The 57671-nt window shown below is 44.3% G+C and carries 43 protein-coding genes (1 of these 43 running past the window's edge); 21 read left to right on the top strand and 22 right to left on the bottom strand.

All coding sequences use genetic code 11. The features are described from left to right. From argS to mnmA, 6 genes are all read right to left on the bottom strand, one after another. Window positions 1-613: the 5' end (the start) of an arginine--tRNA ligase gene (argS, locus tag U9Q77_09305; protein ID MEA3287554.1), read on the bottom strand. 1019 nt of this gene lie to the left of the window's left edge; 613 of the gene's 1632 nt are visible here — the first part of the coding sequence; the start codon lies at window positions 611-613; its stop codon lies beyond the left edge, outside the window. Window positions 614-647: 34 nt separating this feature from the next. After that, complete coding sequence (gene rsfS / locus U9Q77_09300; protein MEA3287553.1) at window positions 648-1049, bottom strand: ribosome silencing factor; 402 nt, start codon at window positions 1047-1049, stop codon at window positions 648-650. 58 nt (window positions 1050-1107) lie between these two features. Beyond that, complete coding sequence (locus U9Q77_09295; protein MEA3287552.1) at window positions 1108-1674, bottom strand: LytR C-terminal domain-containing protein; 567 nt, start codon at window positions 1672-1674, stop codon at window positions 1108-1110. A 6-nt stretch (window positions 1675-1680) separates the two neighbouring features. Continuing rightward, window positions 1681-2184, bottom strand: a complete 504-nt coding sequence (locus U9Q77_09290) for a hypothetical protein (protein MEA3287551.1) — start codon at window positions 2182-2184, stop codon at window positions 1681-1683. A gap of 3 nt (window positions 2185-2187) precedes the next feature. Further along, a complete protein-coding gene (locus tag U9Q77_09285; protein MEA3287550.1) occupies window positions 2188-2934 on the bottom strand; it encodes a sugar phosphate nucleotidyltransferase in 747 nt (248 codons plus the stop codon). A 63-nt stretch (window positions 2935-2997) separates the two neighbouring features. Further along, window positions 2998-4101 carry a tRNA 2-thiouridine(34) synthase MnmA gene (gene mnmA / locus U9Q77_09280; protein MEA3287549.1) on the bottom strand — a complete coding sequence of 368 codons (1104 nt, stop codon included), beginning with the start codon at window positions 4099-4101 and terminating at the stop codon, window positions 2998-3000. A gap of 679 nt (window positions 4102-4780) precedes the next feature. Here mnmA and mgtE point away from each other — a divergent pair. From mgtE to U9Q77_09255, 5 genes are all read left to right on the top strand, one after another. Next, window positions 4781-6154, top strand: a complete 1374-nt coding sequence (mgtE, locus tag U9Q77_09275; GenBank protein ID MEA3287548.1) for a magnesium transporter — start codon at window positions 4781-4783, stop codon at window positions 6152-6154. A gap of 3 nt (window positions 6155-6157) precedes the next feature. After that, on the top strand, window positions 6158-7261 hold the full coding sequence (locus U9Q77_09270) for a glycosyltransferase (GenBank protein MEA3287547.1): 1104 nt from the start codon (window positions 6158-6160) through the stop codon (window positions 7259-7261). A 104-nt stretch (window positions 7262-7365) separates the two neighbouring features. Continuing rightward, a complete protein-coding gene (locus tag U9Q77_09265) occupies window positions 7366-8091 on the top strand; it encodes a DUF3108 domain-containing protein (protein MEA3287546.1) in 726 nt (241 codons plus the stop codon). 297 nt (window positions 8092-8388) lie between these two features. Then, window positions 8389-8943 carry a cyclic nucleotide-binding domain-containing protein gene (locus tag U9Q77_09260; GenBank protein MEA3287545.1) on the top strand — a complete coding sequence of 185 codons (555 nt, stop codon included), beginning with the start codon at window positions 8389-8391 and terminating at the stop codon, window positions 8941-8943. Further along, window positions 8936-10054, top strand: a complete 1119-nt coding sequence (locus tag U9Q77_09255) for an AI-2E family transporter (protein ID MEA3287544.1) — start codon at window positions 8936-8938, stop codon at window positions 10052-10054. The genes U9Q77_09260 and U9Q77_09255 overlap by 8 nt, the downstream gene beginning before the upstream one ends. Before the next feature lie 186 nt (window positions 10055-10240). Here U9Q77_09255 and U9Q77_09250 read toward each other — a convergent pair whose 3' ends face one another. Further along, window positions 10241-12649, bottom strand: coding sequence for a hypothetical protein (locus tag U9Q77_09250; protein MEA3287543.1), 2409 nt, complete (start codon window positions 12647-12649; stop codon window positions 10241-10243). A gap of 235 nt (window positions 12650-12884) precedes the next feature. Then, window positions 12885-13934 carry a tetratricopeptide repeat protein gene (locus U9Q77_09245; GenBank protein MEA3287542.1) on the bottom strand — a complete coding sequence of 350 codons (1050 nt, stop codon included), beginning with the start codon at window positions 13932-13934 and terminating at the stop codon, window positions 12885-12887. A 240-nt stretch (window positions 13935-14174) separates the two neighbouring features. Here U9Q77_09245 and U9Q77_09240 point away from each other — a divergent pair, with 240 nt between their 5' ends. After that, window positions 14175-14972: a metallophosphoesterase family protein gene (locus U9Q77_09240; protein ID MEA3287541.1), complete on the top strand. Its 798-nt coding sequence runs from the start codon at window positions 14175-14177 to the stop codon at window positions 14970-14972. A 224-nt stretch (window positions 14973-15196) separates the two neighbouring features. On the opposite strand, the gene U9Q77_09235 is transcribed toward U9Q77_09240, so the two are convergent. Both U9Q77_09235 and U9Q77_09230 read right to left on the bottom strand, forming a co-directional pair. After that, window positions 15197-16048: a glycosyltransferase family A protein gene (locus tag U9Q77_09235; GenBank protein MEA3287540.1), complete on the bottom strand. Its 852-nt coding sequence runs from the start codon at window positions 16046-16048 to the stop codon at window positions 15197-15199. After that, window positions 16045-16698 (bottom strand): hypothetical protein, encoded by a 654-nt coding sequence (locus tag U9Q77_09230; GenBank protein MEA3287539.1) that lies wholly within the window; start codon window positions 16696-16698, stop codon window positions 16045-16047. The genes U9Q77_09235 and U9Q77_09230 overlap by 4 nt, the downstream gene beginning before the upstream one ends. A gap of 187 nt (window positions 16699-16885) precedes the next feature. Here U9Q77_09230 and ppdK point away from each other — a divergent pair, with 187 nt between their 5' ends. Next, the gene (ppdK, locus tag U9Q77_09225; protein ID MEA3287538.1) at window positions 16886-19597 is read left to right on the top strand and encodes a pyruvate, phosphate dikinase; all 2712 of its coding nucleotides are present in this window, start codon (window positions 16886-16888) and stop codon (window positions 19595-19597) included. Window positions 19598-19661: 64 nt separating this feature from the next. On the opposite strand, the gene U9Q77_09220 is transcribed toward ppdK, so the two are convergent. From U9Q77_09220 to U9Q77_09200, 5 genes are read right to left on the bottom strand one after another with little or no spacing between them, the layout of a single operon-like run. Next, the gene (locus tag U9Q77_09220) at window positions 19662-20627 is read right to left on the bottom strand and encodes a hypothetical protein (GenBank protein MEA3287537.1); all 966 of its coding nucleotides are present in this window, start codon (window positions 20625-20627) and stop codon (window positions 19662-19664) included. After that, window positions 20624-21292, bottom strand: a complete 669-nt coding sequence (locus U9Q77_09215; GenBank protein MEA3287536.1) for an ABC transporter ATP-binding protein — start codon at window positions 21290-21292, stop codon at window positions 20624-20626. The genes U9Q77_09220 and U9Q77_09215 overlap by 4 nt, the downstream gene beginning before the upstream one ends. Then, window positions 21289-22467, bottom strand: coding sequence for an FtsX-like permease family protein (locus U9Q77_09210; protein ID MEA3287535.1), 1179 nt, complete (start codon window positions 22465-22467; stop codon window positions 21289-21291). Before U9Q77_09210 ends, U9Q77_09215 begins: the two co-directional genes overlap by 4 nt. Further along, complete coding sequence (locus U9Q77_09205) at window positions 22457-22774, bottom strand: hypothetical protein (protein MEA3287534.1); 318 nt, start codon at window positions 22772-22774, stop codon at window positions 22457-22459. The genes U9Q77_09210 and U9Q77_09205 overlap by 11 nt, the downstream gene beginning before the upstream one ends. Window positions 22775-22794: 20 nt before the next feature. Continuing rightward, window positions 22795-23934: a nitrous oxide reductase accessory protein NosL gene (locus tag U9Q77_09200; protein MEA3287533.1), complete on the bottom strand. Its 1140-nt coding sequence runs from the start codon at window positions 23932-23934 to the stop codon at window positions 22795-22797. A 480-nt stretch (window positions 23935-24414) separates the two neighbouring features. On the opposite strand from U9Q77_09200, the gene U9Q77_09195 reads away from it, so the two are divergent. Both U9Q77_09195 and U9Q77_09190 read left to right on the top strand, forming a co-directional pair. Next, on the top strand, window positions 24415-25653 hold the full coding sequence (locus tag U9Q77_09195; protein ID MEA3287532.1) for a cyclic nucleotide-binding domain-containing protein: 1239 nt from the start codon (window positions 24415-24417) through the stop codon (window positions 25651-25653). 31 nt (window positions 25654-25684) lie between these two features. Further along, entirely contained in the window at window positions 25685-26872 is a 1188-nt protein-coding gene (locus U9Q77_09190) for an ATP-binding protein (protein MEA3287531.1), read from the top strand. Here the strand turns inward: U9Q77_09190 and U9Q77_09185 are convergent. Further along, complete coding sequence (locus U9Q77_09185) at window positions 26852-27493, bottom strand: corrinoid protein (protein MEA3287530.1); 642 nt, start codon at window positions 27491-27493, stop codon at window positions 26852-26854. The two genes, U9Q77_09190 and U9Q77_09185, sit on opposite strands and share 21 nt — an antisense overlap. Then, window positions 27494-28549 carry a uroporphyrinogen decarboxylase family protein gene (locus tag U9Q77_09180; GenBank protein MEA3287529.1) on the bottom strand — a complete coding sequence of 352 codons (1056 nt, stop codon included), beginning with the start codon at window positions 28547-28549 and terminating at the stop codon, window positions 27494-27496. Window positions 28550-29497: 948 nt separating this feature from the next. On the opposite strand from U9Q77_09180, the gene U9Q77_09175 reads away from it, so the two are divergent. From U9Q77_09175 to U9Q77_09120, 12 genes are all read left to right on the top strand, one after another. Beyond that, window positions 29498-30931, top strand: a complete 1434-nt coding sequence (locus U9Q77_09175; protein MEA3287528.1) for a Do family serine endopeptidase — start codon at window positions 29498-29500, stop codon at window positions 30929-30931. Window positions 30932-31533: 602 nt separating this feature from the next. Further along, a complete protein-coding gene (ileS, locus tag U9Q77_09170) occupies window positions 31534-34665 on the top strand; it encodes an isoleucine--tRNA ligase (GenBank protein MEA3287527.1) in 3132 nt (1043 codons plus the stop codon). A gap of 96 nt (window positions 34666-34761) precedes the next feature. Beyond that, on the top strand, window positions 34762-35280 hold the full coding sequence (lspA, locus tag U9Q77_09165; protein MEA3287526.1) for a signal peptidase II: 519 nt from the start codon (window positions 34762-34764) through the stop codon (window positions 35278-35280). A gap of 133 nt (window positions 35281-35413) precedes the next feature. After that, window positions 35414-36424: an RluA family pseudouridine synthase gene (locus U9Q77_09160; protein ID MEA3287525.1), complete on the top strand. Its 1011-nt coding sequence runs from the start codon at window positions 35414-35416 to the stop codon at window positions 36422-36424. Beyond that, a complete protein-coding gene (locus U9Q77_09155) occupies window positions 36424-37368 on the top strand; it encodes a tyrosine recombinase (GenBank protein ID MEA3287524.1) in 945 nt (314 codons plus the stop codon). Before U9Q77_09160 ends, U9Q77_09155 begins: the two co-directional genes overlap by 1 nt. Window positions 37369-37502: 134 nt before the next feature. After that, a complete protein-coding gene (gene raiA, locus U9Q77_09150) occupies window positions 37503-37835 on the top strand; it encodes a ribosome-associated translation inhibitor RaiA (protein ID MEA3287523.1) in 333 nt (110 codons plus the stop codon). Between the two features lie 113 nt (window positions 37836-37948). Further along, window positions 37949-38908 carry an MlaD family protein gene (locus U9Q77_09145; GenBank protein ID MEA3287522.1) on the top strand — a complete coding sequence of 320 codons (960 nt, stop codon included), beginning with the start codon at window positions 37949-37951 and terminating at the stop codon, window positions 38906-38908. 3 nt (window positions 38909-38911) lie between these two features. Next, window positions 38912-39889, top strand: a complete 978-nt coding sequence (locus U9Q77_09140; protein ID MEA3287521.1) for a sugar phosphate nucleotidyltransferase — start codon at window positions 38912-38914, stop codon at window positions 39887-39889. Window positions 39890-39950: 61 nt separating this feature from the next. Further along, on the top strand, window positions 39951-41105 hold the full coding sequence (metK, locus tag U9Q77_09135; GenBank protein ID MEA3287520.1) for a methionine adenosyltransferase: 1155 nt from the start codon (window positions 39951-39953) through the stop codon (window positions 41103-41105). 204 nt (window positions 41106-41309) lie between these two features. Further along, window positions 41310-42608: an adenosylhomocysteinase gene (ahcY, locus tag U9Q77_09130; protein MEA3287519.1), complete on the top strand. Its 1299-nt coding sequence runs from the start codon at window positions 41310-41312 to the stop codon at window positions 42606-42608. 117 nt (window positions 42609-42725) lie between these two features. Then, a complete protein-coding gene (locus tag U9Q77_09125) occupies window positions 42726-45656 on the top strand; it encodes a hypothetical protein (protein ID MEA3287518.1) in 2931 nt (976 codons plus the stop codon). Continuing rightward, a complete protein-coding gene (locus U9Q77_09120; GenBank protein ID MEA3287517.1) occupies window positions 45653-47026 on the top strand; it encodes a DUF5723 family protein in 1374 nt (457 codons plus the stop codon). Before U9Q77_09125 ends, U9Q77_09120 begins: the two co-directional genes overlap by 4 nt. Window positions 47027-47071: 45 nt before the next feature. On the opposite strand, the gene U9Q77_09115 is transcribed toward U9Q77_09120, so the two are convergent. The 5 genes from U9Q77_09115 to U9Q77_09095 all read right to left on the bottom strand — a co-directional run bounded on the left by U9Q77_09115 (window position 47072) and on the right by U9Q77_09095 (window position 56950). Further along, the gene (locus tag U9Q77_09115; GenBank protein ID MEA3287516.1) at window positions 47072-48163 is read right to left on the bottom strand and encodes an LptF/LptG family permease; all 1092 of its coding nucleotides are present in this window, start codon (window positions 48161-48163) and stop codon (window positions 47072-47074) included. A 14-nt stretch (window positions 48164-48177) separates the two neighbouring features. Next, window positions 48178-49377, bottom strand: coding sequence for a hemolysin family protein (locus U9Q77_09110; protein MEA3287515.1), 1200 nt, complete (start codon window positions 49375-49377; stop codon window positions 48178-48180). Window positions 49378-50111: 734 nt separating this feature from the next. Beyond that, window positions 50112-51905 carry an O-antigen ligase family protein gene (locus tag U9Q77_09105; protein ID MEA3287514.1) on the bottom strand — a complete coding sequence of 598 codons (1794 nt, stop codon included), beginning with the start codon at window positions 51903-51905 and terminating at the stop codon, window positions 50112-50114. Next, entirely contained in the window at window positions 51826-55536 is a 3711-nt protein-coding gene (locus U9Q77_09100; protein MEA3287513.1) for a right-handed parallel beta-helix repeat-containing protein, read from the bottom strand. The genes U9Q77_09105 and U9Q77_09100 overlap by 80 nt, the downstream gene beginning before the upstream one ends. Window positions 55537-55714: 178 nt before the next feature. Next, window positions 55715-56950 (bottom strand): hypothetical protein, encoded by a 1236-nt coding sequence (locus U9Q77_09095; protein MEA3287512.1) that lies wholly within the window; start codon window positions 56948-56950, stop codon window positions 55715-55717. Between the last annotated feature and the right edge of the window lie 721 nt (window positions 56951-57671).

Genomic DNA, 57671 nt, shown 5'->3' with positions numbered 1-57671 from the left:
GAAGTTGCTGCGCCACATCAACCAGATAACGACCTTCGTAGCCCCCGTCCGGGAGTGCAATCAGATTACCTTTGAGGGTTAGGTATTGAGCTTTTAATGATTCACCCAATAGTCGCATCTGGCGGCCGGCATTATTGAAATAATATTCCCTGGTTACATCATAACTAGACCAAGTCAGGATTGAAGCCAGCGTATCTCCCAGAACTGTTTGGCGTCCATGACCAACTGTCAACGGACCGGTAGGATTGGCACTGACAAATTCGACTTGAGCTGTTTTACCGGCACCGACGTCATTCTTGCCATAGTTTTCACGATTGTCCAGGATATACTGCAGTTGAGCGGCCAAATAATTGGCAGATTGGAAGAAATTGATGAATCCCGGCTTTACGATCTCATGTTTTTCGACAATTTCCGGATCCAGGACGATACCTTCCATCAATTCTTCAGCGATCTGAAGGGGAGCGCGTTTCAGGTCACGAGCCAGCGTCATGGCAATATTGCAAGCCCAATCACCATTTTCTACTTTTTTGGGTCGTGACAGTTGAAGTCGTTCGGTTGGCCAGTCTAACTGGTCCAGACGAGCAGTGATCTGCTTTTCTAAATAGGTAAACATTATGATTTGGACTATCTTTGTTTTATCTGCTGTTTTAGAGGTTGTCGAAAAGAGGTGTGTCGGCATCTGGGACCTGGTCATCATCGGAAAGCTCAGTTGTCTCAGCATCGATCCATAATCGTTCCAGGTCATAGTAATCCCGACTGGCTTCGTGAAAAATATGCACAACCACATTTATATAATCCAAAAGGATCCATTCACGAGTATCATAACCTTCACGATTGTAGGGTCGCTCGACTTCAGCAATCTCATCAACGATATGATCGGTGATTGCTTTCACTTGAGCGTCAGAATTTCCGGAACAGATCACAAAGAAATCAGTCATGGAAGTCAATTTATGGACATCCAGTATCTTTACTTTGTTGGCTTTCTTTTGCATGGCAAACTCACCGATTTCGAAAGCGAGCTTTTTTGAAGCTGAATAATTGTCAGGCATAGATCATTTCATTTATTTGGTTTTTGGTGATTGACAATAGAGGCAAAAGGGTCAAAACTTATGATTTTTTTGCCTTATAGGCCGGAACAGTTTTGTAGTCATGCCCGATTATCATGGTGATATCAACTGCCAGGCTGGCATCTTTTTCGATACTAACCTTACCGCGATCGATCCCAAGTTCCTCGGCCAGCTTAAAGGCGGCATCCGTATTTGAAGTTCGGGCGATAATAATGGTATTATCGTAGTGAAAATGAGCAGCGTTTTCCGTGTTTAGTACATCAAAGGTCTTTTCGTGAACGATATCTTTGAATAAAGCAGCAACACCACTCACGCCACATCCATTCAATATCTCAACACTCACATTGGGGTACTTTTTGCTGGCGATCAGAGTTTCAGGAGTGACTTCCTCGGGAATTTCTGCATAATAGCGCATTTCTTCAGCGACCGTTCGATTGTTTGTGTGGCGATTCCAGAAAGACCAGATAAAGGTGAGGACCAACACGGAGAGTGCCAGCATGAGAACATTCACCAGCATATCAGCTGATTGAGCCGGTCGTTTTTTACGATTTTTCTTGGTTGCGCGTCGAGATTGTTTGGAGGTTTTGCTGTTCAGAACTTTTGCCATGTCAGATCAGTATCCCCGTGGTCTGTAAAAATTAGGTGCAAAAAATTGATTTAAATTGTTTGTTGGCAATTTATTAATGCCAATATGGAAATAAAGGTTCTCTTTTGGTTGGTAAGTGATCTCCCCGCCGTATAAAATATTGTCATTGTTAAAACCATTGATAAAGGAGTATTGTTCATCAATAGGAGTAATACTGGAGAAAGGCGAGTGCATGAGACCGACATATCCTCGAACGCTTATCTGAGGATTGATCGCATAATCAAAACTGGATCTCAGCAGACCCATGGCCACGGCATCACCACCCATGGAGCTCATTTGCATTGAATAACTGTTATAAAAATTTACCCGGGACAGATCAATACCAAGAATACTGCTGGAGCTGCCTGTGTTATATGATCTGAGACCGGGAATGCTGGGTACATCCTGTTTATACTGTGCTTGAACCAGCAAAGGAATCAGCAATAGAATGGTAATAATGATTACAATATGTTGGCTTTTTCCAGGCTTCATGTGTTACTCCTGCGAGGTTAAAATCTTCGCTTCCACTGTTTGTAATTCTTCCACAGTGTTGATACCCTGAATTTCAGAAAAAGTTTCGCAGATTTCAACCCCTACCTTTGCCCCTGTGTTTTGCAATAAAGGCAAAACATCGGGTAGGTAATATTCGCCCTGAGCATTACTGTTGCCCACTTTAGCGAGTTCTGCAAAGAGTTTTTTGCTATCAAAAACATAAATGCCTGAGTTGATCTCATTGATGCTTAGCTGAATTTCGTTAGCATCCTTGTGCTCCACCACGTAATCGAAGAGGTCATCTTCGGTTCGCAGAACGCGACCATAACCAGTAGGGTCATCAGCCAGAGCCGTCAGAACTGTGGCAGCAAAATTTTCATTGCGGTGTTTCTTAAGCAGAGTAGCTAAAGTAGTGCCTTGCAGTTGGGGAACATCTCCGGATAATACAATGATATCACCCTCAAAATCCCTTAAGAGTTTGGCTGTTTGCTGGACTGCATGACCGGTTCCCAGTTGTTCCAATTGCTCAGCAAAAAGAATGGGCTCATTCTTAAGGGTGTTTCTTACAATATCTTGTTGATGTCCAACGATACAAATGATCTTCGCTGGAGATAAACTTTTTGCCTGATCCACAACATATTGGATCAAGGGTTTGCCCAGAACAAGGTTACACACTTTCGGGATATCATCCCGTTTCATGCGGGTCCCTTTCCCGGCTGCCATGATCACTACTGCTAATTGTTTGTTCATTATTGGTTCCATTCTTGGGTCAATTTAAGCAGCACATGGGGAAAGAGTACGTAATTCAAGCCTTTAAACTGAACTAATGATGCCACCACCAACCACCATCCCATTTTGGAAGAAGACGGCCGATTGTCCCGGTGTTATAGCATTTTCGGGCTTCTCAAAGACGACCTTGATCTCATTCTCTGAAACCCGGGAGATAACTGCAGGCATGGCACTGTGATTGTAACGAATCTGAACATCGATCGCTTTATCAAGGATGTGGATCTCCGGAATGAGCCAATTGCAGGAATTCACAGTGAAAGTCATGGCTTCAGCAGCCTGTTTATTACCGACGTGAATGATATTATTATCTGCATCGATCTTATTGATGAATACCCGTTCACCAGTAGCCAACCCCAGTCCCTTTCGTTGGCCAACCGTATAATTGAAAATACCCTGATGCTGCCCGATGACCTCACCCCGCGCATCAATAAAATCACCTGCAGGTGCAGCAGCAACCATTTCGGGATACTGTTCATTCAGGAAGCGGCGATAGTCATTATCTGGTACAAAGCAGATCTCCATACTCTCTGGAGTATCAGCGGTGCGCATTTCTGACTGGGTTGCCAGCTCCCGAACTTCTTTTTTGGAAAGATCACCCAGTGGGAAAAGGGTTCGCTTCAGGTCTTCCGGCCGGATACCCCAAAGTACGTAAGATTGATCCTTGTGCAGATCTTTTCCACGCCCGATGACCCATTGTCCTGATGCTGCATGTCGAACTTTCCGGGCATAATGTCCCGTAGCCAGATAATCCACACCCAGGTCATCCAGTTTATTCAGGAGTGCATGCCACTTGATCTCAGTATTGCAGATGATACAGGGGTTGGGCGTGCGGCCGGCTTTGTATTCAGAAACAAAGTTCTTGATGACGATCTGCTTGAACTCCGCTGACATATCCAGTGTATAATGGGGAATCCCCAGATCGGCACACTCGGCTTTGGCATTGTTGATATCATCCAGAGAACAGCAGTTACTATCATGGGTCGTTTGATCCCCTGTGTCGATGTAACCTCCTAGCTTCATGGTTACACCAATGACATCGTAACCCTGCTCAACCAGAAGACGAGCTGCCAGGGAGCTGTCCACACCCCCGCTCATGGCGATAACGACTTTTTTATTGATGGGTGTCATTTTATCAGGTCTTTTCGAATTGAGCGAACGATCTTTTCCAGTTCATCACAGAATAGATTGATCTCGGTTGTTTTAAATTCAAGATATATGCTATTAACTAGTATCATCGCCCGAACATAGTCGAAAGTAGAGGGGATGGGGGATGTTTTTGAATATTGAATATGGGAGGTAGAAGATAAAAAAGGGGAGATGGGTTAGTAGGTTTGGGGTATTATGAGGGTATTAAGGTATAGGGGAATAAGGGGTATAGAGGCTGTGTGAGAATAGGGACAACGCTTACCCCATGCTTTAGCTTGGGGGTATGATAATCTACTGTTTCTTTGGGTTTTAGCCCAGTATTGTTGGACTAAAGCCCTCCTTTTTTAATATTTTTATAACCCCCAGGCTGAAGCTTGGGGTAAGTATCAGTAGTAACAGCACTATACGTAGATAACTAAAGATAATATTAGCAAGCAATTATTCCGGCGCAATGAAGTTTTCACACAACTTCTTCAGGCTGGGGCTTGATTTGAAAGTTTTACCATGCAACAATCGGGGCTGTAACCCTTTCAAATCAATCTGCGTAAATCTGCGCAATCCGCGGATAAAAAAAGTTCATTATGGAGAAGCACAAATCCAACACCCTTCCCCTTTTCCTTCTTCCTTATCTATGATTCCCGCTTAATTTCAGGGCAAGCCCATGCGAGATTTACACCTACATATTGACACCGTAAGACGCCTTTTGCGTCGACATGCCAAGAGCAATCTTGAGAACATGTTGGCTAAGTTGCACGCTGCCGACCTGGCCTTGATCTTTCGTCATCTTTCCACTGAGGAAATCAGCGACGTCTTTTTGACTATTATTAATGTGGATCATGCCGCTGCAGTCGTCTCTGAGATGGATGAGCACCTGATTGAAGAACTGATAACATCCCTTCCTATTGATAAAACCATGCAGTTGATGAAAGCGATGTCTCCTGATGATGAGGCTGACATTCTTCAATTGTTACCTGCTGAATTGGCTGAGGAAATCCTCGATCGCTTGAAAGATAGTGAGTCTGAGGAGCTGGAATCCCTCATGGCTTATCCTGAGAATTCTGCCGGTGGCTTGATGATTCCAGACGTCTTTGCGCTTCATGAAGACACCACTGTAGGTGAAGCCATTGCATCCATCCAGAATCAGGATGAACAGGAGATGGTATTCTATCTCTATGTTGTGGATGATCGTCAGCACCTGGTTGGCGTAATCTCACTGCGTGACCTGATCACATCTAAGCCTGACAAAAAATTAAGTCAGATGATGACCATGAATGTCCATTCCGTTCAACCGTTGACGGATCAGGATGAAGTGGCTCAAATGGTCTCACGGTATAATATTCTGGCAGTACCTGTGGTAAATAGTGGCAACAAGCTGATGGGAATTATCACGGTTGACGATGTGATCGATGTGATTCGTGAAGAAGCAACAGAAGATTTTTTCCAGATGGCTGGTGCCGGTCGCGACCGTGACATCCTCATGAAAAGTGCTTTTTCAAACGCTAAAACTCGGGTTCCCTGGCTATTTGCAAGTTGGATTGGTGGTATGTTGGTGGCCAGTATTATCACGACTTATGAGGAAACCCTGGGTCAGGTTCTAGCCCTTATGGCATTTTTGCCCATCATCATAGGTATGGCTGGAAACGTGGGTACTCAAACAGCTACCATCGTTGTCCGCGGAATTGCCACAGGAAGAGTTGACTCGGCAACAGCTTTGATGGTCGTTTTGAAAGAACTCAAGGTTGGTTTTATGTTGGGTACGCTATATGGTATTCTCCTTGGAGGGTCAGGTTATCTCCTGGGGCTTCTGGGCTACATGGATATTGGCGTCATGACAGCAGTTGAATTGGGTATCACGATCGGCGTGGGAATTATTTTAGCCATGGCAACGGCCGCCTTTGTTGGAGCTCTGGTTCCTGTTTTGTTGAATCGGATAAATCTGGATCCAGCCGTTGCAACGGGTCCATTTGTCACGACTTCCGTTGATATTCTTGGCGTAGTGGTTTATTTCATTGTTGCCGGATTTTTTATTCTTTAAAGCATGAACCTATTTATTGGCGGCTTGCTGGTCGTAGTTACACTGGTTTATGTTGGTTTCACCATCGTTATTATTCGCGGTCTTTTCCTGAAATTATCCAAGCCTGGTCGATCTGATCATCCTGATGTGGCTGTGGTAATCGCCGCTCGGAATGAAGAGCAGAATCTTCCTCAGCTATTAGCAGATCTCGCTGCGCAGAATTACCAGGGACAGTTGGACTTTTATATTGCTGATGACCGCTCTACTGATTCAACCTGGAGTATTTTAGAACAATTTTCCAGGAGGCATACAAATCTGCACGCAGTCCGTATCAACGCCCTGGCCGAGAATATGACGCCAAAAAAGAATGCTTTGACCCAATGTCTGAAACAAACTACTGCAGAGCTTATCCTTACGACAGATGCTGATTGTCGAGTTGGTCCTGGTTGGGTTGCCAGTGCAGTTTCTCAGATGGATGAAACAGTGGGCGTTTTGGTTGGTTATTCTCAGGTTGAGGCGAGGACAATTTTTCAGCGTTATCAAGCCCTGGATTTTATTGGGATCATGGTGGCAAACGCAGGCATGATGACCCAGGGTCAGGTCTGGAGCGGATCCGGTCAAAACTTGGCTTACCGCCGCTCGGCTTTCACTACTATTGGTGGCTTTAATCCTGTTGCACATAAAATTTCAGGGGATGATGTTTATCTGGTGCAGGCAATTCCAGTAGCTACCGGCTTACAAGCCAGATTTAATTTTGAGCCGGATCATTTTGTACAAACAATGCCCATGGATACGCTCAAGGCGTTTTTAAGTCAGCGGATTCGTTGGTCCTCGAATTCCAAGGGACTGGAGAAACGTAAACCCCGATTTTTCGCTTTTCTTCTGAGTGCCTTTTTAAGCAATTTTCTCCTCTTGATTATGGGGATGTTTGGCTGGTTCGATGTTTTCTTCTGGTGTGCTTTGGCACTTAAGTTCTTGGCGGAAGGTGTGGTAATGATGGCAGGTGCCCAGCGTTTTGGCTATGGAGCTCTTTTGCCAATGTACCCACTTTGGTTCGTGGTGCAGCCCTTCTACATTAGCTATGTAGGACTCATGGGACTCCGAGGAAAATTCAGTTGGAAGCCATAATATTTTCTGATGAATAGTCTGAAGTATCATGAGAAATGAATCTGTTAGATATAGTGTAATGAGAATGCGTTTCATGATTTGTCATTTACTTCAATGAAAGTGTCATGAAATATATAATCATATTGACATTCTGCCTAAGCTGGGGTGCAATCGCTGCTCCTGCTGATCAAGTGATCCATTATGAAGCCGCCTACATGGGAATACCACTTCTTGATATGACGCTGACCTGGGTGGAAGACGAAACCAGCGTTCAGATTACTTATGACAATCAGCTCAAGCCATTTATCGCTTTTTTCCATCCCATCCACAACATTTACAGGGTTCATTTCCAAAGGGATAGTTTTGCCCCCCTGGATTGGTCAAAAACAGTTTCTGAGGGAGATATGCAATTTCAACTCAGAGCTGTACGATCTTCCGATGGGCAAAAAGTTATCTATTCAAATGGTCTCAGTCTTGATTTTCCGCCAGGATGTATGACCATATTCTCAGCCACCCATTTTTTAGCCTCCAGGGCTCAGGATCCTGGTTTTTTCCCTGTGAAATTCCCCGTGTTCATTGATGGTGAGTTGTGGGAAGCACATGCTCGGCGATATACTGCTGACAACCCCCATCCTGATCATACCCTGGTTGCAAACCAGATCCTGGTTCAGGCCGACCTGCATTATCTCAGCGGCAAAGCCATCATTGATGATAATGATATCCTTACTTCGGTCATCGCCACAGAAGGAACCCGATTTTTGCTCTGGGTTGCTCCTGACGGTAATTATACTCGAGCTCAATTTGGCAATTTCCCCAGGGCTGTGGTGCTAAAACAAATACAAAATAAGTAAATCCAATTAATCTGACTCTTGTTTTGATCAATATGTTGGATCGCACGAAAACCATTCTCATTGTGCTGGTAATGTGAATGCTGTTGACCAAACCAATGTCCAGAATGGTTATTCCTGTTGATATTATTCTCCAATAATTCAATAGCTTTGTATCTCCCAATATTTATGTTGGAATTCTTAGAGCGCCTGTAAAGATTAGCATGATCTACTCCAAGTAGATTTATAGCATTGCCAGATCAGGAACTGGTTGAAAATTAACAGGCTGATCCAAAGTAAGATTTTATCTGGAAGGCTCACATGAATGATAAACCAAAAGTATCCTATCCCATATTTGAGAGTTACAAGAATAAGCTGAAGCCGAAGCGCAGTCAGGCGCAATTAGCCATTTCACAAGTGGAGATATTCAGTCGAATGTCCTGGCGAGAGATCAAGATCATAGAGCATGCAGTGCATATTCGTACCTATACTCCCAAAGAGCCCATCTTTAAACAAGGCGATCCCGGAAGCGGTATGTATATCATTGTCCATGGTCGAGTGGGTCTCTTTTTTGAGGTTCCCAACCAGGAGCCTACCAAATTACCGGAACTGGGTGAAGGTGATTTTTTTGGTGAGATCGCCCTTCTGGATGATTCGCCCCGCTCCGCTTCAGCTACAGCTCTGGATAATTGTACAATCATTGGTTTTTATCGTCCGGACCTTATGGAGATCCTCAAGACCAAGCCCGCTCTGGGTAACAAGATACTTCTATCACTTTCTGAGGTGTTGGCAACCCGTCTGCGCGGAACGAACAGTGAGTTACTTAAATTGAACCAGCGTTTGGAAGAACTGGATGTGACTGGAGATCATGAGTAATCAGATCCAGATAGCCCCGCAATCGGTACGTTTCTTTCACCAGAATTTGTTAAAAACCCTGGTATATTTCTTTTTATTAATCCTGTTGTTGGCTGGAGCCTATAAAGCACTCCCCCTAGTAATAGATGCCATTTTTCTCCTGGTTATTGCCTCGATCCTGACGGTGATCCTCAATCCCCTTGTGGATCGCATGGAGTCTTCCGGGGTGAAGCGAATATTTGGTTCCTTAATTGTTTTCGGGGGTATCTTTTTTACAGTTGGGATCGGTTTGGTCAAAGGCGTGCCGGCCTTGCTGGCTGAGGTCACCAGGATCAACGAGGTGATCCAGCGACATATGGCTGCGGACTCTCTGGATTCCTTTATGAACGATATAAATGCCAGAATAGCTCGGTATATTCCCAGTTTTGAATTGGATACGGACATCATATCCAATTTATCAACACAGTTCTTCGGACAGTTGGGGTCTCTGTTAGCAGGCGCTCTAAACACCTTGACCACCATTATTTTCATCTTGATCATCACCATGTTCTTTCTGGTTGATGGCTCGCGTATGATGAAACGATTGATCGAGATCGTTCCCAATCGCTATTTTGAGATGTCCCTGAATATTAGTTACAAAACAAAAAAGCAATTGACCAATTTTCTCAGAGGACAATTGTTAGCCGCTCTGGGTGTGGCTATTCAATCAATCATTGGCTTGAGTTTGTTGAATTGGATCTTTGATGCAAATATCTCCGGAGTGTTTCTGATTGGTTCCATTGCCGGCCTGGCCAACATGATTCCCTTTGTGGGTCCCTTTATGGGCATGGCACCGGCTATCATCGTTAGCTTATTCAACAATCTGGGTGATCCGGTGGCTGCGGCTAATTTTTATTATATCATCCATATTGTCGTGATGTTCTTTATTGTTCAGATGATCGACAACAATCTGATCTCACCGATTGTGATCTCGGGATCTATGGAGATGCATCCCTTAACTGTGATATTATTGATTCTCATTGGTTCACAGTTTGGTGTACTCGGGATGTTTTTAGCTGTACCAGCCTGGGGGATATTCAAAGTGGTGATTCAGGAGATCTATCAAGGGCTTAAAGGTCACCGCCTGATCTAAATAATGGGTATTCATTCATTTTTCATCGTATTCATTGTGAATAGCATAACGCCACTTTGAAGTGTAATGCAGGGAATTGTCCATGTCTTTGCAAGGAGTGAAACGACTGCTTGCCACGGCGAAGTCTGGAAGACATAGACGGGTGGCAACCTCAACACTCCCTGCTATTTTGAGGTGCACTTAGCACTATTCCTGATATTCAATTCGTTCTATTTTTCCTTCTTGCAGATACAGCCATAACTCTACACCCTCAGGGCGGGGATAGACCCACAACTCATAGTTTCCCTCTTCAAAACAGCGTTCCGGAGGACCAATATAGCGAGCGATGAGAGATCCTTTCATACCGATCTTGGGATTGAAGTTTTCCGGATTCAAACCAGCAACATCATCTAATAAATTATCCAGCGCCATCCGTTTCAATGGTTCGAGTTGTTGTTTTTCCACAAACTCCATCGCATGTTCAAGATCAATTAAATGTTTATCAACGATGTCTCCCAGAATAGGATTCAGGTTTTTTGCATCCTTCATGGATTCATATACCATTTGTCGGTCAGACTTCAGAATGCCTGCATTGGCATCATCCAGGTGACCATCCCCAATCTTTTGACGCAGGTCTGTAGTAACCATTTTGTAGCGATCTGAATTTTTGTCTGCTTGCTTCAGCCAGTAAAGACTACGTTGATAAACACCGGCTTGATATAAAATAGTGGCTCGGATGATATAGGATCGAGCTAATAGGACTTGCGCGATCTGTACTGTTGTTGGATCACTCTTTAAAGCCAGCAGGATCAACTGTTCAGCTTGGTCATAATCAAGGTGCTTCAGAGCGTTTCCAGCTTTTGTCAAAGCTTTGTCAGCAAGACGGCGCTTCATCTCATATACTGAATTTGCCACTATTTCATTCGGAGGAGTCTCACCCTGGGTGAGCAAAGCCAGTGCATTTTCAAGTTTCCCCTGTGATAATATGGTATCCACATCTCGATAGTATCTCGTGACGAGAGAATCCTCGATCATCTGTTTTTGCAGCAAGATGGCTTTTTTGTTATGATGATCCGGGTATAATTGCAACATCTCATGCTGCATCTCCAGGGCTTTGGAGTAACGTTTTTGCTTAAATAGTGAGTGGGCTTTTAAAGCTGCGTTGGAGCTACCCCCGAAAATGAGTCCAATATCCAATGAGATGATCGGTTGGCTCAGATCAATATAGGTGATAGGTATTCTCTCAGCTGGATCAACCGGGGAAAGGTTTGAGTTATTCATGTCGATTTCAAAGCTTTGATGCAAGTAGGTAAAACTCAGTCCTAGGTTAACCTTTGAACTGCCATCTCCCTTTAATGTATAACCCAGCCCACCACCAAGCTGCCAGGTCAGTCCATTGGCATCAATAAGTTTATCGGAGATCTCGTTCTCATAAAGGGTCATGGTGGCAAATCCGCTCCCGGCTATGAATTTAGCGTGGAGTTTGGGACTAAGTGGATAAATAAGCTCATGGTCTAGATACAGGTCCAAAACCTTAGGGAAAAAACTCATACCGGAAAAGATACGGCTGCCATCAGTAAGCTGTCTGGCCCAACCCTCTGGTACACTTGTGCGCTGCATGTTGCGCCAGTAACGGATACCCAGCCCACTCAGAATATCAATATTGGATTGTCGAATAAAATGGAACGGCCAGTTATACTTAAAGAATTGCAAGTCGAAATTTTGTGATATGGTAGCCAGCGCAGGAATACTTAGTGAGGTGCCGATAGAGTCGAATTGTAAGGTAACCCCGGTTTGGTGATCGATCACACCCATGCCTATACTTATATCGACGAGGCCTAATTTATAAGGTTCGCGATAGGGCGTGTAGCCGGCAAAAAGTGCTTCCCCGAACTCAATGCTCAGCTTCAGGTCAGGAGTATTAAAAGAAATCGATTGGATAGGTGAGATTGCCCCTGAAGAACCGTCAGCCAGTTTCAGTTCATCATTCTGTTGAGTAAGGTCGAAACTACGCATTGAATAACCCAGGTCAATACCCAGGCGAAGTCGCTCTCCGACTTGTCCCGCCAGCGTGGTTTTCCAGCCAAGACCGAAATGCAGCCCCAGACCATTTGACTCAAAGAGGCGCGTACCAGCATCATTCTGATACAGGGCTAGATGGGCAAGACCGGCTCCCAGTGTAGCAGACAAGGCACCACGTCGGTTATAGTTGAAGGCAAAACGGTTATTCAGGTAAAATTCCGTAATCAGAGCGTTCATCTCGAATTCACTGATCACCGAATTGTTCAATTGGAAGGAAGCTGGATAACTTACCGGGAGTTCAATAGACTCCATTTGATTAAAAATGGAATACCCAAGACTGGAATAAGCATCCCACTTGGAAGGGGCAAAGAAATGATCCCACCACCGGTAACGCAGCAGCTCCAGATCAAATGTAAAGGCGAGCCCCTTCAGGGTATCTTGGGCAGTCCAACCACCAGCCAGGCTGCTCACCACTAAATTTTGAGATGGAACCAGGGAATAATAGGATAAACCGGAATTGACTGAGGGAAAGGGTAAGAGAAGGGGGTTTTGAATTGGAACTTCTTGCCCGAAACCGAAACCGGCAAGAGTCAATCCCCAAATACAGACTTTTCTAAAATAGCGGGAGATCATAGCATCGAAAGTAGCGCAGATACAGGGGTCTAAAAAGGCCAAATTAGGGTATTATGACGACTTCGTAGAGATATGCATTACCGGGAGATCTCCATTTTATTGAATAGTTGCGAGGTAAAATAAATGGTTTGCGAGAGGGTGAAACAAAAAGCCCCGCTAAAAAGCAGGGCCTGTTGAAAATTACTTTGAGAACAGCTTATTTGAGACTTTTCTCGACCTTTTCCAACGTTTTGAATTTCTTGGATTTAGTACCGTAATTATGGTAGTAAGCCATTTTTAGTTCATGAACCACATCCAGTGATTCAGGAGCCATCTCATAGGCTAATTCCAGGTATTTCTCAGCTTCGGTATAGTTCTTCATTCGGCCGAAAGCAAGACCGGCGTTAAATAGACCATCAATCTCGGTAGGAGAAATTTCAGTCACTTTGATGAACTCATCGGCGGCATCCTGCCATTTTTCCTGCTGGAAGTAAAGCACCCCTAGATTGTAATGTAGATCAGTACTTTCAGGATCAGCGTTGATCGCATTCAGATATGCTTTAGCAGCCATGTCTTTTTCACCCTTGGCATCGTAAACAAAGGCGATTTGTTTGATGGCATTCAGATTGGCAGGGTCAACTTCCATAGCTCTGTCCAGGTAAACCAGTGCATCATCATATTCTTTATCCCTAAAATAAAGGTTCCCGAGATTTACCAGAGAAGTGATGTCTGTTGGGTTCTTTTCGACAGACAGGACCATATACTCTTTGCTTTTTACAAAATCTTCCTTGAAAAGATAGACCTGTGCAATAGTACTATAAGCTTCTGGTTTCTCAGAGTTTATTATGATACAATTTTCAAAAGCCTTGATCGTACTGGTGAAAACCTTTTCTGAATCTTTGGCTGTTCCATTAATCAAGGCGTTGTAGCCATTAGCTCCGGAATTAAAATTATCCACCCAATATTTTTCTCGGGCTTGTTTGATCTTTTCGGCAAAATTTGGTCCGATTGCCTCTGATTTGCTCAAGTATTCAGCAACTTTATCCCAGGTTTTACTTCGGGAATAGATCTCAACAGCCAATAAATAAGCTGGTTCTGGATTTGTTGGTTCTTTGTCAAAAGCCAACAATAGCATTTCTTCGGCTTTATCATAGTTTTTCTGCTGCAGATAGACTTTTGCAGAGGTCATGTCGGTGGAATCACATCCCAGAATTGAGAGCAGCAAGAGCCCCACAACCCAGACCAACAGGTTTCTTGACAGTTTCATCGAATCTCCTTTTATGGATTTTATGGTATGGTTTAACATCATTCTCATGCGGCCGCAAATATATTCAATCAGCCAGTATAAGGCAACCCTTTCGCTGAGCTCATTACAAGATTATGACATATATCCACGAGCTTTTAAAAGGATTGGATTTGCAGTGTTGAAATGAGATATTCACGCCCTGGTATCATGATACAATGCAACTAACACAATATTATATGAAGCGAATCGGGGGTCTGGTTAATGCCTAAAGTTGATGGACAATCCGTGACATTCGCAATCCTTACCGATATACACGGAAATATTTACGCACTAGATGAGGCTGTAAAACTGATCAAACAGCACAAAAATGTGGATCGCATTATTTGTCTAGGTGATAATTTCTCATTGGGTTCAGCACCAGCAGCAGTCCTAAAGAAGCTGCAACAGCTGAAAAACACGGTATTTATTCGTGGCAATCATGATCGCTATCTTTTCGAGAAGATCTGGAACTATGATCGTCCCACTATTGAGGGGATGGATCCTGACGATCCAGTCTGCATCGATATTATAGCCAATGAAAAGTGGACAGCAGAACAGTTGGGTGATGAAGGCCAGACATTCATTCAGAACATGAAAATGTCCTATTTCGTGAGCATTCATGGCACCTATGTAGAGTTTACACACGCCTGGTTTGGTCGTGATGAATTGCCGCCAACTCTGGAAGAAGCGAAGAAGTGGCGTGATCATGAGCAGAAGAAGCATTCTCAAGTGAGCCGTTTTGTCTTTGTCCATGGGCACACCCACATTCCTCGAAATGAACATTTTGGCAAACTCCGCGTTTTGTGTCCGGGTTCTACTGGCTTACCCTTTGATGAAAACCAGCATGGAGCAGTCGCCTTTTTAAAGATCAGAGGTGATTCCATCGAATGGGAAGTAGAACGATTTGACTATGATTACCAGGCCGCTATGAGCCATATGGAAAAAGTACAGCCGCCCTTCTACCGGAATCTATACTCCACCTTAAAATATGCTGGAATCCGCAACGACATGGTTGAGTGATCTTTATTGCCATTTGAACTTCAAAACACGCGCTTTGCGTTTTCGCGAGAGAATGTAGCGACAACCTACCACGGCAAAGTTTGGAAAATGAAGACGGGCAGCGATCTCCCTTAAATACGGGTGAAAGGCTGGAGTATATATCCATCGTAGTAGGCGCGGAAAGAAGCCAATTGGTAATGCCCATGTTCCAACAGTTTCACTAATTCATCATTATGTAGAAGCGCTTACGAAGGTTGTTGCAAGTATACCTGTAATCGTTCCTGATGTTGCTTTTGCTTTGTCAGATAACGTTCAGCCAGTTCAGGATTATCCCGCTTTCGGGCTCCCTCGGCAATGATACCGCATTTAAATACCAGCTCTTCCAGAAGTGCTTTTTTCCAATCCGGGTTCAATTTGCTATCAAGGTGCTTTTCCATGGCTGTAATGCGAAAACGATCCATCCCCCAGTATTTTCTACTTAATTGATCGTCGTGCCCACCGTAACGGGTCACTAATTTTTTGTCGAGGAATCCGATTTCATAATGAGGTGCGATCCTGAGCCAGAGATCGTAATCTTCACAAGCCATCAAGTGGGAGTCAAAAAGTCCGATCTTCTTAAAAATATTTTTATGAATGATCGTGGCACTGGGACTGACGATACAACGAGGGATACACGCTTCGAATATCCAGCCACCTTTCTTGGCGTGTTTGGCCATAGGATTTACCCGGGTTCCATTGCGAATCCAGATCTCATCACATTGACTGATGGACAAATCCGGGTTCGTATCATGAAATAGTTTTTGAGTCTCCAGCTTATGTTTATCCCAACGATCATCAGAATCCAAAAATGCCAGCCAGTCTCCTTTGGCGGCTTTGATTCCCATATTTCTGGAGTAGGAGACTCCCCGGTTGCTCTCATTGGTGATGATTTTGATCTTGGCTTTATATTCAAGCAGGATTTCAGCAGTAGCATCATCTGAAAAATCATCTACCACAATGATCTCTAGGGCTGGATAAGTCTGGCGGAAGACCGATAGCATGGCTCGTTCAATGGTGCGCTCACGATTATAGGTAGGGATGATAACTGAAATATTCACGACTTGGCCTTCAGGGGTTTAAGCAGGTTGTTCAAAAGATAGTCCTGAAGTATTTTGGAAGCATAGTTATAGTTTCGACGGAAATCCTCTGATGTTGAGTGACCAGCTCGATCTGAGATACAACGTATTGCCAGGAGCGGTAACTGTTGGTTCTGACAGAATTCGGCCACAGAGTAGGATTCCATATCGACGGCTCCGGCACCAGTGGGAATTAGCTGTTCCCGGGAGACTTCGTCAATTACAGCTGATTGACTACTAAAAAAAATGGTTTCCTTTACGCCTTGATGTACCAAATGTTTGAGCGGATCCAGCGTGATCATGTGCTGACCATTAGCTTTGAATTGATGACTACGGATCAGAGTGTGAATTTGCAGTTTGTCATCAAGAGCACCGCTGACCCCAAAATGAATGACCAGATTATAATTTTTAATATTGGAAATCTGTTCGAGGATGAATTTTGAACGATCCAGTCCCACACCTGTTCTTACCAAATCGTAGTTATGGTCAAGCGCAAATATGCCAGGATCATGTTGAGCAGAGATCTTATCAGCTTGTGGAAAATGCTGTTTCAGGATCCCGGCTTCTGATCGCAGGGCATGAATGAGTAGGGTCTTCACCTTAAAATCTAGACGGGAGTCACTAAAATCCACGAAAAAACTCACTTGCCAACGGCAGACTTTTTTGCTATCTGGAACGCTTAAGCAAGAAGGGTTTGAGTTGGCTGAAAATACTGGTAAATCGGGCTATGAAGCGTTTAATTGGAGGCATGGACTTTCGTCACTCAGACCTGAGATACGATTTAATAAAATTTATATATAGATGTGAAAGGATGATTTAATAATGGCAAAACATGTTTACGTATTTGGTGGAGGAAAAGCTGAAGGAGATGCTTCCTATCGGAATCTTCTGGGTGGTAAGGGTGCTAACCTGGCTGAGATGAGTGGCCTGGGGATTCCGGTTCCTGCAGGTTTTACAATTACCACAGAGGTTTGTACCGAGTATAACAAAATTGGTCAGGAACAAACCGTTGCTCTGATCAAAGCAGAAGTTGAAGCTGCTATTACCCAAACCGAAGAAACCATGGGTGCAAAATTTGGTGATCCTGAAAATCCATTATTGATCTCCGTTCGCTCAGGAGCCAGAGTTTCCATGCCTGGGATGATGGATACGGTTCTGAATCTGGGGATGAATGATAGCGCCGTTGAAGCGTTGGCCAAAAAATCCGGTAATGATCGTTTTGCCTGGGATTCATACCGCCGTTTTGTTCAGATGTACGGTGACGTCGTACTCGGCATGAAACCACAATCCAAAGAGGATATCGATCCCTTCGAAGCCATCATGGAAGCATTAAAAGAAGAACGTGGTGTTGAATTGGATACAGATTTCACCGTTGAAGATCTCAGAAATCTGGTATCAAGATTTAAAGCTGCTGTTACAAAACAAACCGGTAAAGAATTTCCCGATAATCCCTGGGAGCAACTCTGGGGATCCGTTATGGCAGTTTTTGATTCATGGGAAACCCCCAGAGCCATCTATTATCGCAAAATGAATAAAATCCCTGGTGACTGGGGCACAGCTGTCAACGTACAGGCCATGGTCTTCGGTAATATGGGCGACAACTCTGGAACAGGTGTAGCTTTTACCCGTGATGCTGGGACAGGTGAAGATGTTTTCAATGGAGAATACCTGATCAACGCTCAGGGTGAAGATGTGGTTGCCGGTGTGCGGACACCTCAGCAGATTACCAAATTAGGCTCGGAGCGCTGGGCGGTACTGGCAGATGTAAGCGAGGCGGAGCGGATAAAGAATTTTCCTTCTCTGGAAGAATTAATGCCGGAGATCTACACTGAACTGGATGATTATCAAACCAAGCTTGAAGATCATTATAAGGATATGCAGGATATTGAGTTCACCATCCAGGATGGTAAGCTTTGGATGCTTCAAACCCGTAGTGGAAAACGGACTGGCGCTGCCATGGTACGGATTGCCATGGAGCAGCTTGCTGCAGGCGAGATCGATGAAAAAGAAGCCTTGATGCATATTGAACCAAACAAATTGGATGAATTGCTACACCCTGTTTTTGACAAAGCAGCCATGGCTTCTGCAAAACGGCTTACCAAAGGTTTGCCAGCTTCTCCAGGAGCAGCAACCGGTCAGTTGGTATTCTTTGCAGACGAAGCAAATAAGTATAAGGATACAATTCTAACCCGAATGGAGACCTCTCCTGAAGATCTGGAAGGCATGAATATCGCCAATGGGATCTTAACCGCTCGCGGTGGCATGACCTCTCATGCTGCAGTTGTTGCGCGTGGAATGGGAAAATGCTGTGTGTCCGGTGCTGGAGAATTGAAAATCAACTACAAAACCCGTACAATGACAATTAATGGCGAAGTCTTTAACGAGGGTGACTGGGTTTCCCTTAACGGTTCCACCGGTGAGATTTTCCTGGATAAGATCAAAACCATTGATCCTGAAGTAAGTGGTGATTTTGGTAAGCTCATGGGCATCACTGATAAATATGCCAGGATGTATGTTCGAACCAATGCTGATACTCCCCGGGAGAGTAAAATCGCGCGTGAATTTGGTGCCAAGGGAATTGGCCTCTGTCGGACAGAGCACATGTTCTTTGAAGGCGATAAGATCATAGCCATGCGCGAAATGATCCTGGCTGAGGATGTTGTTGGTCGAGAGGCTGCCCTTGAGAGATTGTTGCCAATTCAGCAAAAGGATTTCGAAGGTATCTTTGAAGCCATGCAGGATCTTCCCGTTACCGTTCGTCTCCTTGACCCCCCACTCCATGAGTTTGTTCCTCATGATGAAAAGGGTCAACAGGAAATGGCCGATGTCATGGGCATTTCAGTTGCTGATATTAAGGCAAAAGTTGAAGATTTGTCTGAATTCAATCCCATGTTGGGTCACCGTGGTTGTCGCTTGGGAAACACTTATCCTGAGATCACCGTGATGCAGACCCGGGCTATTATGGGTGCTGCTTTAGCTCTTCAAGCTAAAGGCATTGTTGCCAAGCCGGAGATCATGATCCCGTTGACCGGAACCTTGACCGAAATGAAGATGCAGGAAGAGTTTGTTCGGGAAACGATCAAAGCCCTGTTTGCTGAAACGGGTGAGTCTATCGATCACCTGGTTGGAACCATGATCGAAATTCCACGGGCAGCATTGACGGCTGACAAAATCGCAACCAGTGCTGAATTTTTCTCATTCGGTACCAATGATCTGACACAGATGACCTTCGGATATTCTCGTGATGATGCAGGAAAGTTTCTGCCAGTTTACCTGGAAAAAGGCATCTTGAAGAATGATCCTTTCGAAGTGCTTGATCAGGAAGGTGTTGGCCAATTGATTGAGATGGCTTGTAGGCTCGGAAAAGAAACCCGTCCCGATATCAAGCTGGGAATTTGTGGTGAACATGGCGGTGAGCCAAGTTCAGTTGAATTCTGTCACAGGGCTGGTCTGGATTATGTGAGTTGTTCACCTTACCGGGTACCCATCGCCAGATTGGCCGCTGCTCAGGCAGTTATTCGCGAAGCTTAGTACACAAGCTAATCGTCTATCAAAAAAACGCTCGGCACATGCTGGGCGTTTTTCATTTTAACGGTTACAGCCAAACCCCATTCCTGATGTAATAGAACAGGGGGTAGGCCGAGACCAGTACGACAAAGGCGGTATTGAGTAAGATGGATAGCTTTAAGATCTTGAGGTGAATCCCTAAGAAAAGATTAAGAGCCAAAGCAGCGATCCCAAAGAAAGATCCGCTTAATAACAGGGCATAGATCAGATACCCAACATAGTGATAGTCGCCTTGGAGTAAACAGAATGGACACTGGTGGCTGGGTAGCTCGTAGATATAGGTGCTGAAAAAACTGATCAGGGTTAGCAGTCCAAAAGCCAAAAAGAAGAGGTTGAGAATACCGGTCCAAATGACATCCTGACGCAAGCTGGTCCACATGAGCAGAGCAAAAATAGTATAGAATGAGGGAAGTACGATTCCATTTGGGATATTGAGTAACTGCCCGGCAAAACTGGTGCTGGCAGCGTTGAAAACAGTACCGCAACAACTCACGATTTTTTCAGGATCGATGTCACTGAGATAAAGATATTGCAGACTTAATTCGATCAGGAAGAACAGGTAAATGATGATAAAATATCTAAACTTCTTTACCGTATATCGATAGTCCTCCGTTTTCTGGTCCTCCCGGTCGATCATCAACCAAACCCCAAAAAGATAAAGGCTAAAAAGCTTGACGAGCAGAACATAACTGCCGTAAGGTGAAGCATTGGTGACGCCGGCACCACACATGGCTCCAGGAATAATGTTCGAAAGTTTGTCTAAAGTAAAGATGAAAAAAACAAAGCTGAATATCTTTATAATCAATGAGAAGCGGATGATAGTTGAAACCAGATAAGTCAGCCGCTCCAGACGATACTGCAGTGCAGTGGTTTGGTTGAGATCAAAGTCTTTTTGGATATTAAAGGCCAGGAAAACAGCCAGGGAATTAAAACCCAAAAGCAAAACATCCTCAATGAAAAGTATGATGACCTCAGGACTGAGAAGTACGCTCACTGAAGTTTACCACCAGAGATATCCAAAATACGATCAATGCAGTCCAGCTTGGAAAATAGGGGGTCATGACTGGCTATCAAGACAGTGATACCACTTGTTTTTAGATCACGTATGATCTGTAGAAAGGATTCGATCAGACCTTGATCAAGGTTGGCAGTTGGTTCGTCAGCCAGGATTATCTTAGGCCTGTTAACCAGGGCTCTGGCTATGGCAACTCGTTGTTGTTCACCACCGGAAAGATAACGCACTGATGTATTTGATTTATCGATCAAGGATAAGTCGGTTAACAGTTCTTCAGTGGCTAATCGGATTTCATGCTTTGACTGGGTGGAAGGAATCAACGGCAGGATCACGTTATCGTATACTGATAGATCATGGATCAGATTGAATTTCTGGAAAATCACTCCAATTTTTTCTCGCCGCATTACAGCAGCGTAACTATCCGGAATTTTGGCAATGGAGTGACCATCAATGATCACATCTCCCCGGGTTGGTTTGACTAACCCTGCTACCAGCGAGAAAATACTGCTTTTACCACTTCCACTGGCTCCCCGCAGCAATAAAAACTCATTTTCAACTACAGAAAAAGTGATGTTTCTCAGGGCGGTCATCTCATTAATCAAACCGGAGTTAAAAACGAGGTCAACTGCATCAAGGTGAATCATCGCATGACCTCATCTGCATCAATAATAGCTGTTCTCCACGCTGGGATAATCGTGGCTAGAATGTAAACCGGGACGATAGCCATAAAACTCAAGCTCAAGATGTGGACATCGATCACAGGGGTAAGTTGAAAGGCTGGTTTTAAATTTCCAGCCCCAATAAATAGATTTTTTAACAAGGGCGCATCCAAAGTGTAAACAAAGAAAAAGCTAAGCGCAACACCGCTAAAATATGAAAAAAGTGAAATAAAGCCACTTTCCAGAAGCTTCAGGATAAGGACATCTTCCACTCGCCAACCCACAGCTTTCATAATGCCGATCTCGCGTTTTTCCTCCAAACTTAGACCGCTAGCTTTGTCATAGACCATTGTGAAAAAGGCCATAAATGCAGGAATCAGTAAAGCGAGAAATAAACCGGATTTGTAGTCGAATACATTCTGGTAGGAGCTCTCAATTTGATCTTTGCTGATGATGCGGCAATCAGGGTACATGAATTGAATCTTCTGTTTTACGATCTCAATTTCAGCTGGATTGGAAACTCGAACTACAATATCGGTTGCATCGTCTTCATAGATATCAAACAGTTCACGAGCCAGATATTCCGGCATTAAGATCACGTCATTGGTCTCTAATGAAGATTCATCTGAGAAAGTGCCGGCCAATGCAAGGTTTAAAATATTGCCATTTGCAGTAATAAAGAAAAACTCATCCCTGAAGTAATACTGATCCATGATTTCCACCACACCTTGACCTGCCAGGAAAAAGGGTGTAGTCAAGGTATCGATCAGAGAAGCATTCAGTTCAAACAGTTTAGAATACTTGGCCTTGTAGCTATCCAGATCAGGATCCTGACCAATGACAGTGAAGTTGACGTTTGCACTACCAAAATAATAGTAACCCCAGACTCGGGGGATTGCTGTATTCACACCGGGGATGGTGGCGATTTCATAAGCTCGTTCAGATGGGATGACTGTTTGCCGCCCGCCATTCATTTTTTGGACAATCAACTCCGGCAAGGCCTCAAGCGTAATCCCCAACTCCAGTCTGATCGAACTTGAAATACTAAAAACAGAAACCAGTAGAAAGACCAGAAGGGAAAAGATCAGAATAACAGTGAAGCGATTCCAAAATCTTCTCCAAAGAGAGCTTATACCATAATCAATTAGTTTAAGGTTCACGTCTGGCGACCCCCGGTTCAGATTGCACAATTGCGATATTGTATACAAAGCTGGCAGGATAATAGTCAAGCAGAGAGCCATCTTCAGGAAAAATTGCATGGGGTGTGGTCAGGCTGCGATGCCGAAGCCAGGTTGTTTCAGTGATCAGGGCAAGGTCAGGGAGTTGAGTCAATTCCACCGCTTGCCGTTTGATCGCTTTTTGAGTTGCCTGCTCCTGCTGGTTCCCCAGCAATAATCCTCCCTCAACCAGGGTGGCCAGGATAACCAGAACCAATGCACCGAGCGTTAAGTTGGTTTTTGGACTCAAGAGATATCAGTCAGTCCGATTCAATTATTGTCTAGATCGGAAATAAGCTGCTCTGTGATCTCGCTAAATTTGAGAATTCGAGATCCTGCATGATCATCTAGAAATACTTTGGCTTGAGTTATAGAGTCAAAGGGAATGAGTTCATGCCCCATGGGTCCTAAAATATCGCTCCCAATGACATATTCAGCTTTTCTACCATCCAGGGCAGTTTGCTGATAGTAATCGGTAACGACTACCTCGTGGATTTTAAGGTGCTCGTATTTTCCCCATTTTTGAGGGTTATGGTAAAACTTCATCAGGTCTTTTACACCATCAAAATATAACTTTTTAGGTTGGTTGTTGATCGTGATATTCAGAACAGCAACCCAGCGAGGATACTTATAAACAAACATGCCACAGACCGGGCACTTCTCATCTTTTGAGACCTGAATGACCTGTGCTGCAGGCTGCCTACCTGAATGCTGCTGATTAGCGTTAAAAATATACAAAGCCAGCATCTGGAGTTTTTTCTCATCCAAAGATTTACAGCCTGAACGGGTTTTAAGGTGAGCCTTCAGATCCACGATAGATTCAAATGGAGGCAAAGTTCCTATTTCTGCGGAAAATTTGTTGAATAATTTTTCCCCCTTGGGAAAAACGATGCTTTGTTTCTTTTTCATCAACATGGCATTATCAGCCTGCATTTGAGTACGGGCTAGATCAAGGGCTTCGGTGAACCCGAGAATAGTTCTTCCGCCATGCTTTTTGCTGAATTGTTTTGCCTCCTCAAATGAGCCAAAGGCGAGTTTACTCTCACGGGTCATGGTACCGGAAACTTTGCTGTCAATGACATAGTGGGCATCCTGTACAGCGATGAACCGTTCACTATTGACATCAACCACCTGTGCGTGAGTAATTTGATCGGGGTGATCCTTAAGATCAACCGCCAGGCAACGGATAGAACAATACTGATGGGTGCTTCCATCGGCCAGTTCCAAAGCATGGTTGGTTTTGTAGAACAGCATGAGATTCATACCGCAAATTGGACACCAGGTTTTTGCCTGACCTGTTTGCAATAACATGGCCTGGTCTGTTTGAGCTGATTTCACAAATCTTGATTGAGCTAAAAGAATATTAACACTCAACAACAGAATAAGAGTAAGGAATATGCGTTTATTCATGACATGACTTCCTCTAGTAATAGATACTAGGATTGGTTCGATCTCCCCCTGGAGAACACCAGTAGTTTCCGGAAATATATGATTTTCACATGACATTCAAACAGCATTGTTTTATCCGCATTCACTGTGATACTGACACCTGTGAAATGTCTTAAAATTGATCACGCTGAAATAGGGGCTGATAACCCCTGAACTTTTTTAAAGGTTCAGGCTGAAGACAGGGGATGATCAGATGACCAAAAAAGCATTTAATCTCGGACAGTTCTGTTTGAAAATTGTTATTCAGGATTACTTTAGGTCGTATTAGTAAAGGAATCAAACTGAACGGCATTGTCAATGATCACAAGGTGCTTCCAGCCTTCCTTTGGCAGTTGTTTTGATGTATGCAATAAAGTTGGTCCTGAGGATAATATTTTTCAGAACGCGGTTGATTTCTTTTAAAACATACTTATGAATTTATCTAATTTAAGCGGATAGTGTATGAAGCTGATAAAGAGTCCCCCTTATGAAGATCTCAGAAAATGGAAGGTCTTTGAGCATATTCCTGAGGTTGAATTAAAACACCTTTTAAAAAAGCTGGAATTTCGTCGTTATAATCATGAAGAATCCATAATTCGTGAAGGTTCCATTGGGGATCATATATTTATTCTTGCCTCTGGCAAAGTCAGAATTGAAAAGAGAATTAATGAAGGCAACTCTGAATTGCTGGGATTCTATGATGAGGTCGGTGGTTTTTTTGGTGAGATGGCTTTGTTGGAAGATAAACCTAGAAGTGCTGGGATGATCGCTGATACAAGCTGTGAGGTATTGGCTGTGTCAAAAGCGGATTTTCTTGAACTCGTTCAAACTGTTCCGCTTTTTACACTATCTATTGCGAAAAATATATCTCAATTTCTCAGAGAAACTGACAAGCGACTCATCAACAAACTTAAAAAAGAGAATGATGAATTACGACATATGAATTACCTGCTGCAGGAGACTCAGGAAGAGCTGATCGGCAAGGAACGTCTTTCTCTTATTGGTCGTATGGCTTCAACTATTCTACACGATATGAAAAATCCCATGTCCACAATTGGTGGTTATGCCCAGTTGATCAAGATGAAAAAGCACAGTAATGAACAACTCATTAAATATGCGGATATTATCGCCAAACAAGTGATCCAATTCACCAGCATGACCCAGGATCTACTGTCTTTTGCCCAGGGTGGCGACCAGATGCGGCTGAAATCAGTCCAGATGGCTGGATATCTCCAGGAATGTTGTGACTCGCTGGTACTTAGATTTGAGAATCAAGACATCTCTTTTGTACGAGACCTTCAGTTTAAAGGGGAAGTACGCATCGACACCGGTCGGTTTTTCAGGGTTCTGGAGAATATTGCCATGAACGCTCTTGATATTTTGGATAAAGAGGGAGTGTTTACCGTGCACAGTCTGGAGGTGGAGACTGGTGTCAGAATTATTTTGGAGGACAATGGCATTGGAATGTCGGACGAAGTAAAGGAAAATGCTTTCAAGGAATTTTATACATTTGGAAAACGAAAAGGAACTGGTCTGGGACTGGCCATTGTAAAACGGATCATCGATGAACATGATGGTATCATCTCCATCGAATCTGAAGAAGGCGTTGGCACTAAATTCATCGTTGACCTTCCCGCTGTTGGTTTCAATCTGTTGCCGAAATCCAAGCATCAGATCCCCATCCCTTTTGAGACCAGCTAATCAGCAATAATAATTACCATCAGGTTTTCTTATGCGCACACTTGAATCACCAAACATCGAATTACTAAAACAATTGGAACCCTTTGCAGGGATCGATGGAGCTGAACTTGAAAAGATCAGCAGTCTAATGCAGAGAAGACTGTACAAATCCGGCGAAACACTTATTCGGGAAGCAGCGGTCGCCTCAAAATTCTTTGTATTGATCCAAGGTACTCTGGAAGTGGTAAAATCCATCGAAGGTGATGAGTTTGAGAGTCTTAACATTATTGATCGATCTGGTGAACTTTTTGGTGAGATGGCTCTGGTGGAAAATAAACCACGCAGTGCTGGTATTATAGCCCGGGAACAGAGCGAGGTACTGGTGGTTCAAAAGGAAGGTTTCCTTGAGCTGGTGAATCACTTTCCCCAGTTTACCCTGGAGGTGGCAAAAAGCATTTCCACGTATCTGCGACGGACGGATAGTACGCTCATTGGTGCCCTGGAAGAAAAAAATCGAGAACTGGAAAATATTATTACCGAGCTGCATGAAACCCGGCAAGCTCTGGTTGATAATGAACGTCTTTCCATTATCGGGCGCATGGCTTCCACGATCCTGCATGACCTGAAAAATCCCATGACCACCATAGCCGGTTTTGCTCAACTCATAGGCTTAAAAGAAATGCCCTATGAAGAGGTAGTGAAATACACTCAGATCATTGGTAAACAGGTGAGCCAATTTAACACGCTGGCTCAGGAGCTTCTGGCATTTGCCACTGGTGGCTCTACTCTACAATTACAGACTTTGAATTTTCCCAGTTGTATCAATGAGGCTCTGGCCAGTATTCAATTTAACCTGGTTCAGCAGAAAATGAGGCTGGTAACGGATATCCAGGGACAAGCCAGGATCCGTATTGACCCACATCGTTTCTATCGCGTCTACGAAAATCTGGCCAACAATGCAGCCGAAGCCATGAGCGAAGGGGGCACCCTCACCATTACATCTTACGTGGATGCAGACCAATTGGTCATGGAGATCTCAGATACAGGGCATGGTATGGAGCAAGAGATCCAGGCAAAAGCGTTTAATGCGTTTTTTACCTATAAAAAGTATAAGGGAACAGGGTTGGGGTTGGCTATTGTGAAAAGTATAGTCACCGATCACAAGGGTGATATCTCGGTGTCCAGCAAAGTGGATGTAGGAACAACCTTTACGATAAAACTACCGATCGTTAAAAACTAATCCCTGAATCCGCTCAACTGCCCCAGGCGCTGTTGGGGCATAACCATCTGCTCCAATAGATTCTGAGAATGCTCGATTCACCGGGGCACCCCCAATCATGATCTTGGTGGAATGCAGGATTTCATCATTTCGAAAGAGCTGCACTATTTCACGCATATTGTTCATGGTTGATGATAACAATGCTGAAAGACAGACAACTTGAGCCTGGTGGGTAGCGGTAGCTTCCAGAAAGCGTTGAGGCGGAACATTAACACCTAGATCGATCACTTCAAATCCTGCCCCCAGCAGCATGATCCGCACCAGATTTTTGCCGATGTCGTGCATATCACCCTTCACGGTACCAATGACAACAGTATTTCTGCTAGAACCGGTTGCATCCTGGATCAGATGTGGCTTGAGGATATCAATAGCCGTTTGCATAGCTTGAGCAGACATAAGAACCTGGGGTAGGAACATTTCATTCCGCTTAAAACGTTCACCGACAATTGCCATGCCGGGTAACAATTGCAGATCGAGAATTTGCTGGGCAGTCTGCCCTTGTTCCAAAAGGTTTTGCACTGAGCTGGAAATGGAAGCAACATTTCCCAGAATGATGGCCTGTTGAATATTATCAAGAGACATTTAGGTCAACTCCTCATGGGCAATTGCGTACATGGCTTTTACATTTTCAGGTTTACAATAAGAAGCAACCACATTGCTGGTGCTTAAAATAAAGCCCCCGCCGGCTCTTGCATCGCGAATGAGATCCCGGGTAGTTCTCTGAACCTCCTCCACACTGCCATTGGCCAACAGATCCACATCAATATTGCCCATGAATGCCAGATCTCGTCCATATTCCTGCTTCAAAGAGGGAATATCCATGTTGGCGTTGGGGTCACAGGACTGCAATACCTCAATGCCGCAATCGATCAAATCGGGTATGATGGTTCGTAAGTCGCCATCCGAGTGAAAGAAAACCGGAAGACCGGTTGTTTTAATGTCAGTGATCATATTCTTTAGTAGGGGAAAATAGTCCTTACGGAGATAAGCTGGATCCACGAAAGTACCGGTATTGAAAGCCAGGTCATCAGCGATAAGCACTGCATCGGCACCCGCTTCAGCACTCATGAGCGCCAGCTCCAAATTGGTCTGAATCAGCTTTTCGTAATACCTTAACATGACATCCGGTGCTTGAACAGTCCACATCATGAAGCGTTCGAAACCCAGAATTTCGTAACCCAGGTCAAAGCCGGCGTTCAGGGTTGACATGACAAAAAGATCCGTATTTGTCTTCCAGCGTCTGATTGGGGCTTTGTCAAACTTGCTTACGTCAGGAGCAGCCCATTTGTCGAGTTCTTCAGGTGTATTTGCAATGGGTTCCACCAGTTGAACGGTAGCTTCCGGAGGTTGGGTATGGGTGGCACCCCAGAAATCTTTGAAAACCTCTGTTCCCCAATCTTCATGAGTGCCAACTACTTCCACCGGGGGACCAGCTACACGGGCACCCATAATGTCTGCGCCAAGAAGCTGCCGGACATTTACATGGTTGTGATAATAAGAATCAGGGCCAGTCTGATGGTCATCGCCCAGTAAGGCTTTGATAATGGATTCGGTGTAGCCACCACCGATCTCACCGATGGGGACTCTGGAGGTTTCCTGACGGTGCAGGGCTGATATAACACGTTCTCTTCTAGTCATGTAAGCAATCTAATTATTAAACAGAACGAACAAAGCGAGAGAAATGTGCTGATTACTATTTACAGGTGTTATGAAGTATGACGATCTCGCAAAAAGTCCCTCTCGCCCGCCTGCGTATAACTTCGTGCGGGCAGGCAAAGCGCGCAGAGACGCAGAGTATTGATATTTATGGATTTAGCAGTATTTGCGTTATGTGGTTAATATTAAATGAGTTAGGGCGTATTTGATGATTTTTAAACCGTAAGGAACTTTTTGCGGTTTCGTCAAGTTTGAAATAGCAATAAGGAATTAAATAGAATCAAACGGGTAGAGTATTCATTAGCGTCTGTCCAGAAATCAGGTATTAAGCAGATGCACCTACAGTTTTCCACAATGAATTTGACGAATACTACGAAAAAGCATTGGTATCTTCATGAATTTCGTTTGCTTCGTTGTAGAAAAAGAGTTTAGAGATGAACACTCATTATAATCCGGGTTCATCATAATAATGCGTACCTGGATACAATCATTGAGGTTGGGGGTCAATAAAATATTCTGGGGTACAAAGGTATAAGGGTTATAGAAGCTGTGTGAAAACTTCATTGCGCCGGAATAATTGCTTGCTAATATTATCTTTAGTTATCTACGTATCGTACTGTTACTAATGATACTTACCCCGGGCTTCAGCCTGGGGGTTCTAAAAGTATTAAAAAGGAGGGCTTTAGCCCAACAATACGGAGCTAAAGCCCAAAGAAACAGTAGGATATCATACCCCCAAGCTAAAGCATGGGGTAAGCGTTGTCCCTATTCTCACACAGCCTCTAGACCCTTATATCCCTAATATCCCCGTCTCCAGGTACGCATTTGGAGGAAGAGCCATAATCCGTAATATCCCTGGCTGAAAAAATATCTGAAACCTTTCTCTCAAACCCGCATAGAAAGGAAGGTCTAAAGAATGGAGAAAGTTGCATGATGAAACATTTACTACGAATTATTCCACTACTGATCATGGTTCTACTGATTCCGACCCAGGTTCAGGCTTCTGATCTGAGTCTAGCGAAATCACTGAGTAACACCTTTGCTGATATTGCCGAACGGGTTTCACCCTCAGTCGTCACCATTACCAGTGAACATGTTTACAAACATCCCGGGATGGATCAGTTCAGGAGATTCCAGGATATGTTTCCAGACCATTTTCGCCAGTTCATGCCGGATGGTGGAAGGGAAATGCTGAGTACCTCTTTGGGTTCTGGAATTGTCATCAGCAAAGATGGTTACATCATTACCAATAATCATGTCATCGAAAAAGGCGAGAATATCAAGGTTCAGTTTTCCGATAATAGGGAACTGGATGCCGAGATCATTGGCAGTGATCCCAAGACTGATGTAGCCCTGATCAAAGTCGATGCGAATGATCTTACACCGCTCAAACTGGGCAATTCAGACCGAATTCGGGTTGGTGAATGGGTCTTGGCGGTTGGCAGTCCCTTTTCTGGAAATTTATCTCAAACCGTGACCCAGGGAATCATAAGCGGTATTGGTCGTTCCTCTGTCGGCCTGCTTGACTACGAAGATTTTATCCAGACCGATGCTGCCATCAATCCTGGTAATTCCGGAGGTCCTCTGGTTAATCTGGATGGCAAATTGATTGGCATGAACTCAGCCATTGCCTCACGGAGCGGTGGCAGTCAGGGTATCGGCTTTGCTATTCCAGTTAACATTATCAACCGTGTCATTGAGGATCTAAGGGAGAATGGACGGGTCACCCGAGCCTGGCTGGGAGTCTATGTACAGGCAGTAGATGGAACCATGGCCAGGATGCTGGGTATGGAAAATGCTTCAGGGGCACTGGTTGGGCAGGTGGTTGAAGATAGTCCCGCTGACAAGGCTGGCTTAAAACAGGGAGATGTCATCCTGGAGTTTGATGGGCACACAGTAGAGAGTTCAAAACAATTACCCACCATGGTTTCAACTCAACGTCCCAATGAAAAGAAAAAGCTTAAGGTTCTCCGGAACGGAAAATTCAAAACCCTAACCATCAAACTGGGTGAATTACCAGAAGAAGCCAGTGCCGTGGGTCCTTTCGAATCTGAAAAATCAGATCTGGGCATAACGGTTGAGACCCCCAGTTCTGACCGCCTGCAATTTTACGGGTTTAACCGGGGTACGGAAGGGGTCCTGCTTACATCAGTTGAAAAATTTAGTGAAGCCTACCGAAAGAATATCCGGGTGGGACAAATGATCCAGAAAATCGGTCCTAATGTTCGCAATCTTAAAACGGTTACATCCAGACAGGCCTTTGAGCGGCAAGTGGCTGAGATCAAACCTGGTGAATCGATTTTACTGCTGGTTCGACGTGATAATAACAATACGTTTTTTGTAGCGCTGACTATTCCAGAATAGAATTAATGAAAAAACTAACCACGCGTCTACGCTTTATAAGCTACGCCAGGCAGGCAGAGAGAACAAAAAATATAGAGAGAAGTAACCCTCAACCAGGTTCAAGCTAAACAAGGTGACACTAGTTTAAACCCGAATAAACATAATAATCTCCGGTATTCCCATACTGGATGCTTTCCCTCCAAACCCGTGAGACCCCGAGAATTTCTTGGGGTCTCTTCCTTTAGGGGTGGTGCTAGTCAGGGTCTCATAAATCGATGCAAGCAGTTATGCTATTTGAAATTTAAAACATGCACTTTGCCTACGCTAGTGAGTGTAGCCATCGCAGCGATCTCCATCATACGGGCTACAAGTTTGAGATTGCCACGTTCCTTCGGAACTCGTAAAGACAGCTCCAGATGGTGAACGCACGATGAAGTCAAATTGGCAATATTAATTCAGATCAATCTTCTGAGTTCTCTGCAATCTCTGTGACTAGAAAAAAGGGCATTGATATCGTAACAACATTGACATGGCGAAAAGTCGGCGATTATATTGAAAGGCTTTAGCGGGTCTTAACTCGCAACTTGATTAGATTGGAATTTAGCACAGGAACACATAGCACCATGATGAAGGAAGTATCCAGCAAAGTAGATTTTATTGCCCTCGAACACGATATGCTCGATTTTTGGGAGCGGGAAGATATTTTTAATAAACTCAGAGCTCAGAATGCTGGGAAACCACCCTGGTCCTTCCTGGATGGTCCCATCACTGCCAATAATCCAATGGGGGTTCACCATGCCTGGGGCCGAACCTACAAAGATCTGTTCCAGCGCTATCACGCCATGCGGGGTAAAGAACTACGTTATCAGAATGGCTTCGATTGTCAGGGTCTCTGGGTGGAAGTGGAAGTCGAAAAGGAATTGGGCTTCAAATCCAAAACTGATATTGAAGACTACGGTATCGAAAAATTCGTTAATAAATGTAAGGAGCGGGTGCGCAAGTTCTCTGCAGTTCAGACCAAACAGTCCAAACGCATGGGTTACTGGATGGATTGGGATAATTCCTATTTCACCATGTCTGACGAGAACAATTACACCATCTGGGGTTTTCTGAAAAAATGTTTTGATCGTGATCTGATCTACAAGGGCTATGATGTGATGCCCTGGTGTACCCGCTGTGGTGCTGCCCTTTCTGAACATGAGATCGCCACGGAAGGCTATAAAGAACTAACCCATACTTCCATCTACTTAAAATTCCCCCTTAAAGGTCGTGAGCATGAATCGCTCCTGGTCTGGACCACTACTCCCTGGACCTTGTCATCCAATGTGATGGCTGCTGTTCATCCGGATCTGGATTATGTGAAGGTCAGGCAGGGTGATGATATTTACTATTTGGTTCAAGGTCGCTTGTCCATCCTGCAAGGTGATTACGAAACCCTGGAGACTCTCAAAGGTAAGGATATGCTAGGATGGGAATATCATGGTCCTTATGATGAATTGCCCATCCAGCAGGATATTCAGCATGCCATTATTTTCTGGGATGAGATCTCTGAAAATGACGGTACCGGTATCGTCCATATTGCTCCAGGTTGCGGAAAAGAGGACAATGCTTTAGCCAAGGAACTGGGTTTCCAGATCATCAAACCCATTGATGAATTTGGCAATTATCTGGACGGTTTCGGCGATTGGACCGGCACCAATGTCATGGGTAATGGCGACAAGGTCATCGATGATCTCTCCAACAAAGGTCTGCGTTACAAACGTGAACCTATAACGCACCGTTATCCCACCTGTTGGCGCCATGGTACAGAGTTGGTCTTTCGTCCTGTGGATGAATGGTTCATCGCCATGGATAAGTTGCGTCCTGAGATCGCTGAAGTTACCAAACAGGTCAACTGGATTCCCTCTTATGGTAAAGAGCGTGAGTTGGATTGGCTCAAAAACATGCACGATTGGATGATCTCTAAAAAGCGTTATTGGGGCCTGGCACTACCCATCTGGACCTTTGAAGATGGCTCTTTCTACGTGGTGGGATCAGAGACTGAATTAGAAGAATTGGCCGTTGAGGGTTGGGCCGAATTTGAAGGCAATAGCCCACATAGACCTTGGATTGATCACGTGAAAATTAAACATCCCAAGACAGGTCTCATTGGAACCAGAGTGCCCGATGTAGGAAACCCCTGGCTGGATGCAGGTATTGTGCCTTATTCCACTATGGACTACCGCAAAGATCCTGAATACTGGAAAAAATGGTTCCCTGCTGATTTTATTGTTGAATCGTTACCCGGTCAGTTTCGCAACTGGTTCTACGCCATTCTGGCCATGAGTACAGTTATGGAAAACCGACCCCCTATCAAAACCATCATGGGTCATGCCCTGGTCAAAGATGATAAGGGTGACGATATGCACAAATCCGCCGGTAACGCCATCTGGTTTGAAGATGCTGCTGAGCAAATGGGTGTGGATGTCATGCGCTGGATGTATGCTTCCCAGGTTCCCATTCATAATCTGAATTTCGGTTATGGAGCAGCCGATGAAGTCCGCCGTAAACTGTTGACCCTTTGGAATACTTACTCATTCTTTGTGACCTATGCCCGTCTTGATAAATTTGACCCCTTGGAAAAGTTAGATGAAACGACCCTGACCGAACTGGACAAATGGGTTCTGGCTCGAGTGAACCGCCTGGTGGCTGAATCAAGCAAAGATTATGATTCCTTCCAGACTGATAAACTTATGCTCAAGATCAATCGATTTGTGGATGACCTTTCCAATTGGTACGTCCGGCGTTCCCGTCGTCGTTTCTGGAAAAGTGAAAATGATACAGATAAATGGGCAGCTTACCATACGCTCTACCGGGCTCTGGTTACTCTGACCAAAGTATTGGCACCGGTCGCACCATTTTTTACTGAGGCCATCTATCAGAATTTGGTGGCAGGTCAAGATCCTGAAGCTCCTCAGAGTATTCATCTTTGCCGATTCCCTGAGGTCGAGGAGCGCTGGCTTGATGAGGATCTGCTACGGCGGGTCGACGTGGTTATCAAAGCGGTTGAATTGGGTCGGGCCGCCAGAAATAAGGCCAATTTAAAGGTTCGTCAACCATTGGCCAATGTGTCGGTCTTTTTCCCGGATGAAAAAGATCGGGCTTATGCCCTGGACCTGCAGGAACAGATCCTGGAAGAATTAAACATCAAGACCATGACGGTGGTTACAACGGCAGATGATTTGGTTCAGGTTGATGTAAAACCAAATCTGGGTTTACTGGGTCCCAAGTATGGCAAAGACATGGGTGCCATCCGGAATTTGATCAACGCTGCAGATCCGCAGGACCTTTTGAAGCATTCCAAATCAGGTGAGAATATTCAGTTGAACGATGGAACTGTTTCATTTGAATTGTTACCGGCCGAATTACTGATCACCAGTATTGAGCCTGAAGGACAAGCTGTGGTTGAAGAGGCCGGTGTTGTGGTTGCTGTTGATACAGAACTGACTGAGGCTTTGATCAGTGAGGGTCTCGCTCGTGACTTTATTCGTAATGTTCAAAATATGCGTAAGGATGCTGAGTTTGATGTTTCTGACCGTATTCAACTCTTTATTGAAGCTGAGGATGAGCTGCAAAAAATGATCGGGGAGCATGAGAAATACATTGCCAATGAAACCCTGGCTGAGAAGATTAACTTCAATTCAAAAGCAGACATCTTCCAGGCTGAATTCAAGCTTGGCAAGAGCGTATGTAAAGTCGGCATTGAACGTCACTGACACTCCAAAGAAAGCCTTTAAAAAAACCTCTGCGTCTCTGCTTGCCATGGCGAAGCCTGGCAGAGATAGGCGAGAGGAAAAAAAGGAGCAAATAATATTAAAGCACTGTTAAAATATCTGGGAATTACAGTCTTGGTCGTTTTTTTGGATCATGGGACTAAACTGTGGGCAATAGCTGCCTTAAAGGGGAAGCCGGCCTGGCCCCATGGGTGGTCTTTGTTTCGTTTTGATTATGCTGAGAACTATAACATGGTTTTTAGTCTGTCATTCATCCCCATGCCGCTGGTCAATACTCTGGCCATCGGTGCCATGGGTCTGCTGTTCTATCTGCTCTGGGAATACAAAGATAAGCATCCGCTGCCCAGTATTGGTCTGGCCTTGATCCTGGGTGGTGCCTTTGGCAATATACCCGAGCGTCTGATCCGGGGTTATGTGGTCGATTTTATCAGTGCTGATTGGCCGGACTGGTTGTACTTTACCCGTTGGCCCACTTTCAATATTGCCGATAGTGCTGTAAATATCGGAATGGTTTTGTACCTGGGCTATGTATTTTTTGTGGAAGGAAAAGAGAGCAAGATATCTTCACCTGGAGAGCCCTCAACGCCTCATACATAAGCACCAATTTTTCACTCATATATCTTTTCATTTTCAAACCTCACAGTTATATTCGGCTCAGGCGGTTTTTTTAGTGTATTTATTAGTATATTCCACTTCCATAATACCCATTTATAGTAACGAATAGTTAGGAATCATACTGTTAACCCAGGTTGAACCACACAGTTCCACGACTGAAACCTTTGAGGTCATAATTGATCCTCAACAGAAACCAATTCGTATTGACAAGTTTTTGGCAACCCGTTTGCCCTCATACATCACCCGCAATCAGGTTCAGATCTTACTGAGATCCGGGAAGATCAGGGTTGATGAGAAGCCGGTGAAAGCCAGCCATTTGATCATGCCGGGTGAGCAGGTCCTGGTGGAATATGAGCTACCCTATGCACCAACGCTTTATGGTGAAAACATCACCCTGGATATTGTTTATGAAGATGATTATCTCATCGTCGTTAATAAACCGGCAGGGCTTATTGTTCATCCCGGTGCCGGTAATGCTACAGGGACACTGGTAAATGCCCTGATATATCATTGCGAACACCTGTCCAATGATAATGGATTGCTTCGTCCGGGCATTGTTCATCGTCTTGACAAGGATACTTCAGGTCTATTGATATCTGCCAAGGATAACCGGGTCCATGGCAATATGAGAAGCCAATTTTCCAAACGAACCATCAAAAAATACTACCATGCCCTGGTTTGGGGACAATTTCCTGATGACACGGGTGAGATAGATGCTCCTATTGGTCGCTCTCCCAAAAATCGCAAAAAATTCACGGTGATCGATACAGGCAAACCTTCGTTAACCCGTTATGAGGTTCTGGAACGATTTAAATTCTTAACATTGTTGCGAATCAAGCTTGAGACCGGTCGCACCCATCAAATCAGGGTTCATATGGCTCATGCCAATCACCCGGTTTTTGGTGACCCTTACTACGGTGGTCGGAATTCCAAGATCATCACCTTGAACATGCGCAATCGACAATTGGCTGCCAAACTATTGGGCATGTTGAATCGTCAAGCCCTGCATGCTCGTAGACTGATCTTTACTCACCCCATGACCAATGAACTGATGGATTTAAAGGCTACCCTCCATGGAGATATAGAAGCCGTTCTGGATATTCTGAGAACAGAAAGTCAATTCTAATGGCTTGGGTCTTAGATCAACAGATTGACAAATTCCTGATTTGGCTGGAGGTGGAGAAACGCTATTCGCCGGAGACGATCCGGGGGTATCAGATTGATTTGAAGCAGTTCTGCCAGTTCCTTGAGGATCATGATATGGAATGTTTGAACGACCCGGAACAGATCGATCGAGGGGTACTGCGGAGTTTTTTGGGCTTTCTAACAGGTGAGTTAGGACAACAACCCCGATCAGTGGCAAGAAAACTAGCCGCCCTGAAGTCGTTATTCAGGTATTTGCATCGTGAACAGATTGTGACCCTGAACATTGCAGCTTATGTGCATACACCCAAACTTCCCGGTGTAATTCCCAGCTATTTGTCCGAGAATCAGATCGTGGCCGTTTTAGAAAAATTGAGTGAAACCGATAGCTGGATGGGTAAACGGGATCTGGCTATTGTGGAGCTGTTCTATGCTACCGGTATGCGAGTTTCTGAGTTAGCCGGTCTGACAGCGGCAGACTTGAACCAAAACAAGGGGACGGTTACCGTGCTGGGAAAAGGATCCAAGCAGAGAGTTATTCCGGTAGGGCAGTATGCCTGGGAGGCTCTGGAGAACTATCAATATGCAGCAAAAAAAAAGTTCGGAACGAAAGCCGCAGAACAAGCTGTTTTTCTTAGTAAGAATGGGTTGCCCCTCGGGCAGAATGGTATCCGTTTGCGGGTGAAAAAAGCTATCAAAGCCATTGCTGAATTAAAAAAAATGAGTCCCCATGTGCTGCGTCATACTTTCGCCACCCACTTGCTCAATGCTGGAGCTGATCTGATGGCCTTAAAAGATCTGCTGGGTCATGCGAACCTATCTACGACTCAGGTGTATACACATGTACAAGTTGACAAAATGAAAAAAGCATTTCACAGGGCTCATCCCAGAGCCGGAAAAAAGACAGAAGGATCCAGGCTGAATTAACATGAGATACATTTTGAAGAGCATAATTAATTCAAACAGGTATGCTTCTGTCAACTTTAAGAATTTTATATTAGCTGTGCCTCTGCGTACGCTGCGAGAGGAACATCATAATCACCACATAACAGGAGGAGCCAATGAAGGTAAACATCGTCGCCCGTCATTTTGACATTTCTGAAAAGACTCGGGATTATATTCAGGCGGAAGTAGATCATCGACTGGAACCCGTCTATGATCGAATTGTAAATTGCAAGGTGATCGTTGATAAGACTAAAAATGATTATATCGCTGAAGTAATATTGAATGTCCCCGGTGAGACTATGACAGCAAAGGAAACGTCCAATGATTTGTCTAAATCCGTGGATTACGTAGTTAAAAAGATGCGCAAACAACTTGCAAAACATAAAACGAAGTGGAAACGTCCCATTGACCCTGATAAACAGTTTGTAGAAACCGCTGAAGAAGAGTAAATCAGCGAGATTGAAATTTCACTGGAAGTGAAGGAAAATAAAGCCCGAGTTGTACTTGAAATCTACAGTTGTTTAAAAGGGGCAAGTACATTTAGGCCGGAAAGTAAATTGAAATGAGACCTGAGGAAAAAAGACAAGAAATCATTGTCGGCATTGTCGTACTGATCATCCTGGCTGCTACAGTCATGGGTATCATGTGGGGGAAGAAGTATGACATTTTTTCCTCAAGAAGTTATTATACGGTTCGGGTCGCCCGGGCCAGTGGCTTGCAAGAGGGCGACCCGGTGACCGTATCAGGTGTACCTAAGGGTGTCGTGGATGATTTCATTATCAGGGAGGATTCTGTTGATGTCATTATTGGTGTAGATAAAGACATCACTTTGTATAGTGATGCCAGTGCAATTATTTCCAATATGGAACTCCTGGGGTCAAAAAAAGTCGAAGTAAACCCGGGAAGATCAGGGGTCCTGCTGGTTGAGCGTGGTATTTTTAGGGGCACCTTTGCCGGCGGTCTGGAAGATATTTTTGAGACTACCGGTGCTATTTCCACAGACTTTAAAACCCTCATGGGTAACTTTAATAAAACGCTTTTGCTGCTTAATAAAGCCATGGAAGAAGATGTCCAGGCCAGCCTTCACACCATTCACAACACAGCCAATTTGATTGATTCTCTCATGGTGTCGGACATACAACCGGGTTTATTGGCCATGAAGAGCGCTTTACAACAGACCGAAGAAATGGTGAATGCAAAGCGGGAAGATATTGATGTTATTGTAACGAATTTGAAGAAAGTCTCCAAAACTCTGAATGTCGTTGTGGATGATAATAAGGATAAGCTGGCTCGTTCTATTGCCAATCTGGATAAAATAGGTGAAGACCTCAGCATCTTGAGTACCCGCTTAAAAGATCCTCAATCCAGTTTGGGGAAGCTGACCTTGTCTGATTCGCTCTATCAAAGATTGGATAGCATAACCGTTAATATCAATGACATTGTGAAAGAGATCAAAGAGAACCCGAAGAAATATTTGGAACACGTGAATATCAAGGTAGATATGTTCGGTGGAGGCAAGTAAAACATGAGAGCAGTTATTCCTGCAGCCGGAATTGGAAAGCGGCTGAGACCACATACTCTAAATGTACCGAAAGTGATGATCAATCTGGCTGGAAAACGTCTCATTGGTCACGTTCTGGAGGCGGTTGAGGCAGCTGGTGTAACTTCAGTTTCTATCATCGTTGGCTATAAAGGCGAACAGGTCGAAGAGTATGTGAATCGATTTTATTCTCATATGCGGCTTGATTTTCCCTATCAGGCAGAACGGAAAGGTCTGGGACATGCAGTCCTCCAGGGGTTGGAAGACAAGGAGGAGGGGGTTCTGATCCTGCTGGGTGATACTGTATTTGATGTAGACTTCAAGAATTTTGTAAGTACTGGTGAAAATGCCATTGCAGTGGTCAAAGTTGATGATCCGCGTCGCTTTGGTGTGGCAGAAGTAAACGAAGTCAATCGCGTGGAGCGACTTGTTGAAAAACCAGAGCACCCCAAATCTGATCTGGCTCTGGCCGGCATGTACTACATCAAAGACCAACGGATCCTGAAAGCTGCCATCGAAAAACTAATTGCTGATGAGATCAAAACTCGCGGTGAATACCAGCTTACGGATGCCTTGCAGTTGATGCTTGAAGAGGGAACCGTTATCCAGGCTGTTGAGATCAATGGTTGGTATGATTGTGGAACCAGGGAGTCTTTGTTGGATTCTCATCGATTTTTGCTGGATGATCTACCTGCTGGTAATCATGCCAAAGACACGATCATTCATCCACCAGTATTTATTCATCCTGAGGCAAAAGTGATCAATTCGGTTATTGGCCCGAATGTGACTGTAGATAAACGAGCTGAGATCAGTGGTGCTATTTTGACAGATACCATTGTTGGAAAGGACTCTGTGATCAAGAATATGATCCTGAGCCATTCACTTATCGGAGATCATTCCATTGTTGAGAATCAAGTGAGAACGGTCAATGTTGGAGATTATTCAGAACTTAAATTGAATTGAAAGTATGACTTTTGCCTGTTAAAATAAAAGTTATTTATAATGAAAGAGAGCGGAGTAATTAATGTCGTATTTGTTTTCATCTGAATCGGTTACTGAAGGGCATCCTGACAAGATCGCCGACCAGATCTCAGATGCCATTTTAGATGCCATCCTGGAAAAAGATCCTCAGGGAAGGGTTGCCTGTGAAACCTTTGTTACAACAGGTCTGGTTCTGGTGGGTGGCGAGATCACAACCTCCGCCTATGTTGATATCCAACGGATCGTTCGGGGAACCATCAAGCGGATCGGCTATACTGATTCCATGATGGGTTTTGATTATAAAACCTGTTCAGTTTTGGTAACGATTGATAAACAGTCTCGGGATATCTCTCGGGGAGTTGATGACCAGGATCGCGAACAGGGGGCTGGTGATCAGGGAATGATGTTTGGCTATGCAACCGATGAAACTGAAGCATACATGCCCCTGCCCATTCATCTGGCTCATGCGCTAACCAAACGCTTGGCTGAAGTTCGCAAAGAGGGGATCATCCCCTACCTGAGACCTGATGGAAAATCACAGGTTACGGTTCAATACAATTCTGAAACGCATAAACCAGAAGTTGTAACAGCAGTAGTGATCTCAAATCAACACGAGGATGGTGTTGATGTTAAAGGTGAGATGTATGATGATATTGTTGAACATGTTATCAAGAAGGTCTTGCCAGCAGAACTGGTGGATTATAAGAAACTAAGAATATTTGTTAATCCCACCGGCCGTTTTGTCGTTGGTGGTCCTCAGGGAGATGCTGGTCTGACTGGTCGCAAGATCATCGTGGATACCTACGGTGGTTATGCCCCCCATGGTGGTGGTGCTTTCTCCGGGAAAGACCCCAGCAAGGTTGATCGATCTGCCACATACATGGCTCGTTACATTGCTAAGAATATCGTGGCAGCCAAGGCCGCCCAACGCTGCACCGTTCAACTGGCCTACGCCATTGGCGTTGCTGAACCGATCTCCATTCTGGTGGATTCCCACGGTACTTCAAAACATAGTAATGCTGAGTTGGAAGCCATGGTCCGGGAAGTATTCCCATTAAAACCAGCTGAGATTATTGAGCATTTAGATCTGAAGCGTCCCCTGTATCAACAGACCTCATCATATGGTCACTTTGGAAGAGATGAGTTCCCCTGGGAGAAGACAGATCTTACAGCAGAAGTAAGCAAACAATTAGAATAGATCATTGGAAATGTTGCCACGAAGGCACTAAGTCACAAAGAATGCAAAAAGAGCTTAAAGAAACTTCGTGTCTTTGAGCCTTTGTGGCAAAAGATTTCACATGAATAAAAGTGTTTTCCGCGAACTTTGCGAGAGGGTTTTTAAGGAATAAGTAAGGCAAGTAGAGTATATTTAGAGAATGGTTAATAACATATAGAGAGAGATATGGAAACAATATTTACAGATTACAAAGTTGCAAATATCAATGAGGCCGCCTTTGGTCGAGATGAAATCGCTCTGGCTGAAAAAGAGATGCCCGGACTCATGGAGCTCAGGAAACGTTACCGCGATTCCAAGCCCCTGGCCGGAGCCCGGATAGCCGGTTGTATCCACATGACCATCCAGACGGCAGTGCTCATCGAAACCTTGAAAGAGTTGGGGGCTCAAATACGCTGGTCCAGCTGTAATATCTTCTCAACTCAGGATCATGCCGCCGCCGCCGTTGCCGATTCTGGTGTTCCGGTCTTTGCCTGGAAGGGTGAGACTGAAGAAGAGTATTGGTGGTGTATCGATCAGACCCTGGACTTTGATGGTCAAGGTCCCAACCTGATGCTGGATGACGGGGGTGACCTGACGAAGGTTATTCTGGAGCAGCATCCTGAAATGCATGCCGACATTAAGGGTGTTTCTGAGGAGACCACAACAGGAGTCCATCGTCTTTATCACTTAATGGAAAAGAATGCGCTACCCTTTCCAGCCATCAATGTGAATGACTCGGTGACCAAATCTAAATTTGATAATAAGTATGGGTGTCGCGAGTCTCTGGCTGATGGCATTAAACGGGGTACCGATATTATGCTGGCCGGGAAGAAAGTTATTATTGCCGGTTATGGGGATGTGGGTAAAGGATCAGCCCAATCCATGGCTGGTTATGGTGCCAAGGTATTTGTGACGGAGATCGATCCGATCTGTGCCCTCCAGGCCGCTATGGAAGGTTTTTCAGTTGTGACCATGGAAGCAGCAGCCAGCTTTGGCGATATCTTCGTGACCACCACTGGTTGTAAAGATGTGATCCGTGGTGAACACATGGAACAGATGAAAGACAATGCAATTATAGCCAACATCGGCCATTTTGATCATGAGATCGATGTCCATTGGCTGGAAAATCAACCTGGTGTCACAGAATACAATATTAAGCCCCAGGTTGACCGCTTCGATTTTCCTGATGGCAAATCGTTGATCCTCTTGTCACGAGGACGGTTGGTCAATCTTGGAAATGCAACGGGTCATTCATCATTTGTCATGTCAACCTCATTCACCAACCAGGTATTGGCTCAGATAACCCTGTTTGAAGGCAACGTTAAACCAGGCGTTCATGTGCTCTCCAAAGAATTAGACGAAGAAGTTGCCCGCCTGCATCTGGCTCATCTGGATATCCATTTATCAGAATTAACTGAGGATCAGGCTGATTACCTGGGTGTTCCGCAAAAAGGACCCTTTAAACCGGATCACTACAGGTATTAATAAAGAGGTCGAAAGTCAAAAGTTCGAAAAGCTTGCCGGGACGAAACCGGTTAAGAGTTGAAGGTAAGGAAGATCATTAGCTCATCAAAATTTAAGGCTCGCTTCACAGGGATTCTAATGGCGCTAACCTTCGGTGCCCTGGTGATCCAATGTGATTTTGGACTACCCACCAAGGTTGTTATGCCAACCTGGCAGGTTACTCTGACCATTCCCCTGGTCTCAGAAAACTATCCTTTTGATGGTCTATTGGCTTCTGATACAACAGGCACTATCCAGGTCTATGGGGATTCAGTGGATACCAATAGTGATGGATTCATGGACATTCTATTGCCTGACACTTTGGCTGATTATCCCGGTGGTCTTTACATCACGTTGGAGAATGATCTGCCCCCCATCACTTTACCGGCAGATATGTTTGTGATCCCTGGTCAGGATCCCATGGAATTGGGTGTCGGCCCCATCGATATTGCTTCAATCTTACCGGCTGAGCTGGATGATGGAATTCATGTGGGTCCTGAGAATGCCTCCATCACCCTGGCTGATCTGGGTTTTGCTATGGATGATATTGTGGTGGATAGCATTCCCAATGCCTCTTGTGAAGACCCGACAGCCATTCGATCAGATACGATCTCGTTCAGCTTTGGGGATGATCCCTCCGATCTGAATTATGATAGCTTGGTAACAATTCCAGGGTATGTACATGTTATCACCGGTAGTGCTCCCTCAGATGATCCGGGAAGTGGGTGTGTTCCCTGTCTTACGCCCCCACCTAACTTTATTTGTGATAGTTCCATCACTTATCCCATGTCTGGAACACCCAATATACCGGCTGATACCCTGCCTCTTTTCAGAGAAGCTTTTGCCCTGTTGCCTGACCCCTCGATCCTGCCGGCTGATGCCCCTATTGAAAGCTTTGAATCCATCACAATCTCAACGGGCTCCATCGAATCAATCATTAACAGCCAGATGCCGCTCACCTTTTCAAATACAGGCCTGATCGTCTACACCAAGAAAGCCAATGGTGATACGACCCGTTTACACAGTCACTTTTTTGATCACATTTCCCAGAATATGGTTGAAGGTGAAGACAGTACCAAAGTCTCTTCCCTGGATGGGGTATCTGTATTTGACAGTCTCATTTTTGAATTTGGTGGATATATAAATCCCACGGCCCCTGGTGATACCTTATTTTTTCCCCAGCGAGTTGAGCCCTTTTTCCACTACAGCTTTTCCATGGATATAGATGGCTTTCAGAGTATGGAAGTCAATATGATCGATACCACCATGATCTTTATGCAGGAAATGAATACCAGCTCTACCGACGAATCGGGTCAAGGTTTCAGCGTGGAGATCGTATCAGCCGCATTTGAAGATAATATTGCTCACGAAGATACAAATCGCCTGAGTATCTCACTGGCAAACCGGATGGGGCTTGATATTTCAGTTTTGCGGATCAAGCTACGTAATTTTTATGAAAATGATGCACAACTGGCGGCCGGGAACTATGAGATTCTGGAGTTTGTACTGCCTGATGGCGGAACTGCCGATACGGTTGTGGTACTGGACGGACATCTGATCAGTAATACAACAGGGGATAATGTGCCCCTGGATTCCCTGCTCATTGAGACTGAGATCCAATTTAGCAGTGATGGCGGTCCCATATCAATTCCCTATCCACCACCTGACGAGATGATCATGGATGTGGAGGTGGAGATGACTTCCCTGAAGATCGAGGATCTAACTGGTTTTTTCGGGGTTAGCTTTGCGATCAGTGATCAGGAACAACCGCTTAGTCTCCCCGGATTAGTTGGCGGCATCTCCTTTGGTGAAGCCATTCTTTCCATAACTTTGGAAAATGAATTTGGGGTAGCACCAGGACTTGGATTACAGGTAAAGGGGTATCGGGGAACCGATAGTGTCGTTGTGGAATTGAATCCTGACTCGGTGACCTTTGAATCTGGTGCAGCAGGCAGTCCGGCAATAACAGAAATCAGGATCAGCCGGGAATATGTCCGGAAGACCATTGATGGTGATGAAACCATTGTCCAGCATTTTGATTCCGGAAGCAATATTGTAGATCTCATGGCCATGATGCCTGATGTCGTGTCCGTTGGAGGCGATGCCGTCATTTCACCAGATAACCTGAATTCTATTACTGCCGGTGCAGAGATCGCTGGTACCTGGCGATTTGAAATACCATTCCTGTTAAGTATTGCCGCTGGGGGTGTTGAATTTATGCCGCCGACCTTTACCAGAATGGCTGCCCTGGATTCCAGTACGATCAAGCAGCTGGTGGGTAGCAACGGCATCCCGGACAAGACAGATATGCTCATTAGTTCCACCATCAACACTATCATTTTCAGCGATATTGGTCTGGGTTTCGGTCTGGAGATCCTGGTTTCAGATATTCCCTATTTTCCATTTTATAGTAATGTTGAAAACCGAGTTATGGTTTCTGCAGATCTGGATCAGGATGGAGCCGCAGATACTGTAGACCTGGATCTGGATACCCTGATCACCCATCCCATGGTGAAAACCCTGCAACTGCAGATTCCGGCTGGTACGACTGATCCGAGTACAGGATTAGTGATCCCGGGGATGGAGGGCAGTGGCCAATATTCCTATTCTGCTGACTTCAATCTGAATGATGTTGAAGGTGATTCAACCTATGGAACGCTGATCCACCATCAGTACGCTTTCCTGGACACTTTTCTGCTGGCCAAGTCTGATACTGCTTTCACAGATGTTGCCGAAGCCTTAACCCTGGCTGAGCTGGCTGCTCCGACTGTCGCTGATAGCCTCTACAATTTGACGCTCAGCGAGGATGGTAAGGAATTGTGGATCATGATAGATGTCACTGATTATGGAGAATTGGGTTGGCTGGTTGAACCCAGAGATCATTTCATTGCCACCAAATTTATTCTGGCAGAAACTCCCAACCCGGCCTTACTCCCCTTCTCGGCTGGAATTGATGTGACGGCTTACATGCAATTTATCCTGAATTCCGAACCCATGTTCAATAACGCTGAGGAAGATACAACTCAATGACCAACTGGCTCAAAATGATCGGTCTGGGGACCATAATGGCCTTCTCGGTCACTGGTCAGGTTCATGTTGATGCCCGCGGATTGGGTTTGTGTAATGCCTACACGGTAACATCCCGAGGAGTATCTGCAGTTGGCTTCAATCCGGCAAATCTGGGCTATACAGAAGATTTGGTTTTTAGTGCCGACCTATTGGATCTTAAGCTCTCAGCCAGCAATAACTTTATGTCCCTGGCATTATTCAACAAGTATTTCACTGGAGACCGGAACGGGGATCCCTTTGATCTGGAAACGTTAAGACCTGGTAGTGATCAAACCCACAAGGAGTATTTACTGGCTCAGATTCCGGAAGAAGGCTTTGCGGTGGATCTTGGTGTAAGCGTTCCGTTTCCGATCCTAAATGTTTCACTGGGAAATTACGCCTTTACTTCAGGACTTGAATACTACATGAAGAACTCACTGCCCCTGAGTCTATTTGAGATCATTATGGAAGGTAACCAAGTGGGACGATCCTTTGACCTGGCTCTGACCCAGGATGTTCTATTGATATCCAATTTTAGTTTCTCCTTCGCCATCCCCTTTGAGAAGTATAATTTTGGAGCTACAGTCAAATATTTGGCTGGTCTGGGTTTTGCCGGTGTGGATTCTTCTGGTGGTACTTTCAGTACGCAGCCCACTGGCCTGGAATCTGATGGATTTTACCGTTATACGCGGGCTATTGGCGGTAATGGTCTGGCAGTAGATTTAGGTTTCAATACTCGCAAGATCGGTGATTGGCAATATGGTTTTGCCGTAAACAATGTGATCGGCTTCATTAACTGGGGTAGTAATGACAATCTTATTGCCAAACAGATCGGACTCATTGAGGGATTGATCCCCATTCGGGATATGCTGCAGATATCAAGTGACAGCACCATATTTTCAGCCAGTACCATCTATAGCATGGAAATGGAGAATGTGAATGTCAGTGGTGCCTTTGCCAATTCTGACAGTATATTCCAACTTCAGCAGGAATCTGTGGCAACTCCAGATAGCATTCGAATGAATTACCCCGCCATGTTTCGATTTGGAGCAAGTTATCAGTATAAAAAGGATTTTATCCTCATGGCTGATCTTTCTGCCGGCCTGGATGACTACTACTTTGCTGACCGATCCTGGCGATTGGCCATTGCTACTGAATGGATTCGTTTTAAGATGATTCCTATCAGATCAGGTATGGCTTTTGGGGGGCCCTATGGACGGGAAGCATCTCTGGGTGCCGGTGTTCACCTGATCTGGTTCGATGCCGATGTAGCTATCAAGCTATTGGGTGGGGCATCCTTTGCCTCGGCCGAAGGCATTGAATTCGGGATCAATTTTCAATTTAAGCGCTGAACCAATCTACACTTGTCAGTTGGGATAAAGCTGGGTTCGCCTGGCTTATTTTTTTGCAGTTTGGATAAACAGCCAGGTTCCTGCCATAAATAGCACGACATCACCAAACCAGACCGCGTAAGCAGGATGTATGGAACTGTTGTAAGCGATTTTTTGCCCCCCAATGAGCAATATGTAGTATATAAAAAGAGCAACAACGCTTTTCCCTACACCAACGGCAAGATTCTCACGGGAGCCCTGCAGGGCAAAGCTGATGCCTAGGAAAATGACAATGAAACCCGTCATCACGAAAGCCAGCTTAAAGTGGTAGTCCACTACCCAGCGATGGGGGTTCAGTCCCAGCATTTTTTTCTTCTCAATGAAAGTACCCAACTGGAAGATGTTCATTTCATCCGGTCGTATCTGTTCCTTACGGATATCGAAGGGAGTAAGTGTAATGGGTAGCTCATCCAGAAGACTCATCTCTGAAAAAAGTAAACGTCCCTCCGCATCAAACCGTCGGTTAAGACCAGCGCTCTTCTGCCAGGTTCCCAAAGAATCATCCCATTGCAGAGTAGCGTAGTCCCAGCGTTCAGTGATTCCGGAATCCCGGTAGGCGAGAATAGAGACATCCCGACCAGTATTCTTCTTCACATCATAGGACTTGATCACAATAATATTTCCATTGAGATCCTGCCGTACGACTTCTTTAAGTTTTTTTGGGCTGCGGGCTGGCTTCAATATGTTACGAGTGATCTCTTTATGTTTATGATTAAAGGGCATAACTACCAGGTTCTGAAACACAAACTGGAACAGGGTGAAGAAAACACCCAACAGGAGTAAGGGACGGGCGATCCGGAGCATGCTGATGCCCGAGGCTCGCATGGCAGCGATCTCATAGTTTTTATTCAAACTCCCTAATGAGAATACCGTTGCCAGCAACATGCTCATGGGTAGCGCTGTATCGATAAAATAGGGCAGGCTAAAACCATAGTAAAGCAACATGATATCCCCACCGGCACCGGCATCTACAAAATTGTCGATCTTCTCTACAAAATCAGCAATGGTGAAAATACCTACCAGACTGACCAGAACGGTCCCCATGGTGGAGAAAAATGCCCGGATCAAATAACGATCAATAAGAGAAAGAAAGCCCAAGATTGATTCGCCGATTAGCGTTCCTGAATGAAAACAGTTTCGATGCGGATAGGTGTGGAGGATGAGATCACATAGCGATGAGTTTCAGTCAGAAACTGCTCATTTTTCTGGGGGATATGCCCCAGACTCTTGATCAGGTAACCGGCCAGGGTTTCATATTCACCCGGGGGAATTTCAAAATCATGCAGTTCATTCAATAGATCAATCTCAGCATTACCTTTGACCAGGAAACCTTTATCCAGCTGCTGAACCGGGGAGTCTTCTTCATCAAAAGCATCTGTAAATTCGCCAAATAGCTCCTCAGAAAGATCTTCAATGGTAATCAATCCGGCAGTGCCGCCATACTCGTCAATGACAATGGCAATGGATAGACTTTTACTTTGCATTTCCCCCAGTAGTTCATCGGCTGCTTTGGTCTCAGGGACAAAATAGGCTTCTCGAATGACTTCCCTCAGCTTGGTGGCACCCCGGAAAATATCATGAAGAAAGATCAAGCCTTTTATGTCATCAATAGTCTCTTCATAGACCGGAAGCTTTGAATAGCCCGATTCCATAAAGGCCGCTTCAACTTCTTCCAGGCTACTGTTAATAGGTATCGCGGTCATATCGGGTCGTGGGGTCATCACCTCACTGATAGATGTATTTTTAAAAGTAAAGATGCGTGCGATGGTTTGTCTTTCGTGAATATCAACACCGCTTTCTTCATTGGGGTCGTTGAACAGGAGGTGCAACTCTTCAATGTCGAGACTGGTCTGGCTTTCCACTTCGACACTACGCAGAATGTGTTTGCGATAGAAACCCAGAAGAAGGGTCATGGGGTAAAAAATAACTTCGGCAATGCGTATAAAGCGACCAAAGAACAACATGGAAGCATTGGGAAATTCCCGAAAAAGGGTTTTGGGGATGATTTCACCAAAGATCAGCACGCTTACGGAGATGATCAGCAGGACTAGCCATTCGCTGGATATGACCTGGATCAGCATAATGGTGGCAAAAGAGGTGGCCATAATGTTGGCGATATTATTACCCACCAGGGTTGCGGTAAGAAATTTTTCAGGATCAGTACTGGCTTTCAGGGCAGAGGCTGCCCCTTTTACCGATCGTCGTTGCCAGACCTCCAGTTGCAGCCGATTAGATGACAGGAGAGCGATCTCAGCTCCGGCAAAGATGAAACTGAGAATAAGACCAATCGTAGCAAGAATGAGCTCTATCATGTAAGGGGATTATAAGCTTTGTGGTTATGATTCATTTTCACGCGCAACATACTCATAATATAATTTGTTTCAAGTGGGAAGGTAGGGTTGCGCTTATAGCAAATTCAGTTCTAAAGGGTCTATTAATTTCAAAATATGGTTCATTATAATAATGCGTACCTGGATACAATCATTGAGATTGGGGGTCAATAAAATATTCTGGGGTACAAAGGGTTAAAGGTAAGGGTTATAGAGGCTGTGTTAGAATAGGGACAACGCTTACCCCATGCTTTAGCTTGGGGGTTAACAGATCGCTAGAAATTCAGGGCTTTAGCCCAACTGTGTAGCTGGTTGTCTTGGGCTAAAGCCCTTTTGGAGGTGCGTCCCAGCTCCCCACGCTAAAGCGTGGGGTAAATGATAAGTTATTGTTATTCATGTAATTGCACAAACATCAGAGATCACATTGTATCATATATTATTGTTTCTTAATACTTTATGAACGTGATCGAAAATCTTCTGTATTTTAGTGTTTTGTCGAATAGACCTGTCCAGGCAAACTGCTTTGTAGCTGCTATGGTTACTCTTTTTCACTGTGCAAGCAGAATAATAAGGATTTTCGAGCCAAACTTTCATTTTCCAGTAGATTCAATATTGACGAAACCGCAAAGAGTTCCTTACGGTTTAAAAATTATGAAATATCCCCTAAATCTTATAAAATCAACCACATATAGAAAATTTCCCTAAATCCATAAATATCAATACTCTGCGTCTCTGCGCGCTTTGCCTGCCCGCACGAAGTTATACGCAGGCGGGCGAGAGGTACTTTTTGCGAGACCATCAATATTGTACAATTGAATTAGCGCTCGTTTAGCATCTTTCTGTATCTGTTCAATTCCAGGTGAATTATAAATGTTATCAGATCCAATGATTACTTGTAGCTCATTTCTTGCTCTTCCTGTATCCCCCTGTTCAAAATAAATCCGGCTTAACCAATAGTGAGGAACAAGCAGAGCGGGGTAGTAGGTGAGAACCTGATGCAATGCAGCCTCAGCGCGGTTGTAATCCCGATTATCTATGTGGGCTTTCCCGAGAGCGATGTATTGATTCTTATCAGAGAAGCCTTTCTGGGATCTATTAAGATGCTTGATTGCCTTTTCAGCCTGACCTGTCTTTGAGTAAGCCGCTCCCAGATAGAACTCGAGTTCAAGATTGTACGGCAAATAGCTGCCAGCCTCTTGATAGTGCTTAATGCTTTGCTCCCAATTGCCTAGCTGTGCCGAATCCTGACCCTGTTCCCAGTGTAACTCACCAAGAATTTGTCTCAAGCTTATAATCCCCAGCAGAATAATCAGGGGTAAAATGACCACCAGCTTCCACTTTCTTTTCAGGACAGATACCCCGGCTGTTGTTTTTGCTCTGAGATCGGGGATTGAAACAACAATTGCCAACAGGATCAGAAAGACCAACTGTACAGTTAGGGAATTGAAGACATCCTCAACCAACGCATGAATCAGAATGGTAACCAGAGCAGAAGAGGTGGTGGTGAATATTCGGGTTTGCTCAGCAGGAAGTCTTCCAACTTGCCGTTTAAAGGAAGCAAAAGCTGAAAGACATAGAGCGGTGAATAACCCCAGACCCACGATTCCGGTTTCAGCTATAAGGTGAAGATATTGAGAATGAGCCGATTTCAAGCTGACTGCCAGATGGTGCAGGGATGGATCGGTTGCTTCAGCAAAGTAGGCCCCTTGATATTTAAGCCAGTACAATCCGAAGTTGCCGTGCCCAACACCCGTCCAAAGGTTATCTCTGATCATATTCCCGGTAATAGACCAAATGAATAGCCGTCCATTTGCTGAGTCCGGGTTGAGCTTGTATATTCCAATCAGGAAAAGGGTTATTACTCCTACTGCAAATAGGACAAAGATGGACATGATCAGTTTACGCGGCCTTAAAAAACGTAGATATCCAGAGATGAGGCTCCATTTGTAAATACCCGCACCAACAAGTCCAGCTACCCACGCCCCTCGGCTCTGGGTTAGAATGAGGGTTATAACTATTAGTACAAGTGAAAGCATCCACCACACTTTTTCGATCCTGACACTTTTCCCAATCAATAAATACAAAAAAGGCAACGACATGGCAAGGGAAGCTCCCAAGACGTTAGCTCCCCCCACCGTCCCGGTTACTTGAGATTCAAAACCCAGAAAATATTCGGAGGTCCAGGGAAATAGCTTGATGTATTGTAAAGCTCCGATACCTGACTGAAGGGTAGCCATTATGGCAATGATCTGAGCCATTGTGTAAATATTGGTCAATCGGTTCAATGTGGTTCGCGTCATGAGATAAAACAGCAGCATAAGCACTAATCCTTCAAGCCTAAAACCACTTTGGGGCCAGGGAGTATCAATAAGTGTACTCATGCCCTGCCAGGTAAACCAGGCAAGCAGCAACACGTCAATATTTCGCCATTTAATTGCTTTCAATCCAAGTGGGATAAGCAAAAGGAGTAGTGCAATTCCTAATCGCAGGACAATCAGCATAGCCATCATATGAAGTACCCTTTGCCAGATCAGAACCAAGTAAAGAAGCACTCGGAGCGCTTCCTAGCACCGGAGACGTATCATAACTGGAGGATGAATAGGCGCTCCATGTTGTCTCGCTATCCCACCAGTTCCATTCTGCTTCTGCAGTAGAATGATTGTAAGTTCTCAGGTTGTAAGTTCCATTATCATGGATACTGTTATCACCGGCCACCTGCTGATTATATGGGTCAGATGTACCCAAAAAAGGATCACAATAATAGCTGGCATATATACCATAAGAAGCATTATTGATAATCTCATTGTAACCTGGATTGTTGACCCCTGCATGCCCGAACTGCACATCTACATGATTATACATGTAAATTCCGTACCCGTTGGAGCTATCGATGGTATTGTTATACATCCTGGGAGTACTGGTACCATAGAAATACATCCCCCGATAGCTGTTATCCCGAATCAGGTTGTTGGTGAAAGTTGGGGAAGCATAAGTAGTACGCACTCCGTAGGTGTTTTTGACAAACTGGTTTGAATTGACATCAGAGCTATTGTAACGAGCATAATATCCATACGTGTTCATTCGAGAGATATTATTGCTGATGTTTGGGCTGGTACTGTAAGGATAAATACCATAGCAGGAATACTCTACAATACAATTATCCAGAATCGTCACATTATCATCTGAGGTACCAAAAATACGAATACCGTTCCAGTCATTTTTTGCAGGTGTTGCATCTGAGCTGGTGAAGGTGATGGGCGCTTCAGGGCTTCCGTTTGCCACCAGGTTACCGTTGATATCAAAAACAACCCGCTCAGAGCGATCAGGGAACCTCAAGACACTTCCCGGCACAATGGTGAGGGTCTTGCCGGTATTCACAAACACATCTTCATTGATATTATAAATGCCATACCATTCCGTATCCGCATTAATGGAAGTGGCTGTGGATAATGTGGTTTGGGGGCAGTAGTAAGCGCCTATTTCAGGGTCAGTACCATCAGGATCCTCATCAATAAAAAAATCCGGCCAGTCATCTGTATCATCATCAACAAATCCTGCATCAACTGCCGGGCTATCGTAACAGAGTCGCAGATCTCCAGTTGATGTATTAACGAATTTGGGATCCGCTGTTGTAGTACCGATATACCAGGTTGTACCTGAATTATGGAACAGATTATTATCAGATTCATACCCTTCGGATGTTTCAAGGTAAATTACCTGATCGTCAGGCAGCATCAGCGTTGGTGATTCGGAAAAAAGCGTATTCGTGATGTATAAATAATAATCACCAAAATAGGTAGCTGTTCCAGATTCTCTTTGGCAGTAGATACTGGTGCCGTTATTGTAGAAAGTATTAGCTCTGATTCCCAGGGTATTTATGGAATTGTTGCCGGACACCTTCGTTTCGAGCCGAATAAAAACAGCCCGATCTGCAATGTCGCTGAATTCGTTATGATGCAGCAGACCTGAGGTCGAAACTCCGGGATTATTAATATTCGTGCTATAGACAATCCCATTATCAAGATTGTGAAATTTGCTGCCACTGATCTCAAAAGTTGTATTGGAGACCGGCTCAATATTGAGAGCATAATTCAAATCTGAGAAGGTCACATCCTCAATTTCTATATTGGCATTGTCTCCTTCAATTGAAATACCGCAATAGGCATCAGAAAGCTGCAAATAGGTGATGGTGCAGTTTGCGCCATCACCGGTGATTTTGATAAGCTTGTCGAGTGGAACAGAGGGATGCTCAGTCATCGCGGCTGGAAAAGGCGATTGTCTCCCGGTGCTCTCGAAATTAACCGGACTCCCTGGTGTACCATTCACGGAAAAGCTTCCTGCTATATCAATAGTGACTCCTTCTGCAAATTGAATATTTGCGCCGGCAGGGATACTGATACTTTCATCGGTATGAATATTAATGGTCTTGTTCTGTATACTGTTTGACGCTGTGCCTGTATTATAAACCGCAGTAGCGGTTGCATCACCGGACAAAGCCTCAACAGTTGTCAAATATGATGTGGAATTCCCAAGTGTGATGGAATCACCGCTCCAATGACTGAATTCATAAAAATCATTGTTCTCATAATAAAATTGGCTGGCTTTAATCCAAAGCGTATCAGATGCTTCCCAAACACTGGCACCGCCACTAACCGATAGCTGGTTAAAATAAGGGAGGGGCGCTGAGGAGCTTGATGTAAAAACAACCGTTGTCTCATTATCAGTTGTAGTTGTTTGACCTACACCGTACAGAACATGGCTACCTTCCCAATGGTGAAAGATGAAGTATTCACCATTTCCTTCATCCGTGAATTGTGGGGCATTCAAATAGTAGATGGGGATACTATCAGAAAAATCATCATTCTGATCTTTAAAGACCCGACTACTGTTGTCACTTTGCATTTCAGCAACTGTTCGATAGATATTTGGCTGAATCCAATCCTCGGGATTAGCTGAAGGATTTGAAACATACCAGGGGTCTTTAAGTGATATTTCCGGTGAACCAGTGGGTAAGGTCAACTGAAACTGGTCATTGAAAAAGGCTGAGATTTCATATTCAGTCTCATCAATAAGAAACTGAGATAGTTGAATTGAGTAGCCTGATGCAGTAACACTATTCCAAGAATGGTGATGGAATTCACTTGCATTAAAACCAATGCTATCTGTCAGGGCAGTACATATATCTCCGGGATTAAGTTCTACAGGAGTCAGACTTCCTATATGCTCATGTGTATGTGCGGCATTATCATGATCAATAATACTCAGAGTACCACCCATATCGGCAGTTGGAGTTGGCAAGTGTCGATTTGCCAACATACCGGTAATAGTTGTTTTGTAGACAACTTCCAAAGTTGGAGCTCCGTTTAGATAAAGATTGTAAAAATCAGCTACATCATAAATTGTATTCCCGATTGAATACCCAAATCTTACATTCATAAATTGGGCTACTGGTGCTTGATCCACCATGTCTTGAAATACTGATACAAAATCAGGTAACAGAACTGATTGCTCTCCCGTCGGATCTATGTAATTACTGAAATCCACTGCTACTTGATCTAAAATATCTCCGGATCCAATTGCATCGTAAACATCGCAATCGGTATATGAACCCTCTGGGAAAGTGAATTCCTTTACAAATAGTGTATACTCTCCATTATCTGTAGGACCATACTGAATGTGACTACCAACTGCCATTTTATGCGATACACTTTGTATTTGATAGTAAGGTTCAAAACTCGAGTTGTTAAATTGCATTTGTGTGTAGTATCTAACAGTTTGATAGTCCGCTATTGCACTTTCCTGAGTAACAAACACAGGCTCAGAATCATATGTGCAATCATTCTCAAACTTGTTGTACTCATGTGGAGTTCCCATGTTTGACCAGAGTTCTGATTGAGTCATTGCCATGCTCAACAAATCATTGTAATCTGAGCTTCCTGGGTATCCTACCTCAACAAATCGATTGCCTGAATCGACGTAATGAATTGGCCCAGCATGTATTACCAGCTTCTCCAGTCCATTATCCAGTTGGAATGTTTTGGAGAAAAACCCTCTTTTTTCAATAAGTTCTGATTCACTTGCATTGAGGATTGAAGCACAAGCAAGCAGTATTAACGATATGAATATCTTTGATAATCTCATGTGATTATTCCTTTTGATAAGCGTATATTATTTTTAGAATTGGAGTTAATAGTGATTGAGTTACGAGCTCAATTACTTTTTTCACCTGTGCCCCGGTTCCGACATCATTCAACTGCTGTGAACCGGGGTGCTTTCTTCAAAGAAAGCCTGTAGGATAAAATTGTTTAGTTGCAATCATTTATCGATAACCTTTCACGATGAGAGCTCTATTTCCACCAAAACAATGACCGACCCTGACTACCAAGTTACCCTTTACATCCATTGCTTCTGTGGTAACACCCTGATAGTCAAACTGACCCCAGACACTGAAATCAGATGACCAGCTAACACCATTGAAATGAATAAGTTCTGACCTGGCAGCACATAAAAATATGTCATTTGGTGAATTAACATAGATTTGCCTAGGTGATATCCCTTCGTAATTTTGAGCCTCAAGCACAACAGAAGAAGAATCCGTGAGATAATTATATTTCCAAACACCTAAACCGCTGGCAAAGTAAGCCGTATCTCCTAATACATGAACTGTAAAGGGGGCTCCTACCGGCTCAGACCACGGTGAATCCCCTTCATAAATAGTTTTGGCAGAAAGATTGTTTATTTCTACAACAACTGATTCATAAAGTCTGCTAACACCACACACAAACACATACTCCCCATCCGGCGTTCCAGAAACTGAATAAAGATTTATCTCTGTCCCACTTTCAATCTTAGTAAACTCTGACCCATCATAGTGGACTATTGAACCATAGGAACCAACGAAATACATATTGCTTGAAGAAGTACCCCAACAGTATTCTGTGCTCACAGGTAATCCCATATTCTGGAGGTGATACATAGTCCACTCCTCACCGTTCCAATGTCTTGGAAAGCTGGAACACATCCAAATATCATCACTAGCAAAATAGAATATACTGTGCATTTCTGCTGTATTAACTATTTGCATCACCTCCCATTCATTGCCATCCCAGTGAGCCGCATTGTACTTTTTTCTAATGGTTGAATCCCCACTGGAATCCGGCTCCAGCATCCGGATGGTTCCCACCACCCAGATATCATTTTCATCCACAATCTCCACATCCCGCAGAATCGTGTAGTAGGTGCCAAAGGTATCAATAGTCCAGGTAAAGTCATGACTGGTCGTATCTAGAATACATACAGTTAAATCTTCATTCCAATGATACAAGGTATCACACTCACAGGATTCACCATTATTAACCGGGTGAGCGTTGGGGATGCAGGCGCAGGTGTCAGATTGCAATACCATGCCTTGTCCGCAGAGAGTTTCTGCCGGTGGGTTGGGACAAGCTGTTAGTAGAATTAAAAGTGTTAAGTTAAAAGTTAAAAGTGTCATGCCTCGAAAAGGTTGGGAAGTCTCAAGTCCTCGGATCCTGCCTATTGATGTGTGATCTGTCATATTATCATATCCTATTTTTTTAACTTTTAACTTTTAACTTTGACGAAGCCGCAAAAAGTTCCTTACGGTTTAAAAATCATCAAATACGCCCTAACTCATTTAATATTAACAACATAACGCAAATACTCCTAAATCCATAAATATCAATACTCTGCGCCTCTGCGTGCGAGAGGGACTTTTTGCGAGGGCGTCAACTTCTCACTTAAAAATATTCCTGTCAGTTTCATATCAAGGAATACCAAACCGGAAAGGCATCTTTTAACAATAAGTGGTTTTATTTCGGATAAAATATTCATCTATCACTGCAAATTGATAATTTATGGATAAATATAGCCACCAAAATGATAACAGCAAGATATATATCGTAATATTGGTTATTATCTATATTGGGGGGGGGTATGAGACAGTTTCAATCATATATATCTTCACAGAATCGCTAACTTTATAGTGTAACCAACTCCCATTTCGAGAACCTCAATGTCCGTCCCCGCTCGTTTAATATCCGCCGGGTTAATAGATGAGGAGGTGCCCCAAATGGCACTTCCCGGACTGCCACTTATGCCTGATTCAGTTAAATTATTCTGTGTCCATTCAACGCCATCCCAGTGAACTGGATAACTATATTTTGGTTCTTCCCCTAAATGCGTACCTGGGGTCATAGGAAGAAGCGTCAAAATGGTGAATGAGACCTGATTTATCTGCTAAAGAAATATCCCGAAGG

Source organism: Candidatus Neomarinimicrobiota bacterium, from assembly GCA_034716895.1.
GTDB lineage: Bacteria > Fidelibacterota > UBA8477 > UBA8477 > JABMPR01 > JABMPR01.
The sequence above is the reverse complement of the archived record's forward strand: the minus strand, read 5'-3'. Positions and strand labels throughout refer to the sequence as shown.

What these genes read in the sequence shown, in the direction of transcription:
- U9Q77_09255 (MEA3287544.1), top strand. Translation starts at nt 8,936, where the DNA reads ATGAGTAATCAGATCCAGATAGCCCCGCAATCGGTACGTTTCTTTCAC.
- ahcY (MEA3287519.1), top strand. Translation starts at nt 41,310, where the DNA reads ATGGAAACAATATTTACAGATTACAAAGTTGCAAATATCAATGAGGCC.
- U9Q77_09110 (MEA3287515.1), bottom strand. Translation starts at nt 49,377, where the DNA reads ATGATAGAGCTCATTCTTGCTACGATTGGTCTTATTCTCAGTTTCATC.
- raiA (MEA3287523.1), top strand. Translation starts at nt 37,503, where the DNA reads ATGAAGGTAAACATCGTCGCCCGTCATTTTGACATTTCTGAAAAGACT.
- mnmA (MEA3287549.1), bottom strand. Translation starts at nt 4,101, where the DNA reads ATGACACCCATCAATAAAAAAGTCGTTATCGCCATGAGCGGGGGTGTG.
- U9Q77_09265 (MEA3287546.1), top strand. Translation starts at nt 7,366, where the DNA reads ATGAAATATATAATCATATTGACATTCTGCCTAAGCTGGGGTGCAATC.
- metK (MEA3287520.1), top strand. Translation starts at nt 39,951, where the DNA reads ATGTCGTATTTGTTTTCATCTGAATCGGTTACTGAAGGGCATCCTGAC.
- U9Q77_09175 (MEA3287528.1), top strand. Translation starts at nt 29,498, where the DNA reads ATGATGAAACATTTACTACGAATTATTCCACTACTGATCATGGTTCTA.
- U9Q77_09240 (MEA3287541.1), top strand. Translation starts at nt 14,175, where the DNA reads ATGCCTAAAGTTGATGGACAATCCGTGACATTCGCAATCCTTACCGAT.
- U9Q77_09105 (MEA3287514.1), bottom strand. Translation starts at nt 51,905, where the DNA reads ATGATGGCTATGCTGATTGTCCTGCGATTAGGAATTGCACTACTCCTT.
- U9Q77_09120 (MEA3287517.1), top strand. Translation starts at nt 45,653, where the DNA reads ATGACCAACTGGCTCAAAATGATCGGTCTGGGGACCATAATGGCCTTC.
- U9Q77_09245 (MEA3287542.1), bottom strand. Translation starts at nt 13,934, where the DNA reads ATGAAACTGTCAAGAAACCTGTTGGTCTGGGTTGTGGGGCTCTTGCTG.
- U9Q77_09140 (MEA3287521.1), top strand. Translation starts at nt 38,912, where the DNA reads ATGAGAGCAGTTATTCCTGCAGCCGGAATTGGAAAGCGGCTGAGACCA.
- rsfS (MEA3287553.1), bottom strand. Translation starts at nt 1,049, where the DNA reads ATGCCTGACAATTATTCAGCTTCAAAAAAGCTCGCTTTCGAAATCGGT.
- U9Q77_09260 (MEA3287545.1), top strand. Translation starts at nt 8,389, where the DNA reads ATGAATGATAAACCAAAAGTATCCTATCCCATATTTGAGAGTTACAAG.
- U9Q77_09290 (MEA3287551.1), bottom strand. Translation starts at nt 2,184, where the DNA reads ATGAAGCCTGGAAAAAGCCAACATATTGTAATCATTATTACCATTCTA.
- U9Q77_09095 (MEA3287512.1), bottom strand. Translation starts at nt 56,950, where the DNA reads ATGACAGATCACACATCAATAGGCAGGATCCGAGGACTTGAGACTTCC.
- U9Q77_09215 (MEA3287536.1), bottom strand. Translation starts at nt 21,292, where the DNA reads ATGATTCACCTTGATGCAGTTGACCTCGTTTTTAACTCCGGTTTGATT.
- U9Q77_09155 (MEA3287524.1), top strand. Translation starts at nt 36,424, where the DNA reads ATGGCTTGGGTCTTAGATCAACAGATTGACAAATTCCTGATTTGGCTG.
- U9Q77_09180 (MEA3287529.1), bottom strand. Translation starts at nt 28,549, where the DNA reads ATGACTAGAAGAGAACGTGTTATATCAGCCCTGCACCGTCAGGAAACC.
- U9Q77_09190 (MEA3287531.1), top strand. Translation starts at nt 25,685, where the DNA reads ATGCGCACACTTGAATCACCAAACATCGAATTACTAAAACAATTGGAA.
- U9Q77_09295 (MEA3287552.1), bottom strand. Translation starts at nt 1,674, where the DNA reads ATGGCAAAAGTTCTGAACAGCAAAACCTCCAAACAATCTCGACGCGCA.
- U9Q77_09270 (MEA3287547.1), top strand. Translation starts at nt 6,158, where the DNA reads ATGAACCTATTTATTGGCGGCTTGCTGGTCGTAGTTACACTGGTTTAT.
- U9Q77_09125 (MEA3287518.1), top strand. Translation starts at nt 42,726, where the DNA reads ATGGCGCTAACCTTCGGTGCCCTGGTGATCCAATGTGATTTTGGACTA.
- U9Q77_09185 (MEA3287530.1), bottom strand. Translation starts at nt 27,493, where the DNA reads ATGTCTCTTGATAATATTCAACAGGCCATCATTCTGGGAAATGTTGCT.
- U9Q77_09145 (MEA3287522.1), top strand. Translation starts at nt 37,949, where the DNA reads ATGAGACCTGAGGAAAAAAGACAAGAAATCATTGTCGGCATTGTCGTA.
- mgtE (MEA3287548.1), top strand. Translation starts at nt 4,781, where the DNA reads ATGCGAGATTTACACCTACATATTGACACCGTAAGACGCCTTTTGCGT.
- ileS (MEA3287527.1), top strand. Translation starts at nt 31,534, where the DNA reads ATGATGAAGGAAGTATCCAGCAAAGTAGATTTTATTGCCCTCGAACAC.
- U9Q77_09200 (MEA3287533.1), bottom strand. Translation starts at nt 23,934, where the DNA reads ATGAATAAACGCATATTCCTTACTCTTATTCTGTTGTTGAGTGTTAAT.
- U9Q77_09195 (MEA3287532.1), top strand. Translation starts at nt 24,415, where the DNA reads ATGAAGCTGATAAAGAGTCCCCCTTATGAAGATCTCAGAAAATGGAAG.
- U9Q77_09285 (MEA3287550.1), bottom strand. Translation starts at nt 2,934, where the DNA reads ATGAACAAACAATTAGCAGTAGTGATCATGGCAGCCGGGAAAGGGACC.
- U9Q77_09100 (MEA3287513.1), bottom strand. Translation starts at nt 55,536, where the DNA reads ATGAGATTATCAAAGATATTCATATCGTTAATACTGCTTGCTTGTGCT.